Below are 57,279 nucleotides of genomic sequence, written 5' to 3'. Positions count from 1 at the left end.
TCGCCGTAGCGCTTGGTCAGGCCGACAGCCTCGATCATGCTCCGCACCCATCGAAAGGTTCAGGACAGCGGGGCACACGCCCCCGTAAGGGTTAGGAGGATATCGAGGCGCTGACGGTTCCGCCCAAGAGAGGGTAAAGCCAAAGCACTACTCGTGGTGACGTCAGGTCTACTGTGCGTCCCGGCGCCTGAGGAGGACGTAACCGCCCGTCAGCGCGGCGATCACCCACAGCGCCATGATCCCGAGCCCGGTCCAGGGGCCGTAGGGCGTGTCGTCGCCGACGCGCGGCACCACCTGCATGATCCGGCTGCCCGCCTGGTCCGGCAGGAACCGGCCGATCTTCTTCGTCGCGTCGACGTTGCCGAGGATGTTGGAGATCAGGAAGAAGAACGGCATCAGGATGCCGAGGGAGAGCATCGGCGAGCGCAGCATCGCGGCGACCCCCATGGAGAACATCGCGATCAGCGTCATGTACAGCCCGCCGCCGAACACCGCGCGCAGCACACCCGGGTCCCCGATGCCGGCCCGGTGGGAGCCGAGCATCGCCTGACCGAGGAAGAACGCGGCGAAGCTGGTGACCATGCCGACCAGCAGCGCGAGCGCCGTGGCCACCGCCACCTTGCTGAACAGGAAGGTGCCGCGCTGCGGCACGGCGGCCAGCGAGAGGCGGATCATGCCGGTGCTGTACTCGTTCGAGACCACCAGCACCCCGAACACGATCATCGCCAGCTGGCCGAGCGTCATGCCCGCGAAACTGATCACCGTGGGGTCGAAGGAGAGCTGCTCGCGCACGGGCATGTTCTCGTACTGGCTGTTCGACAGCGCGGAGATCAGCATCCCGAGGGCGACGGTGACCACCAGGGCCAGCGACAGCGTCCACACCGTGGACGCCACCGACCGGATCTTGGTCCACTCGGAGCGGACGACCTGGACCGCGGCCATGCTCACGCCCCCTTCCAGCCCGCACCCCAGTCCTGCGGGCCGGGACCCGGACCGGGCTGCGCGTGGTACTCCACCGCTTCCGCCGTCAGCTGCATGAACGCCTCCTCCAGCGATGCCTGCCGCGGGCTCAGCTCGTGCAGCACGAGCCCGTACCGAGCGGCCAGCTCACCGATCTGCTCGGCCTTGCCGCCCGCCACCTCCAGCGCCTCGCCGCCCGCCTCCACGACCGTGATCCCGGCCTGGTGCAGCACGTCGAGCAGCCGCTCGCGCTGCGGGCAGCGGATCCGGACGTACGACCGGGAGTTCGCCTGGATGAAGTCGGCCATCGAGGTGTCCGCGAGCAGCCGCCCCTGCCCGATGACCACCAGGTGGTCGGCGGTCAGCGCCATCTCGCTCATCAGATGGCTCGACACGAACACCGTCCGGCCCTGCGCGGCGAGCGATTTCATCAGGGTCCGGATCCAGTGGATGCCCTCCGGGTCGAGCCCGTTCACCGGCTCGTCGAACATCAGGATCCGCGGGTCCCCGAGCAGCGCCCCGGCGATGCCCAGCCGCTGGCCCATGCCCAGGGAGAACCCCTTCGCCTTCTTCCGGGCCACCGCGGTCAGACCGACCGTCTCCAGCACCTGCGCCACCCGGCTCCGCGGGATCCCGTTGCTCTGCGCGAGGCACAGCAGGTGGTTGTAGGCGCTGCGGCCGCCGTGCACCCCCTTGGCGTCGAGCAGGGCGCCGATGCAGGTCAACGGGTCCTTGAGCCGGTCGTAGTGCCGGCCGTCGATCCGGACGTCGCCGGCGGTGGGGTGGTCGAGCCCGAGGATCATCCGCATGGTCGTCGACTTGCCGGCGCCGTTGGGTCCGAGGAACCCCGTCACGAGGCCCGGCCCGACCGAGAAGGTGAGGTTGTCGACCGCCACCTTGTCGCCGTACCGCTTGGTCAGACCCTCCAGCTCGATCATGCGGCCACGCTAGGACGCGGTCCGGGGCCCTGCCACTCGAGCGGCCGGGCCGGTTGCGACCCGAGCGGCCGGCCCGGGTCGCCGCGCGGGCGCGGGCAGGAGCGGTCCGCACACCGCTGACGCCGGCCTCCGGACGGACCCCTTGGACGCCCTGCGGATCACCGGTCGCGTTCGCCGCGCCGCGCGAGGGTCCGGGTCAGGTGCTGCGGCGGATCCGGACGGGACCGCGGGCCCGGTCGGGGTCCACGGGAGAGCCGTGCCGGGTGATCTCCACCCGCCCCTCGGCGGCGAGCCGGGCCGCGGCCCGGCGGACGGGTTCCATCAGCTCGCGCCACCCCTCGTCCGCGCACCCGTGGACCGCGCGGGCGACCTCGGAGGGACACACCGACGCGCCCGGGGCCCGCCGGTCGAGCAGCCCGAGGATGGCGTCCTCGAGGGACTGGCCGGTGACGGACATGCGGGTCCCCTTCCCGGTCGGGCGGGCCGGCCACGTAACCGGCCGGCCCGGGTCCCCCTGCTCCTTCCACGCTACGTCGGCACGCGGAGGCCGCCGCGCACGCGAAAAGGGCGGTGGGACCGGATCCCACCGCCCTCGCGGTGTCGTACGGCCGTCCCGGCTCGCGGGACCGCTGGCCTACCGGGACTGCTGGGCCGGAACGCCCCGGGAGATCGGCTCGTCGTCGGTCGACGTGCCGGCCGCGGCCACCGCGGCACCGGTCAGCGTGGCGAGCATCTCGCGGACGTTCGTCAGCTGGGCGTTGATGCTGTCACGGCGGTTGGTGAGCGCCGCCAGCTCCCGCTCGGATTCCGAACGGATCCGGTCGGCCTTGGCGTTGGCGTCGGCCACGATGTCCTCGGCCTGGCGCTGCGCGGTCTCCACCGTCTGGCGGGCCCGGCGCTCGGCGTCGGTGCGCAGCTTCTCCGCCTCCAGGCGCAGCTGCTCGGCCCGGTGCTCGATCTCGGCGAGGCGCTTCTCGGCCTTCTGCTGACGGGAGGCCAGGTCGCGCTCGGACTGCTCGCGGCGCTTGGCCAGGTTCGTCTCGAAGTCGGCGGCGGCCTGAGCGGCCTTGGCGCGGGTCTCCTCGAAGAGGGCGTCCGCCTCCTCGCGCTTGGACTGCGCGTCCTTCTGCGCCTCGGCACGCAGCTGGGAGGCCTCGCCCTTCGCCTTCTCGACGATCCGGACGCCCTCGTCCTCGGCCTTGGCCTTGCGCTCGGCCGCGTACGACTCGGCGTCGTTGCGGACCTGCTGGGCCGCCGACTCGGCGAGGTCGCGGTGCTGCTCGGCCGCGCGCCGGGCCTCCTCACGCAGCTCCTTGGCCTCTTCCTCGGCCAGGCGCAGGATCTTCTCGACGCGTGCGCCGAGACCCGCGTACGACGGCTCGGCATCCGTGATCTGAGCCTGGGCGTTCTGCGTCTCGAGGTGCAGCTCCTCGATGCGCTTCTCCAGGGCGGTGATGCGGGAGAGAGCGCTGTCACGGTCGGAGACGAGCTTGGAGATACGTTCGTCCACCTGAGCGCGGTCGTACCCACGCCGCACAAGCTCGAAGCCGTAGGGGGAAGTGTCGCTCATGGGGTTCCTGTCAATGAGACCGGTGAGGTGATAAGGGAATCCTAGGGGCCGAAGCGGTGTGTCATCGAGTGGATACGGTTTTGATCTGGAGAATGGCACCTCTTTTGGGTGGCCGACCGTCGGACGGCTTGCCAAGGAGCCAGACAAAGCCCCCAGAAGACACCGGAACCTACCCGGATCGCTAGCCCTCTGACGCCTTGCCACCCGAACGGGGGGCGCCCACCGTGGCGCCCGCCTTGACCCCGTTGTCCTTGCCGGACCCAGGCGCCTCGAAGGACTCCAACGCCTCCAGGACGTCCTGGACCCGCGAGATCTCGGCGTTGATGTCCTCGCGCCGGCGCACCAGGATCTCCAGCTCCCGCTTGCCCTCCTCGACCGTGCGCCGGGCCTCGCGGATCGCCTCCGCCTTCAGCTCCTCGGCCTCCTTGATCAGGCTGGCCTTCTTCTGCTCGGCCTCCTTCAGCAGGCCCTCCGCCTTCTTGACCGCGGCGATGCGCACCTTGCCCGCCTCGGAGTTCGCGTCCGAGACCAGCTCCTTGGCCTTCGCCTGGGCCTTCTCCAGCTGCTCCTCGGCGGCCTTGATGAGCGCGTCGCAGCGGTCGCCGGTGGACCTCATCGTCTCGGCGGCCTCGCGGCGGGCCCGCTCGTGCAGCTCCTCGATCTCGGTGGTGATGCGGTCGCGCAGCTCCTCCGCGCGCTCCCTTATCGCGGTGGCGTCCCGGCGCGCGCCGACCAGCAGCTCGTCCGCGTCCGTACGGGACTTCTCCACCAGCGAGTTGCCCTCGATGGTCGCCTCGGACACGATCCGCTCGGCCTCGCTGCGGGCCGCGCCGACCATCGTGTCGGCCTGCGACTCGGCGTCCGCGGTGGTCTTCAGCGCCTGCTCCTGCGCCTCGCCGAGCAGCTTGTCGACCTCGGCCGTGGTCTCCGTGATGAGCGTGTCGACCTGCTCGGCCGCCTCGGAGCGCCGCTTGTTGGCGTCCTTGCGGGCCTCGTCGAGGGTGCGCTCGGCCTCCTCGCGCGCGGAGTTGACGAGCCGTTCGGCCTCGGCCTCCGCGTCCGCCTTGAGGCGCTCGGCGTCCGCCCGTACCCGCTCGGCGTGCTGCTGGGCGGAGCCCACGGTCTCGGCGGCCTCGGCGCGCAGCCGTTCGGCGTCGCCGGTGGCCTCCCCGATGAGCTGCTCGGCGCCGGCCACCGCCTCCGCGCGGACCCGGTCCGCCTCGGTGAGTGCCTCGGTGCGCACCCGGTCGGCCTCCGCGACCGTCTCCGTCTGGAGCCGTTCCGCCTCGGTGAGTGCCTCGGTGCGCACCCGGTCGGCCTCCGCGACCGTCTCCGTCTGGAGCCGCTCGGCCTCGTTGCGGGCCTCGGTGATGAGCGTGTCGGCCTGGGTGGCCGCGTCGGAACGGATGCGGTTGGCGTCCTCGCGGGCGTCGGCCCGGGTACGAGCGGCCGCCTGGTCGGCCTCGGCGAGCGCGTCCGACGCCTCGGTGCGCACCCGCTGGGCGTACTCGCCCGCGTCCGCGCGCAGCCGCTCGGACTCCGCCATCGCCTCCGCGACCGTACGCTCGGCCAGCGCCTTGGCGGCCTCCGACTCCTCGTTCGCCTCGCGCCGGATCCGGGAGGCGTCCTCGCTCGCCCGCTCCCGCTCGGCGTAGGCGTCGGAGCGGACCCGGTCCGCCTCCTCCTGGGCCTCCCGCTTCGTCCGGTCCGCCGCGTGCTCGGCGGCCGAGCGCAGCCCGGCGATCTCGTCCTGTGCCTGCTCGTGCAGCCCGGCGACGGAGTCCCGGACCTGCTGGGCGTGCTGCTCGGCGGCGGCGACCATCTCCGTGGCGCGCCGGTCGGCCTCCTCCACCAGCCGGGTCGCCTCGGTCTGTGCCTCCTCGACCCGCTTGCGGGCGGAGGCCAGCAGCTCCTCGCTCTGCTCGCGGGCCCGCTGCCGCTCCTGGCCGGCCTCCTCACGGGCGGAGCCGAGGAGTTCCTCGGCCTCGCGGCGGCGCCGGGCGGCCTCCTCCTGCGCGGCGGCCAGCGTCTCGGACGCCTCGGCACCCAGCCGCTCGGCGGCGGCCTGCGCCTCCGCGCGCACCCGGTCGGCGGTGTCCTGGGCCTCCACCTTCAGCCGCTCCGCCTCGGCGGCGGCCTCGGACCGCAGCCGTACGGCGATGGCCTCGCCCTCGGCGCGGGAGGCGGACGCGTCGGACGCGGCCTCGGTACGCAGCCGGTCGGCCTCGGCCTCGGCCTGCTGCTGGAGCGTGCGGATCCGCTCGGCGGACTCCGTGCGCAGCCGCTCGGCCTCCTCGGCGGTCTCCCGGCGGATCCGGGCGGCCTCCTCGCGGGCGTCGGTCAGCGCCTGCTCGGCCGACGCCAGCCGGTCCTGCGCCTCCGTCTGAAGACGGGTCAGCTCCGCGGCGGCCTCTGCACGGCGGGCCTCGACGGCCTTCTCGGTCTCCCGGCGCAGTTCCCGGGCGGCCTTCTCGGCGTCCGAGGTCGTCGTCTCGGCCTGCTCGGCGGCCTCGGCGCGCAGCCGCTCGGCCTCCTTGCGGGCCCGCTCCAGGGTCTCCTCGGCCTGCCGGCGCAGGCCGGTGGCGCGCTCGATGGCCTCGGTGCGGACCTTCTCGCTGTCCGTGGTCGCGGTCTTGCGCAGCTCGTCGGCGTCCGCCTTGGCCTTGGCCAGCAGCTCCTCGGCGGACTTGGCCGCCTCCTCGATCTGCGCGACGGCCTCGCGGCGGGCCTCGGCGCGGATCGACTCGCCCTCGGCGACCGCGTCGGCGCGCAGCTGCTCGGCCTCGCCGCGCAGCCGGCGGGCCTCCTCCTGGAGCTCGACCGTCTTGGCGCGGTACTCCTTGGTGTCGTCCTTGGCCGCGCCCTTGAGCTGCTCGGCGATGTCGTGCGCCTCGGCGCGCAGCCGGTCCGCCTCGGTCTCGGCCTCCCTGCGGATCCGCTCGGCCTCCTCGGCGGCGGCCCTGGTGGTCTTCTGGGCGTCCTCCGACGCCTTGTTGAGCACGTCCTCGGCGGTCTTGGCGGCCTTGGACAGCTGGCCGGCCGTCTCCTCGGCGGTGACCGAGCGGGCCTTCTCGGCGGCCTCGGCGACGATCTTCTCGGCCTCGGCGCGGGCGTCGGCGATCAGCTGCTCGGCCTCGGACTTGGTGTGCTCGGCCTCCTTGGTGGCCTCCTCGACCAGCCGGGCGACCTGCTCCTTCGCCGTGCGCGTGCGCGTCTCGTTGGCGGCCTCGGCGCTCGCGAGGGCCTTGGCGGCGGCCTCCTTGGCCTCGGTCTGGAGCTTCTCGGCCTCGGCCTGCGCCTTGCGCAGCGCCTCCTCCGCCGCCGTCATCCGCTCCTCGGCGGCCCGGCTCAGCTCGGCGGCCTGGCGGCGGGCGGCGTCCGACTCGCCGACCGCGTCCGTGCGCAGCTGCTCGGCGTGCTCGGTGGCCTCCTGGGCCTGAGTGGAGGCGGCGTTCAGCAGCCGCTCGGCGTCCGTGCGGGCGCGGCGCAGGAGCTGCTCGGCCTCCGCGCGGGCCGCCTCGGCGTCGGCCTGGAGCCGCTCGCGGGCCTCCCGGGTCAGCCGCTCGGCCTCGGCGCGGGCGGCGGCCATCGCCTGCTCGGCCTCCGCGCGGGACTCGTCCAGCAGCCTGCGGGCCTGCTGCTCGGTACGGGCGCGCAGCTGCTCGGCCCAGGCCACGTTCTCGTTGACGTGCGATTCGACCGTGGAGCGGCGCTCGGCCAGCTCCTGGTCGAGCTGCTGGCGCCGGGTCACCGCCTCCTGGTGCAGCTCGGCCTGGAGCCGGGCGGCCTGCTCGGCGTGCTCCTGGAGGATGCGCTGGGTCTGCGCGCGGGCCTGGCTCAGCTCCCGCTCGGCGTCCTGGCGCAGCTGCTCGGCCTGCATCTGGGCGTTGCGGAGCAACTGCTCGGCCTGGTAGCCGATGTCACCGCCGTCGTAGGCGGGCCGGGTCATGAGGGTGCGGCGCGCCTCGTGCAGCTTGGCGCGCAGCACCTCGACCTGGTAGCCGAGGTCCTCGGCGTGCTGGATCGCCTTTTCCCGCTCGGTCCTCAGCCGCTTCATCTCGGCCTCGAACCGAGAGAGGTGGTCGACGTCAGCCGCCGGCTCTCGCTCCTGGCTCTCGTAGCCCCGCACTGCGCGGTCCCATCCGTCCCCTGGTCAGCTTCTCCAACGAGCTCCGTCCATCCGCCGAACGGGGCCCCCGGGGAATGGTGTCAGATCAACGGCGGAGCACGGGCTGCTGCCCCGACGCTCGTCCCCCGAAACCCGGACCCCGGCATGCGGTCGTCCCGTTTCGAGGGACGACCGCCCCCAACCCTACCGGCCCTTATGTACGGGGGTCAGTGCTCGGGCGACTCAACCGGGGCCGAAGTGACCAGTTCTGTCAGGACACCATGGCAATCCTTGGGGTGCAGGAAGGTGATCCGCGACCCCATCGAACCGCGCCGGGGCTCGTCGTACAGCACGCGTACGCCCTTGCCGCGGATCTCCTCGGAGTCGCCGTCCACGTCCGCCGCGCCGAAAGCGATGTGGTGGACGCCCTCGCCGTTCTTCGCGAGCCACTTGCCGACCGCCGAGTCCTCACGGGTCGGCTCCAGCAGCTGGAGGTAGGAGGCGCCGCCGTCGGACGTCTCGTTGATCTTGAGCATGGCCTCGCGCACGCCCTGTTCCTCGTTGACCTCGGTGTGGAACACCTCGAAGCCGTACGTGGCCCGGTAGAACTCAACGGTCGCGTCGAGGTCGTGGCAGGCGATCCCGATGTGGTCGATTCGCGTCAGCATGGATTCAGTGCAGCGCTCCCGCGGTGGTTACGCAACGTGCGCGCGATCACACCGGCAGGCCGGTGACGCCGTGCTCGACCGATCAGTACATTCGAAGTAAACCCTCGTTCACTCCTCGGCTCTGCGTAGCTGGAAGGGGATCGCACCTCATGTCTTCTGGAACGACCAGCTCGGTGATCGTCGCGGGCGCCCGGACGCCCATGGGGCGGCTGCTGGGCTCGCTGAAGTCCTTCTCCGGAGCCGACCTCGGCGGCTTCGCGATCAAGGCCGCCCTCGACCGTGCGGGGATCGGCGGCGACCAGGTGCAGTACGTGATCATGGGCCAGGTGCTGACGGCCGGGGCGGGCCAGATCCCGGCCCGCCAGGCCGCGGTCAAGGCCGGTATCCCGATGAACGTCCCGGCGCTCACCGTCAACAAGGTGTGTCTGTCCGGCCTGGACGCGATCGCGCTCGCGGACCAGCTGATCCGCGCGGGCGAGTTCGACATCGTCGTGGCGGGCGGCCAGGAGTCCATGACCAACGCCCCGCACGCGCTGCCGAAGTCCCGCGAGGGCTTCAAGTACGGCGCCGTCCAGATGCTCGACACGATGGCCCACGACGGCCTGACCGACCCGTGGGAGAACATCCCGATGGGCGAGGCCACCGAGAAGCACAACACCCGCCTCGGTATCGGCCGCGCCGAGCAGGACGAGATCGCCGCCCTGTCCCAGCAGCGGGCCGCCGCCGCGCAGAAGAACGGCCTGTTCGAGGCCGAGATCACCCCGGTGGAGATCCCGCAGCGCAAGGGCGACCCGGTGCTGTTCAGCAAGGACGAGGGCATCCGCGGCGACACCACCGTGGAGACCCTGAGCAAGCTGCGCCCGGCGTTCGGCAAGGAGGGCACGATCACGGCGGGCACCTCCTCGCAGATCTCGGACGGTGCGGCGGCCGTGGTCGTGATGAGCAAGGCCAAGGCCGAGGAGCTGGGCCTCGAGTGGCTCGCCGAGATCGGCGCGCACGGCAACGTGGCCGGACCGGACAGCAGCCTCCAGTCCCAGCCGTCCAACGCCATCCAGCACGCCCTGAAGAAGGAGGGCCTGGACGTCTCCGACCTCGACCTCATCGAGATCAACGAGGCCTTCGCCGCGGTCGCCGCGCAGTCAATGAAGGACCTCGGTGTTTCCACCGAAAAGGTGAACGTGAACGGTGGTGCGATCGCCCTGGGTCACCCGATCGGCATGTCCGGCGCCCGTCTCGTGCTCCACTTGGCGCTCGAACTCAAGCGGCGCGGCGGCGGTGTCGGCGCGGCCGCGCTGTGCGGTGGCGGCGGCCAGGGCGACGCACTGATCGTGCGGGTGCCGAAGGCCTGAGTTTCCCCCGGTGTAGCCGTAGGTACGTCGTTGAAGTGAACGGAGCTGTTTGATGCAGGACGTCTCCTCTCTGGTGGCCCAGGCCAGGGAAGGCCGGCCGCGGGCCGTGGCCCGGCTGATCTCCCTGGTGGAGGGGGCGTCCCCGCAACTGCGGGAGGTCATGGCGGCACTGGCCCCGCTGACCGGCAACGCCTACGTGGTGGGCCTCACCGGTTCGCCCGGCGTCGGCAAGTCCACCTCCACCTCCGCGCTCGTCACCGCGTACCGCAAGCAGGGCAGGCGGGTCGGCGTCCTGGCCGTCGACCCCTCGTCGCCGTTCTCCGGCGGCGCCCTGCTCGGCGACCGCGTCCGGATGTCGGACCACGCCTCCGACCCCGGCGTCTACATCCGCTCGATGGCCACCCGGGGCCATCTCGGCGGCCTGGCCTGGGCCGCCCCGCAGGCCATCCGCGTGCTCGACGCGGCGGGCTGCGACGTGATCCTGGTCGAGACGGTCGGCGTGGGCCAGTCGGAGGTGGAGATCGCCTCCCAGGCGGACACGAGCGTGGTGCTGCTGGCCCCCGGTATGGGCGACGGCATCCAGGCGGCGAAGGCCGGGATCCTCGAGATCGGTGACGTCTACGTCGTCAACAAGGCCGACCGGGACGGCGCCGACGCCACCGCCCGCGAGCTGAACCACATGCTGGGTCTGGGCGAGTCCCGCGGCCCCGGCGACTGGCGCCCGCCCATCGTCAAGACGGTCGCGGCCCGCGCGGAGGGCGTCGACGAGGTCGTGGAGGCCCTGGAGAAGCACCGCGCGTGGATGGAGGAGCGCGGAGTGCTGGCCGAGCGCCGCCGCTCCCGAGCGGCCCGCGAGGTGGAGACCATCGCCGTCACCGCGCTGCGCGAACGCATCGGCGACCTGCACGGCGACCGCCGGCTCAGTGCCCTCGCCGAGCGGATCGTCGCGGGCGAGCTGGACCCGTACCGCGCGGCGGACGAACTGGTGGCCGGGCTGACCGAGGGCTGAGGGTCGCCGCGGGGGGATCCCCCTGCTAGGTTGACCGGCATGTTCCCCGTATCGGCGTAGAGCGCACCCCGGATCGCGGGGCCGGAAGTACGGCCACCGCGTCCCTCGGTGTCCCCTCTTCCGCCTCTTCCCGAGGAACATCCGCGTGTCCGCACATGCCTCTTCGCGGCCTTCGTACGCCGCCGTCCTGCGCGTCCCGCACGCGCGCCGCGCCTTCGTCTCCGCCCTGACCGCCCGGCTGTCCTACGGCACGGTCGCCCTGGCCGTCATGCTCTCCGTCACCCGCGCGACCGGCTCGTACGCCGTCTCCGGTGTGGTGATGTCCCTGTTCGGGGCGGCGACGGTGCTCCTGATGCCGTTCCGGGCGTCCCTGATCGACCGCCACGGTCCGCGCCGCGCCCTGCTGCCCATGGCGGCGCTGTACGGCACGCTGCTGTGCGTCCTGGCGGCCTTGACCTGGCGCCCCGGAGCGCCGCCCGCGGCCGTCGCGGCCACGGCGGCCCTGGCCGGCGCGTGCGCGCCGCCGCTGGGGCCGACGATGCGCGCCCTGTGGGCCGAACTCCTCCCGGACCGGGACCTGTTGCAGCGGGCGTACAGCCTGGACGGGGTGGCGGAGGAACTGCTCTTCGTCTCCGGGCCTGTGCTGGTCGGGGCCCTGATGGGCTTCGCGCCGCCGGCGTCCGGGATCCTGCTGAGCGCGGTGCTGGTGGTGGGCGGCACCTGGGCGTTCGTGACGTCGCCGGTGGTGCCGGGCCCGCGTGCCGTGTCCCGCCGGGAGCGGCGCGGAGGCGTCCGGGGCCTGCTGTCCCCGGTCGCCGTGGCCCTGGGCGTGGGGCTGGCCCTCAGCGGGGTCGAGCTGCTGGTGCCGGCCTTCGCGACCGAGCGCTCCTACGACCCCGGCCTCGTGCCCTGGATCCTGGCCGCGCTCTCTGCGGGCAGCGCGGTCGGTGGCCTGGTCAACGGTGCGATGCGGTGGCGGGTGCCGGCGCGGGTGCGGCTGTGCTGGTTCGCGGCGGGTCTCGGCCTGACGATCACGGCGGCGGGCCAGGCGCCCGGGCTGTGGGTCCTCGCGCCGGCGATGGCCTGCACCGGAGCGTTCGTCGCTCCCGCTCTGACGACGGCGTACCTCTGGGCCGACGAACTCTCGGCGCAGGAGGACCGGACACGGGCGGGGGCGTGGGTGAACACGGCGGTGAACGCCGGGGGTTCGGCGGGAGCGGCGGGGGCGGGGCTGCTGGTCGGGCATGTTCCGCTGGTGGCCTGCTTCACCCTGACGGGCGCCATCGCGCTGCTGGCGGCGCTGTCCGCGCTGTCCGCGACCGGGGGTCGGGCCGGGCGCGCGGTCTCCCGCGTCCCGTCGGACACTCGCGGCTGAGAACACCCGCGGTCGAAGTGCTCATGGTCGGAGCGCTCGCGGACGCGCGTGCTGGTGGACGCGCGTGCCGGTGGTCGGGCGTGCTCGTGGTCGGGCGTCGCCGGGACGCCCCCTCCGTGGGAGGAGGCGCCTTGGCGCCGCCGGTGTGCCCCGGCCGTGCCGGCCCCAGGGACGTCCCCGCTGCCCGCGCCTAGGGACGTCCCCGCTGCCCGCGCAGATGGTCGGCGATCGGCTTGAGGGCCTTGTCCAGTTCCGTCAGGGCGTCCGGGGACAGCAGGTCGATGAAGTGCCGGCGCACCGATGCCACGTGGTGCGGCGCGACCTTCTGCATCGTCTCCATGCCGTGGTCGGTGAGCACGGCGTACAGTCCCCGCCGGTCGGTGTCACAGTTCTCGCGGCGCACCAGGTTCGCGTTCTCCATACGCGTGATCTGGTGCGAGAGCCGGCTCTTGGACTGGAGGGTGGCGGAGGCCAGGTCGCTCATCCGCATCCGCACGTCTTCCGACTCGGACAGGTTCACCAGGATCTCGTAGTCGTTCATTGTCAGGCCGAACGGCTGCAGATCTTTTTCGAGCTGGTACGTCAACAGCCTGTTGACCTCCAGGTGGGTGCGCCAGGCGCACTGCTCCGCATCGGTCAGCCAGCGCGTGGCCGTCTCGGTCTCCATGAATGAAGTCTACCTAAGAAGTTGAATGACGAACTACTTCGGGTGGTGTGACAGTGCGCACGCGTTCGACGTCACACTCCGCAGACTACCGCTCACAGCCCGAAGCGACGCTGGAGGTCTCCCAGCTGTCCGGGAAGGCGCGGTACGCCCGACGATTGCGGACCGTGTCCACCCGGTGCCGTTCCGCCACCGCCGGGCACCCCCGGCTCGGCCGGAACGACCCCCGTCGCCGGCTCCGCCATGAGGGTCTCCGTCGACTGGAGCAGGACCGTCCCGGCGCCCACGAACTCGAACTGGTGCTCCTCGCCGGAGACCCCGCCGAAGCCCGTCATCGCACGCAGTCCGCCCAGTACACCCGACAGATACCCGTGGTCGTAGTGATGGCACGGGGACGGGCAGTCGGCCCACCCGACGAGCGCCTGAGGGTCGACCCGGATCGGAGGTTCCATGAACACCACCGGACCGTTAGATGCGGCCACAAACTTTCCGGTTCCGATAAGGGTCAGAAAACCCGGCACGATCGATTGTTTCAGCGCGAGACTTGGCTGAAAAGCGAGCAGGTTGCCCGCGCGAATGGTCAAGTTCCCGTCGTCCAGGTCGTAGGAGTTGACGTCGAAGGCCCGGTCGGCCAGCAGCATCTTGCCCGAGCCCTCCGCCACGACCCAGTCGCTCGCGTGCAGTGGCGAATGGAACGACGTACGGACAAGTCGGTCGAGTCGGCCGTGCCCGATGCCGTTGAACTCGATCGCCCCGTAGAAGGCGATCATCTTCCCCTTCTGGAGGAACCACTGCCCGCTCTTGAGCTCCACGCAGAACGTGTACGCGTTCACGTTGTCGTCGGTGGGCAGTGTCATCGGGTCGTGGACGACCGGCCCGGCGCCCGGGGTTCCGTAGGTGCTCACAGCTTCTCCTCCGACGCCTGGACGTAGACCGTGCCGTTGCCGCTCAGCTCCAGCTGGAAGGCCTCGCCCGAGCCCCGGCCCACCATGTCGCGCCAGCCGAGTGCGGTGGACAGCCTGTTGCGGAGGTCGCCGTGGTGGGCGACGTAGGCCTGCGGGTCGACATGGACGGGGCGCTGCGGGGTGACCGGGATCTCGAAGACACCGCCGTGCGCCATCACCGCCACCGAGCCCTGCCCCTGGAGGGTCGTCGTGAACAGGCCCTGCCCGGTGACCTGCCCTCGCACCAGGCCCATGACGCCGCCCTGCGAACCCATGAACATCGTGCCCTGCCGCAGGGTGCCCTCGAAGGCGAGCAGCCGGTCGGCCTCCACGTGGAGCGTGTCCCCGGACAGTGCGATCACATGGACGTGGTGGCCGCCGTGCCCGAAGAGGACCGTACCGCTGCCCTCCACCGTCATCAGCGCGGTCGCCTCGCCGGCCACCCGGCGACCGAGCATGGACATCAGCCCGCCCTGGCCGCCCTGGACGTTGGGGGTGAAGGAGACGTCCCCCTTGTAGGCGAGCATCGCCCCGCGCTGGCTGAACAGCCGCTGCCCCGGCAGCACCGTCGCCTCGACCATCTTGGAGTTGATCTCTCGGAAGGTCATCTCACAGGTCCCCCGCGATCGTGTTCCGCTCGCTCGGCTGCACGTAGACCAGCCCGTCGCCCTCGAAGCGGATCTGGAAGGCCTCGCCGCCGCCCTCTCCGAGGAGGGTGCGGAACGTCACGCCGGACTGGAGGGACTGCCGTACGTCGCCCTGGTGGGCGACGTACGCGCCCGGGTCGACGATCAGCGGGTACTGCGGGCTCACCCGCAGGACGACCGCCGGTCCGTCGGAGATGATCGCGGCCTGGCCGTGCCCCTCCACGGTCGTCGTGAACAGGCCGTTGCCCTGCGAGGCCCCGCGCAGGCCCGTGAACGTCGTCCCCGTCCGCAGCCCCCCGTCCGTCGCCAGCAGATTGCCCGCCTCGACGTACAGCTTGTCCCCCCGGAGGCCGACCAGGTTGATCTCGGACGCCCGGTCCGCGAACCAGCAGGTTCCGTGTCCTTTCACCTCCATCACCGTCATCTGCTCGCCGGTGAGCCGCCGGGTCACCATCCCGCGCAGCCCCTCCCCGCCACCGCTCAGCTTCTTGAAGGCCATCTGCCCGTCGTACGCGACCATCGAGCCGTTCTTCGCCTTCACGGCGTCCCCGGTCATGTCGACGGCGAGCACCTTGCTCCCTTGGAGTCGGAACATCGCCACGCTGGGAAAGTAGCGGCCCGGCGGGTGGACGGAACAGGGACCACGGGTGGATACCCACCCTGAGCGGACCCCTAGGGGCGGGGTTTGCCACAATGGGGGACGCTTGTGCGTGCGTTCACAAACGATTACTCCCCCGAAGGTGACCCGTGGACATCAAGACCGCCACCGCCCTCCGCCGCCTCCGCCTGGTCTCGGCCCCGGAGGCCGTGTCCTTCCTGATCCTGCTCGTCTGCTCGGTGCTGAAGCGGACCACGGACTTCAACGCGGTCCCCGTGATGGGCGCGGTCCACGGCGTCCTGTTCGTCCTGTACGTGATCTTCTGGGCGGACGCCTGGAACCGCACCAAGTGGCCGCTGCGGACGGCGGCCCTCTACTTCGTCCTCTCGGTGCTGCCCACCGGCGGCTTCTTCGCCGAGCGCAAGCTGCGCCGCGAGGCCGAGGACGCCCTCATCGCCGCCCGTGCGCGCAAGGAAGGAGTCGTGAACGCATGATCGTCGCCTTCTCCGTGACGCCCCTCGGTGTCGGTGAGGACGTGGGGGAGTACGTCGCAGACGCCGTGCGCGTGGTCCGCGCGTCGGGTCTGCCCCACCGCACGGACGCCATGTTCACCTCCATCGAGGGTGAGTGGGACGAGGTCATGGACGTCGTCAGGCGGGCCGTGGCCGCCGTGGAGGCACGGGCGCCGCGCGTCTCGCTCGTCCTCAAGGCCGACATCCGGCCCGGAGTGACCGACGGGCTCACCTCCAAGGTGGAGACGGTCGAGCGGCACCTCGCCGGTTAGCCCGTCGCGGCGCGGCCGTCAGTCCCCCGACGCCAGCGCCGCGCCCAGCGGCGTCCGCTCGTACAGCACATGGTGGCCGTACCGCCGCGCGGTCAGCAGGCCCGCGTCGCGCAGCACCGTCAGGTGGGCCGACACCGATGACGCGGCCAGCCCCAGGCGGTGCGCCAGCGCCGACGTCGTCGCCGGTTCGTCCAGCGCGGTCAGCACCGCCGCCCGGTTCCGGCCCAGCAGCCGTACCAGCGCCTCGGGGACCCGGGCGCCGGCCGCGGTCCACAGGCCGGCGATGCCGCGGGCCGGGTAGACCAGCGTGGGCTGCCAGGGGGGCTCGAAACCGGTGACGACGTCCGGCCACGAGAACACGCTCGGCATCAGCACCAGCCCCTGGCCGCCGAGGTCGCGGGCGTACTCGCCGTGCCGCGCGAGCGTCAGCGTCCGGCCGTTCCAGGACAGCCGCGCGTCCAGCTCCGGCAGCAGCCTGCCGAGCCCCACCTCGGCCAGCCGCCGGGAGTGGAAGGCCACGTCCGCCTCCAGCAGGACCCGCAGCCGGGGCCAGTCCGGCTCGACCAGCACCCGCCAGGCCTCCTCCAGGGCGTCCGCCAGCTCCCGCACCATCCCTACCGGATCCGCCAGCCAGGCCCGGCCCAGCGCCGACTCCGGCGCGCCCGGGGTGCAGGCCAGCGAGCGGGCGGTGTCCTCGCGGGCCGCCTCGGGGTCGGACGCCCGTACGGCCGCGATCTCCTCCTCGAACGTGGCGGCCGGGCCGAGCGGCGGCGGACCGAGCCAGTCCGGCGAGTGTCCCCGCCGGGGCATCAGCAGCCACAGCGCGGCGAGGTCGAGACCGGCCGCCGCCGTACGGATCCGCCGCAGCCAGGGGGCGTGGTACCCGTGCCGGTCCGGACGCTTCAGCGTCCGTACCGCCTCCTGCGTCTCCCAGAGCGGCGACACCGCGAACCGGCAGCGCAGGAAGTCGTCCTCGCCGAAGCGGAGAAGCGAGGGCACGAACACCTCCCTGACGGGCCGGGCCGGGACCGTCGGCCCGGCTGAGGATCCATGGCGGCCCGCGCTCCCCGGACACGCACCGTCTCCCGCGCCGCCCCTTCGCGCACCGGTGGGGCGCGGGCCGCGCCGGCACGAGCGCGGTCGCCGAGACGGTACGGCGCGGGCACGAGGGCACGGCCGCCCCCGTACAGCGCACGGCGAGGGCATGGTCGCCCCCGCACAGCACATGGCGAGGGCACGGCCGCCCCCGTACAGCGCACGGCGAGGGCACGGCCGCCCCCGCACAGCGCGTGGCGAGGGCAAGGTCGCCTCTCGACGGGCCCGCGCCGGAAGATTCGGGCCAGGACGAAACTTTACGGCGGGACCTTCCGCACCGGGCACGCTGCCCCGCATGTCCGCACCGCCCCAGTCGGCCCCGGCGCGCCCCGCCGGATACGGCCGTGTCTTCGCCGTGCCCGAGTTCCGGGCCGTCTTCGCCGCGCACGTCCTGTCCATGCTCGGGGTGATCGTCAGCGAGGTCGCCCTCTCCGTCCTCGTCTACGACCGCACCGGCTCACCCCTGCTGAGCGCGCTCACCTTCGCCCTCGGCTTCCTGCCGTACGCCCTCGGCGGCACGCTGCTCGCCCCCGTCGCCGACCGCTTCCCCGCCCGCCGGGTGCTCGTCGCCTGCGACCTGGTCTGCGCGGGCTGCGTGGCCGTGATGACGGCCCCCGGCACCGGCATCGGCGCCCTGCTCGCGCTGCGCTGCCTTCTCGCCGTCGTCTCCCCGGTCTTCTCCGGAACCCGCATGGCCACCCTCGCCGACGTCCTCGGCGACGGCGACCTGTTCGTGCTCGGCCGCTCCCTGCTGCGGATCGTCGCCCAGAGCGCCCTGCTCGTCGGCTACGGCCTCGGCGGACTGCTCCTCACCGCCGTCAATCCCCGCCACGCCCTTCTGATCACCGTCGGCACCTTCCTCGCCTCGGCCGCCCTGCTCCGCCTCGGCACCCGGCGCCGCCCCGCCCGCGCCCACGGCCGGACCGGCACCCCGCCCGGCCTGCGGACGCTGCTCGCCCACCCCCGGATCCGGCTGCTGCTCCTCCTCTTCTGGGTCCCGCCGGCGTTCTCCGTCGTCCCCGAGGCCCTGGCCGCGCCGTACGCCGCCGGCCTCGGCAGCGGTCCGGCCGGCCTCGGCCTGCTCATGTGCGCCCTGCCCGTCGGCACCGTGGCCGGCGAGCTGTACGCCGGCGCCCGGCTGCGGCCCTCGGCCCGGGAACGCCTCGCGCTTTTGCTGCTCTGCCTGTCCCTGCTGCCGTACCTCGGTTACGCCCTGCGCCCCGGGCTCGCCGTGTCCCTGCTGCTCCTGCTGGTGTCCGGAGCCGGTTCGGCGTACACCCTGGGACTCGACCAGTGGTTCGTGCGGGCGGTGCCGGACGAGCTGCGCGGGCGGGCCATGACCGTGCTGAGTGCCGGGCTGATGACCGTGCAGGGCGTGGGGATGGCGCTGGCCGGGGTGGCGGCGCAGGCGGTGGGGGTGCGGGCGGCCGTGGCCGGCGCCGGCGCCCTCGGCACCCTGTGTTCCTGCGGACTCGCCCTCGCCGTCCGGGCGGCCGGCGGGGATCCGGCCGGTGACCGAAACCCGAGACGGAGCTGACCGGCATATGACCGGCCGGTAGGGTCTGATGACGTGCCGAAGCCTCTCAGCCTCCCGTTCGACCCCATCGCGCGCGCCGACGAACTCTGGAAGCAGCGCTGGGGGAAGGTGCCGTCCATGGCGGCGATCACCTCGATCATGCGCGCCCACCAGATCCTGCTCGCCGAGGTGGACGCGGTGGTCAAACCGTACGGGCTGACGTTCGCCCGCTACGAGGCGCTGGTGCTGCTCACCTTCTCCAAGGCCGGGGAACTGCCGATGTCCAAGATCGGCGAGCGGCTGATGGTGCATCCCACGTCGGTGACGAACACCGTGGACCGGCTGGTGAAGTCCGGGCTGGTGGCCAAGCGCCCCAACCCCAACGACGGCCGCGGCACCCTCGCCGTCATCACCGCCAAGGGCCGTGAGGTGGTCGACGCGGCGACCCGCGACCTGATGGCCATGGATTTCGGACTCGGGGCGTACGACGCGGAGGAGTGCCAGGAGATCTTCGCGATGCTCCGTCCGCTGCGCATCTCGGCACACGACTTCGAGGAGTGACCCGGGGCAAGATCTCCCGGAACGGGTGGTTACGCTCGACTCCATGAAAAAGAGCGTGCTGACCCGCTACCGCGTGATGGCCTACACCACCGGTGTCCTGCTGGTGCTGCTGTGCCTGAGCATGATCGCGAAGTACGGGCTGGACGTCGACGGTGCCGCCGACTTCACCCGGGTCGTCGCCATCGCCCACGGCTGGCTGTACGTCGTCTACCTGATCTTCGCCTTCGACCTGGGCTCCAAGGCGAAGTGGCCGGTCGGCAAGCAGCTGTGGGTGCTGCTCGCGGGCACCATCCCCACCGCCGCCTTCTTCGTCGAGCGGACGATCAGCCGCGAGCTGGACGCCCGGGCCGGCGAGCAGTCCCCGGCCGTCGCCAAGGCGTAGCGCGGACCGCCGTACGGAAGCCGTACGGCGGTCAGCCATCGACATTTACTAGGACGTCCTAGTAAATTCGAAGGCATGGACGCTCACGCCATCGAGGAGGGCCGCCGGCGCTGGCAGGCCCGTTACGACGCCGCACGCAAGCGCGACGCGGACTTCACCACGCTCTCCGGCGACCCGGTGGAGCCGGTGTACGGACCCCGGCCCGGTGACACGTACGAGGGATTCGAGCGGATCGGCTGGCCGGGGGAGTACCCCTACACGCGCGGGCTGCATCCGACCGGCTACCGCGGGCGTACCTGGACGATCAGGCAGTTCGCCGGCTTCGGCAACGCCGAGCAGACCAACGAGCGGTACAAGATGATCCTCGCCGCCGGTGGCGGGGGCCTGTCCGTCGCCTTCGACATGCCGACGCTGATGGGGCGCGACTCCGACGACCCGCGCTCGCTCGGCGAGGTCGGGCACTGCGGCGTCGCCATCGACTCGGCCGCCGACATGGAGGTGCTCTTCAAGGACATCCCGCTGGGGGATGTGACCACCTCCATGACCATCAGCGGGCCGGCCGTGCCGGTCTTCTGCATGTACCTGGTCGCCGCCGAGCGCCAGGGCGTCGATCCGCGGGTGCTCAACGGGACCCTCCAGACCGACATCTTCAAGGAGTACATCGCGCAGAAGGAGTGGCTCTTCCAGCCGGAGCCCCATCTGCGGTTGATCGGCGACCTGATGGAGCACTGTGCGGCGGGCATCCCCGCGTACAAGCCGCTGTCCGTCTCCGGCTACCACATCCGCGAGGCCGGGGCCACGGCCGCGCAGGAGCTGGCCTACACGCTGGCGGACGGCTTCGGGTACGTGGAGCTGGGGCTCAGCCGCGGTCTCGACGTCGACGTGTTCGCTCCCGGCCTGTCCTTCTTCTTCGACGCCCACGTGGATTTCTTCGAGGAGATCGCCAAGTTCCGGGCGGCCCGGCGCATCTGGGCCCGCTGGATGCGGGAGGTGTACGGCGCGAAGAGCGACAAGGCGCAGTGGCTGCGGTTCCACACGCAGACGGCCGGTGTGTCGCTGACCGCGCAGCAGCCGTACAACAACGTGGTGCGTACGGCCGTGGAGGCGCTGGCCGCCGTGCTCGGCGGCACCAACTCGCTGCACACCAACGCCCTGGACGAGACCCTCGCGCTGCCGAGCGAGCAGGCCGCGGAGATCGCGCTGCGCACCCAGCAGGTGCTGATGGAGGAGACCGGGGTCGCCAACGTGGCCGATCCGCTGGGCGGCGCGTGGTACGTCGAGCAGCTGACGGACCGGATCGAGGCGGACGCGGAGAAGATCTTCGAGCAGATCAAGGAGCGGGGCCTGCGGGCGCACCCGGACGGGCAGCACCCGATCGGGCCGATCACCTCCGGCATCCTGCGCGGGATCGAGGACGGCTGGTTCACCGGTGAGATCGCCGAGTCGGCGTTCCGCTACCAGCAGTCCCTGGAAAAGGGCGAGAAGCGGGTCGTCGGCGTCAACGTGGCCACCGGATCCGTCACCGGGGACCTGGAGATCCTGCGGGTCAGCCACGAGGTGGAGCGGGAGCAGGTGCGGGTGCTCGCCGAGCGCAAGGCCGCCCGGGACGAGGCCGCGGTGCGTGCCGCGCTGGACGGGATGCTGGCCGCCGCCCGGTCGGGCGCGAACATGATCGAGCCGATGCTGGACGCCGTCCGCGCCGAGGCCACGCTGGGCGAGATCTGCGGGGTGCTGCGGGACGAGTGGGGGGTGTACACGGAGCCGGCCGGCTTCTGAGGGCGAACGGAGCGAACGGGGGACGCACGACCGGCGCGTCCCTCCGGCTTCCCGCCGGGGGGACGGCCCGGGTCCGCGTCCGCCTGTACGGGGCGCCGGGGGTCCGGGTCCGCGTCCGCCCGTGCCGGGCCGCCGGTGCCGTTTCCCAGCAGTCCGGCCGTGCTGCCCCCGGGCCGCCGACCCGCGTACCCCGTCCGGGTGATCTCCGGCTCAGTCCGCCGCGGCGCCGGAGAGGCCCAGCAGCAGGACCCGGGTGAAGTCGCGTACCCACTCCTCGTCCGCCGGTTTGCCGCTCACCAGGGTGCGGTGGACCACCGCACCCGCCACCATGTCGAAGATCAGGTCCACGGTTCGGGCGGACTCCCGCGGATCGGGCTCCGGGGGGAGTTCGCCCCGCAGCTGGGCCCGCGCGCGGCCCTCCAGAACCAGACACATCTGGCGCTCCACGATGGAGTCGCGGATGCGCTCGCGCAGCGCGTCGTCGCGGGTGGACTCGGCGACCACCGCCATCAGGCCGCTCTTCGCCTCCGGACGGGCCAGGATGGCCGCGAACTGGAGCACCACGCCCTCGATGTCGGCGGCGAGGCTGCCCCGGTCGGGCAGTTCCAGTTCGTCGAAGAGTTCCGCGACCGCGTCCACGACCAGCTCGTTCTTGCCCGCCCAGCGGCGGTAGAGGGTGGTCTTCGCGACCCCCGCCCGCGTCGCCACATCTCCCAGCGTGAGCTTGGACCAGCCCAGCTCGACCAGAGCCTCCCGGGTCGCGGCCAGGATCGCGGTGTCGGCGGCCGCGCTGCGCGGGCGTCCGGTACGGCTGGCGGGGGTGCGGCTCTGCATCCCATGACCATAAACCGGCGGGTCGTGTGGCGTCGTGAGGGAGATCACCGAGGCGTGGTACCGCGCGGTGTCCTCCTGGTATTACGCTACGACTCGTAGCGAAAGCTCGCGAGGGACGTACGCGGGCGACGACCGATAGGCGTGGGGTGGGGACCCGGCGCCGCACATCGCTTTTTTCACTCAGGCGCGGGATCGGGGGAGGATAGACGCATGCAGCCACGGAACATGTCCATGAGCGGTGTCGTCGATCTCGCCGCGGTCAAGGCGGCCCAGGAGGCCAAGGCCAAGGCCGAGCAGACGCGCGCCGAAGCCGCCCGGCAGGGCGGGACGGGGGCCGTCTCCCCGGCCGATCTCGTCATCGACGTCGATGAGGCGGGGTTCGAGCAGGACGTCCTGCAACGCTCCGCCGAAGTTCCCGTCGTCATCGACTTCTGGGCCGAGTGGTGTCAGCCCTGCAAGCAGCTGAGCCCGGTCCTGGAGCGGCTGGCCGTCGAGTACAACGGGCGCTTCCTCCTCGCCAAGATCGACGTCGACGCCAACCAGATGCTGATGCAGCAGTTCGGGGTGCAGGGCATCCCGGCCGTGTTCGCCGTCGTCGCCGGCCAGGCGCTGCCGCTCTTCCAGGGGGCGGCCGACGAGCAGCAGATCCGGCAGACCCTGGACCAGCTCGTGACGGTCGCCGAGCAGCGCTTCGGGCTGACCGGTCTGGCCGTCGACCCGGACGCCGAGCCGGGCGGTGCCACGGCGGCCGCGCCGGTCGAGGGTCCGCACGAGGCGGCGCTGAACGCCGCCGCGCAGGCGCTGGACGCGGGCGACCTGGGCGGGGCCGTCCGGGCGTACCAGAACGTGCTGGCCGACGACCCGGCCCACCCGGAGGCCAAACTGGGTCTGGCCCAGGCCGAGTTGCTCCAGCGGGTGCAGGGTATGGACCCGCAGAAGGTGCGTCAGGAGGCCGCCGACCGGCCCAAGGACGCCGCCGCGCAGATCGCCGCCGCCGATCTGGACCTGGTGGGCGGTCATGTCGAGGACGCCTTCGGGCGGCTCATCGAGACCGTGCAGCGCACGGCGGGCGACGACCGGGACGCCGTACGGCTCCGGTTGCTGGAGCTGTTCGAGGTCGTGGGGTCCGAGGACCCGCGGGTGATCGGGGCGCGCCGGGCGCTGGCGCGCGCGTTGTTCTGACCAGTCGCTAAACGCCACGGCTTGTGATGCCGGGGTGAAAGATTCGCCGACAAGGCGCCAGGGTGGCCGCGCTTTACCAAATCTTGGTAATCGCGACTCCTGTTACTCGGAGTAAATCAGAGCCGTTGGTCTGTCTGGATTCGTCCAGGGATCAACGGCTTTGCTCTGCCCATGATTGCCACCGAGGGTCGCACTCCGAGACCGGCCGGTCGTCCTCCGGTTATCCGGCCGTTACTAGCCAGTAACGAACCCCCTTGTGTCCGGGGCGAGAATGCACCACGATCGGCGACGCTCGGTCCATTCCCGCACCCCGGCATCCGGTCGGGTCACGGGAGACTCTGGGTCCCCACCGAGCAGAGCCGGCGGCAGTGGCGCCGGGTCTAGGGCAGGGGGGTCTTCGCCGGCCGGTGAAGCCTGTCCAGCAAGGTTGTGCGTGATGCGTGTCAGGCGCGACCAGTGGTTGTCGCTCGGGGGTGATCGCCGGTGATTCGGGCGCGATGCGCGCCTCCGGGTACGGGCGCTCTCCTTCCCGAGGACGTAGCACTTCTCCCATCCCTGCCCGGCTGAGCACCGACTGGGGCGAGTCCGGGCCAGGAGATGTACGTCCGAGAAGGAGGAAATATGGAGTCCCAGGTGCGTGGCGGGACCAGATGGAAGCGGTTCGCTGTGGTCATGGTGCCCAGCGTGGCCGCCACGGCGTGTATAGGTGTCGCCCTCGCGCAGGGCGCTCTCGCCGCCTCGTTCAGCGTGTCCGGCCAGTCGTTCAAGGTGTCCGCCGACCAGCTCGTCGGCACCGGCTTCGAGCAGTACGGCGCCATCGACAGCGGCTACACGATGGACGGCAAGAAGACGGCTCACCCGGTGGCCGTCTCGGCGTTCAAGCACGCCGAGATCACCAACCTGTGCCAGTCCGTCGTCACGCCGGACGTGCCGATCTTCGGCAACGTCAGCCTCATCCTGCGCGCCGGCGGCGAGGGCCACGACAAGGTCCAGGCCGACAACATCTACATCGACGTCGCCGACCTCAACGCCGACGCGACGTTCGAGAACATCGACATCGGTGTGGCCGCCAAGGACGCCTCCAAGGGTCCGGGCATGAAGGGCGGCGGTGAGCAGGCCAACCCCTTCGGCTTCGCGCAGCAGGCCGACAAGGCCACGCTGGTCGGCGTGAAGCAGACGGCGTGGGCGACCACGGCCGGCACCTTCAAGCTCAGCGGCCTTCACATGTCGCTGTCGACGGGTGTCAAGGAGTGCTACTAAGCACTCGATGACGGGCGGGGGAGCCGGTGGCGCCCCCGCCCGTCCCCACTCCGGCCGCGTCCTCACACGCGGCACACATCACCACCACAGCAACGCCGCACCAGGGAGCTGTTTTCCATGAGCGCCGAGACTCCTGCCGCCGTCCCCGGTCAGTTCAACCGCCGGAGGCTGCAGTTCCGCGCCTGGCGGGGCACGCGTCCGTTCTGGGCCGGTCTGTTCGTCATGCTCGGCGGCTTTCCGATCATGTACTTCCCGTACGCCCATCTCCAGCTCGGGCACCTGACGCTGGCGATGTCGACCACCGCGGGAGCCGGATCCCTGATCATCGGTGTGCTGCTCATCGTCCTGGGCATCAGCCTCTGGTTCCAGAAGCACGTGCGCGTCTTCGCGGGCGTCGCCGCGATCCTGCTGGCACTGGTGTCCATCCCCGTGGCCAACTTCGGCGGCTTCGTCATGGGCTTCCTGCTCTCCCTGATCGGTGGAGCGTTGGCCGTGGCCTGGGCGCCGGGTGCGCCTCCGCAAGCGCAGCCGCCGGCCGAGGCCGCCCCGGACGAGGGCGGTGCCCCCGGAACGGCTCCGGTGCCGCACCAGGGCACGGACCCGGTGGGCGACGCGAGCCCCGCCGGGCCGTACAAGGCGCCGTGGGAGAACGACCTGTCAGGAACGAGCCCGGCCAACGGGGCGAACGGGAGGCACAGTGCCGGCTGACGAGGTGACCCGCGGGACCGATGTGGACGGGTCCCGCGCGAGAACCGGGCCACGCCACGCGGCCCCCAGGAAGCCGCTCTTCACCAGGTTCCACATGCCGGCCGGCAAGGCCATAGCCTCCGTGGCGATGCCCACGGCCGTGCTCATGGGCATGGGCTTCACGTCCTCGCTGGCCCTCGCCGACAACAACGGCACCCCGTCCCCGTCGACGTCGGCCAAGAGTCTGACGGCCGACGAGTACAAGGACTGCGTCAAGGCGCTGGACGACTCCAAGGACCCCTCGGCCTCGCCGTCGCCGTCCGCGTCGCAGAGCACGTCCGAGGAACCGGCCACGCCGGCGCCCTCGGCGAGCGACGACGGCAAGGGCACGCAGGACGCCGGGGACACGGGCGGCAGCTCGTCGTCGGATTCGGGCTCGGGCTCGGATTCGGGCTCGGGCTCCGGCTCGGATGCGGGTTCCGGTGACAAGACCGCGCCCGAGCCGACCGCGACCTCCGGCTCGGACTCCTCCGGCTCGGACTCCTCCGGCTCGGACTCCTCCGGCTCGGACTCCTCCGGCTCCGACTCCGGGTCCGCCGACCAGGGCTCGGCCCCGGGCGGCGAAACGGCCACGCCGACGCCGTCGCAGACCCAGGGCGGCGGGGGTGTCCTCGACACCATCGGCGACACGCTCGGTGACATCCTCACCGGCGGCCACCAGGACTCCGGCACGTCGACCGCGACCCCGACGCCCTCCGCCTCCGAGTCCTCGTCGCCGGCGTCCTCGTCCGGCTCGTCCGGCTCGGGCTCGTCGTCCGACGCGGGCTCCGGCTCGTCCTCCTCGGGCGGCGGTGTCTCCGACACCGTCGAGGACACGGCGAAGAAGGCCACGGACACGGTCAAGGACACCACCGACACCGTCTCCAAGACGGCCGGCACCGTCTCCAAGACGGCGGGGGACGCGGCCAAGACGGCGGGAGACGCGGCCAAGACGGCTGGGGACACGGCCGGAACCGCCACGCCGGACCCGTCCGCGAGCGAGTCCGCCTCCGCCAAGGACTGCCCGGTGGCCACCGAGGACGAGGGCGGCGTCGACAACAAGGTGCCGGTGGCGGACGACCCCTGGTACCTGAACGCCAGCTCCCTGCTCCTCAAGGGCGCCGACTACCAGGGCATCGTCGAGGTGAAGACGGCCAACGGCACCAAGAAGAAGGTGCTGAAGTACGTCATCTCCGGCGGCACCGACATCGGCGACCTGCACCAGACGGTGAACGACAAGCAGGCGAACAAGACGTACCACGTCCAGGCGTCCAAGGGCTCGACGTCCACCATCACCGGTGGCGACACGGTGATGTACACCGAGAGCATCTCGGGCAACCTCTTCGGGCTGATCCCGGTGACCTTCAGCCCCGACAGCCCGCCCCCGCTGAACATCCCGCTGATCTACTTCACCCACGTCAAGGTGGTCCAGGCGGCGCAGTTCGGCGGCAACCTGCACGTGCCCGGCATGCACGTGTACACGACCGACTGAGCGGTCGCACAAGCCCGTTCGGGAGCCGCAACACACCGAGGGCGCCCCCTGTCGCAGGGGGCGCCCTCAGTGCCGTTCAAAGCCCTTCAGGGGCACGTCAGTTGCTCTGGCCGCCCAGGTGGTGGACGCGGAGCATGTTGGTGGTGCCGGGGACCCCGGGGGGCGAGCCGGCGGTGATGATGACGGTGTCACCCGCGCTGAACCGGCCGAGACGGGCGATCTCCTGGTCCACCAGGTCGACCATCTCGTCGGTGGTGTTCACGAACGGCACGACGTGCGACTCCACGCCCCAGCTGAGGGTGAGCTGGTTGCGGGTGTCCTCGTCCGTGGTGAAGGCGATGATCGGCTGGGTCGCCCGGTAGCGGGACAGCCGGCGCGCGGTGTCACCGGACTGGGTGAAGGCGATCAGGCCCTTTCCGCCGAGGAAGTCGGCGATCTCGGCGGCGGCGCGGGCCACCGAACCGCCCTGCGTGCGCGGCTTCTTGCCCGGCACCAGCGGCTGCAGGCCCTTGGAGAGCAGCTCCTGCTCGGCCGCGGTGACGATCTTCGACATGGTCTTGACCGTCTCGACCGGGTAGGCGCCGACCGAGGACTCCGCCGACAGCATGACCGCGTCGGCGCCGTCCAGGATCGCGTTGGCGACGTCGGACGCCTCGGCACGGGTCGGGCGGGAGTTGGTGATCATCGACTCCATCATCTGGGTCGCCACGATCACCGGCTTGGCGTTGCGCCGGCACATCTCCACCAGGCGCTTCTGCACCATCGGGACCTTCTCCAGCGGGTACTCGACGGCGAGGTCACCGCGGGCCACCATGACGGCGTCGAACGCCGCGACGACCTCCTCCATGTTCTCGACCGCCTGCGGCTTCTCCACCTTGGCGATCACCGGGACCCGGCGGCCCTCCTCGTCCATGACGCGGTGGACGTCCTGCACGTCCTTGGCGTCCCGGACGAAGGACAGCGCGACCATGTCGCAGCCCATGCGGAGGGCGAAGCGCAGGTCCTCGACGTCCTTCTCGGACAGCGCGGGCACGTTGACGGCCGCGCCGGGCAGGTTGATGCCCTTGTGGTCGGAGACGACACCGCCCTCGATGACGATCGTCCGGACCCGCGGGCCCTCGACGTCCACGACCTTCAGCTCGACGTTGCCGTCGTTGATCAGGACCTGGTCGCCGCGCGAGACGTCGCCCGGCAGCCCCTTGTAGGTCGTACCGCAGATCTGCTTGTCACCCGGCACGTCCTCGGTCGTGATGACGAACTCGTCACCGCGCTCCAGCTCGACCGGACCCTCGGCGAAGGTCTCCAGGCGGATCTTCGGGCCCTGCAAGTCGGCGAGGACGCCGATGGGGCGGCCGGTCTCCTTGGACGCGGCCCGGACGCGGTCGTACCGCGCCTGGTGCTCGGCGTGGGTGCCGTGGCTGAAGTTGAACCGGGCTACGTTCATGCCCGCCTCGATCATGGCGACGAGCATCTCGTGGGAGTCGACCGCGGGGCCGAGAGTACAGACGATTTTCGAACGGCGCATGGGGCGATCCTATCGGTTTGTTTCGCTACGGAATATTCCGTCTGGCGGAAGATACAAATGAGTGCCGCACCGCTCAGGTGCTGCTATTCAGTTGTTCTTTCCGACCAGTGCGTAGGTCTGCGTCGCGATCTCCAGTTCTTCATCCGTCGGCACCACGGCCACCGCCACCCGGGCGGACTCCGGCGAAATCAGCCGCGGCTCGCCGCCGCGCACGGCGTTGCGCTCCGGGTCGACCGCCGGCCCCAGGCCCTCCAGGCCCGCGATCGCCGCCTCCCGCACGGCAGCCGCGTTCTCGCCGACCCCGGCGGTGAAGGCGACCGCGTCCACCGTGCCGAGCACCGCGAAATAGGCGCCGATGTACTTCTTGATCCGGTGAATGTAAATGTCGAACGCGAGAGCGGCCTCTTCGTCGCCCTCGTCGATCCGGCGGCGGATCTCCCGCATGTCGTTGTCCCCGCACAGACCGAACAGGCCGCTCCTCTTGTTGAGGAGAGTGTCGATCTCGTCCATGGACATTCCGCCGACCCGCGCCAAATGGAAGATGACGGCCGGGTCCAGATCACCGGAGCGCGTACCCATCACGAGCCCCTCCAAAGGCGTCAGCCCCATGGAGGTGTCCACGCACCGGCCCTTCTCCACCGCGGACGCGGAGGCGCCGTTGCCCAGGTGCAGCACGATCACGTTGACCTCGGACGGGTCCTTGCCCAGCAGCCGCGCGGTCTCCCGGGACACGTAGGCGTGCGAGGTGCCGTGGAAGCCGTAGCGGCGGATCCGGTGGCGGTCGGCGATCTTCGGGTCGATGGCGTAGCGCGCCGCCGGCTCCGGCATCGTCGTGTGGAACGCCGTGTCGAAGACGGCGACCTGGGGCAGGTCGGGGCGGAGCGCCTGCGCGGTGCGGATACCGGTGAGGTTGGCCGGGTTGTGCAGCGGGGCGACCGGGATCAGCCGCTCGATCTCGGCGAGCACCTCGTCGTCGATCACCGTGGGCTCGGTGAAGAACATGCCGCCGTGCACCACCCGGTGCCCGATCGCGGCCAGTTCGGGGGAGTCCAGGCCGAGGCCGTCCCGGCCCAGCTCCTCGGCGACCGCCTTGAGGGCCGCGTCGTGGTCGGCGATCGGCGCGCTGTGCTCACGGGTGTCGCCGGAGGCCAGGCAGGTGTGCTTGAGCCGGGAGGTCTGCTCGCCGATGCGCTCGACCAGGCCCACCGCGAGACGGCTGCTGTCGCGCATGTCCAGCAGCTGGTACTTCACCGACGAGGAACCGGAGTTGAGGACGAGGACACGGGTGGGGGTGGTCACTGCTGGGACGCCTTCTCGCTCGGGTTCTGGGCCTGGATCGCCGTGATGGCGACGGTGGAGACGATGTCCTGGACGAGTGCGCCCCGGGACAGGTCGTTGACCGGTTTGCGCAGCCCCTGAAGGACGGGGCCGACGGCGATCGCGCCGGCCGAGCGCTGCACGGCCTTGTAGGTGTTGTTGCCGGTGTTGAGGTCGGGGAAGATCAGCACGCTGGCCTGCCCGGCGACGTCGGACTCCGGCAGCTTGGTCGCCGCGATGGACGGCTCGACGGCGGCGTCGTACTGGATCGGGCCCTCGATCTTCAGGTCGGGCCGGCGCGAGCGCGCGAGTTCGGTGGCCTCGCGCACCTTGTCGACGTCGGCGCCCGACCCGGACGTGCCCGTCGAGTACGACAGCATCGCGATCCGCGGCTCCACGCCGAACTGCGCGGCCGTGCCCGCCGACTGGATGGCGATGTCCGCCAGCTGCTCGGCGTTCGGGGCCGGGTTGACCGCGCAGTCACCGTAGACCAGCACCTTGTCGGCCAGGCACATGAAGAACACCGACGAGACGATCGAGGACTCCGGCTTGGTCTTGATGATCTCGAAGGCGGGGCGGATGGTGGCCGCCGTGGAGTGCACCGAGCCGGACACCATGCCGTCGGCCAGGCCCTCCTGGACCATCAGGGTGCCGAAGTAGTTCACATCCGACACGACGTCGTAGGCCAGCTCGACCGTGACGCCCTTGTGGGCGCGCAGCCGCGCGTACTTCTCGGCGAAGGCGTCGCGCAGCTCGGAGGTGGCCGGGTCGATCAACCGGGTGTCTCCGAGGTCGATGCCGAGGTCGGCGGCCTTCTTGCGGATCAGGTCCTCGGGACCGAGCAGCGTCAGGTCGCACACGCCCCGGCGCAGCAGCACCTCCGCCGCGTGCAGCACCCGCTCCTCGGTGCCCTCCGGGAGCACCACCCGCCGCTTGTCGGATCGGGCCTGCTCGAGCAGCTTGTGCTCGAACATCATCGGGGTGATGCGGTCGCTGCTCGGCGCCGAGACCCGGCGGGCCAGTTCGGCGGTGTCGGCGTACCGCTCGAACAGGCCGAGCGCGGTCTCCGCCTTGCGCGGGGTGGCCGCGGTCATCTTCCCCTCCAGGGAGAAGAGCCGCTCGGCGGTGGGGAAGCTGTTGCCGGCCACGGACAGCACCGGGGTGCCCGGCGCCAGGCGGGCGGCGAGGGTGAGGATCTCTTCGCGCGGCACCTCGTTCAGGGTCAGCAGCACGCCGGCTATCGGCGGGGTGCCGGCGCTGTGCGCGGCCAGCGAGCCGACGACCAGGTCGGCGCGGTCGCCCGGGGTCACGACCAGGCAGCCCGGGGTCAGGGCGCCCAGCAGGTTGGGCAGCATGGCGCCGCCGAAGACGAAGTCCAGCGCGTCCCGGGCGAGGCCGGAGTCGTCGCCGAGCAGCACCCTGGCCTCCAGGGCGTGCCCGATCTGGGAGACCGTCGGCGCGGACAGCGCGGGGTCGTCCGGCACGACGTAGCAGGGCACCGGCAGCCGGTCCGCGAGCCGCCCGGCGATCTCGTCGCGGTCCTGCTGGGCCACCCGGTTGGTGACCATGGCCAGCACGTCGCAGCCGAGCCCGTCGTACGCGCGGTAGGCGTTGCGGGTCTCGGCCAGCACCGACTCGGCGGTCTGCTTGCGGCCGCCGACCACCGGGATCACCGAGGCGCCGAACTCGTTGGCGAGCCGGGCGTTCAGGGACAGCTCGTCCGGCAGCTGGGTGTCGGCGAAGTCGGTGCCGAGGACCAGGACGACGTCATAGTCGCGGGCCACCAGGTGGAAGCGGTCGACGAGGGTGGAGACCAGCTCGTCGGTGCCCTGCTCGGCCTGGAGCGCGGACGCCTCGTGGTAGTCCATGCCGTAGACGGTCGCCGGGTCCTGGGAGAGGCGGTACCGGGAGCGCAGCAGCTCGAACATCCGGTCCGGCCGGTCGTGCACGAGCGGCCGGAACACCCCCACCCGGTCGACCTGCCGGGTCAGGAGTTCCATGACCCCCAGCTCCACGACCTGGCGGCCGTCCCCCCGGTCGATCCCGGTCACGTACACGCTGCGCGTCACGTGTCCACTCCGTTCCTCATATCGATCGGTCGCGTCTGTCGCGTCGTCGGCATAAAAATCGCTCACCGAGGTGAGCCGAACCCTCTTGACAATACCCCCGCCGCCGGATAAGGCGCCCGTCAAGACTTCACCGGTCCGGCGGACGTGAAAGAATCGGCACTGGCTCACCGGCACCGACAGCGAGCAGGAGACACAGCACGATGCGCATCGGAGTTCTCACCGCAGGCGGCGACTGCCCCGGCCTGAACGCCGTGATCCGCTCGGTCGTGCACCGGGCGGTGGCGCAGTACGGCGACGAGGTCATCGGCTTCGAGGACGGCTACCGAGGTCTGCTCGACCGTCACTACCGCGCGCTCGACCTGGACGCGGTCAGCGGCATCCTGGCCCGCGGCGGCACCATCCTCGGCTCCTCCCGCCTGGAACGGGACCGGCTGCGGGAGGCCTGTGAGGGGGCCGCCGACATGGTCGAGGAGTTCGGCATCGACGCGCTGATCCCGATCGGCGGCGAGGGCACCCTGACCGCGGCCCGCATGCTCTCCGACGCCGGCCTCCCGGTGGTCGGCGTGCCCAAGACGATCGACAACGACATCTCCTCCACCGACCGCACCTTCGGCTTCGACACGGCCGTCGGCGTGGCCACCGAGGCGATGGACCGGCTGAAGACCACCGCCGAGTCACACCAGCGCGTGATGGTCGTGGAGGTCATGGGCCGGCACGCCGGCTGGATCGCCCTGGAGTCCGGCATGGCCGCCGGCGCCCACGGCATCTGTCTGCCCGAGCGGCCCTTCGACCCCGCCGACCTGGTCAAGATGGTCGAGGAGCGCTTCGCCCGCGGCAAGAAGTTCGCCGTCGTCTGCGTCGCCGAGGGCGCCCACCCCGCCGACGGCACCATGGACTACGGCAAGGGCGAGATCGACCAGTACGGCCACGAGCGCTTCCAGGGCATCGGCACCGCCCTCGCCTACGAGCTGGAGCGGCGCCTGGGCACGGAGGCCAAGCCGGTCATCCTCGGTCACGTCCAGCGCGGTGGTGTACCCACCGCCTACGACCGCGTCCTCGCCACCCGCTTCGGCTGGCACGCGGTCGAGGCCGCGCACCGCGAGGAGTTCGGCCGGATGACCGCGCTGCGCGGCACCGACATCGTGATGGTGCCCCTCGCCGAGGCGGTCACCGAGCTGAAGACGGTGCCGAAGGACCGGATGGACGAGGCCGAGTCGGTCTTCTGAGCCGTACGGCTCCCGGACCGCCGCCACCACCCCGGGGCGGCGGTCAGCCCGGCCTGCTCTCGACGGACGTCCAGAAGTTCTCGACGATCCCGTCCAGGAACTGCTGCCCCGACTCGCTCGCGCTCCTGCTGCCGCCGCCCCAGCTGAGGGTGGCCGCCATGTGCCCCTGGTAGTCCTGGTGCAGCGCCTGGAGAACGTCCTCCACGACGCCCTTGTCCAAAGGGGCGAGCTTCATCACCGGGCGCACATAGGCCTGCCAGCGGGTGGTCACCGCGCTGTGCAGCAGATCGGCGAGCTTGGCCTCCCGTCCGGTGACGGCGACGAAGTCGGGCAGGGCGAGGTCCAGGGTCTGCGCGAGCGCGGCCGACTGCCGCTCGTTGCCTCGCCACTGCCCGCTCTCCTCCGCCCGCAGATACGCGCGCAGCTCCATGCCGACGGCGTGCGCGACGTCCTCCGGCGCGACGGCCCGGGCGATGCGGTGCTCGCGCAGGGTCTGCGGCCGGCCGATGAGCTCGCCCGGAGAACACCACAACACGCCTGCCAGCGCGGTGAGTTCGGGACTGCTGGGCGTGACCGTGCCGCGTTCCCAGGCGACCACGAGGTCGGGGGTGACATACGGCATCCCGTACGAGGCACGCATCCCGTAGGCGACGTGCTCGGGCCCCATGCCCAGCGCGGCGCGGAGCCTGCGGGCGGCCGGGGCGTTGAACGGGGGAGTCGGAGGGTTCGGTTGGGCTGAGTGGCGCACCCGGCACAAGGTAGGGGTGCGCGGGGGTGCTGACTACGGTCGGTTCCACCGAGATAACGGATCGTAGGAACGTACGGGGTGATCGCATGCAGTGACCTGACACTCGGTGTCACCCCTTGTGACCTGGCGTTACCTCTCGTTACCCCTTCACCGCCCCGCCCAGCGCGAACCCGCCGCCCAGTCTCCGTGCCACCAGAACATACAAAAGGATCACCGGCGTCGAATAGATCACGGAGAACGCGGCGAGCTGGCCGTACGCCACCATGCCCCGGTTGCCGAAGAAGTCGTTGACGCTTACCGAGGCCGGCATCCGGTCCGGGCTGAGCAGCAGCATGAACGGGACGAAGAAGTTCCCCCACATCATCACGAACGAGAACACGGTCACGACGGCGAGCCCGGGACCCATCAGCGGCAGCACGATCCGGGCCAGGGACTGGAGCGCCGAGGCCCCGTCCGTCCAGGCCGCCTCCTCCAGCTCCCGGGGGACGCCGTCCATGAAGTTCTTCATCAGCCAGATGGCGAACGGCAACTGGGAGGCGGTGAAGAAGAAGACGGTGCCCTGAAGGGTGTCGATCAGGTTCACCCGGACGAACAGCGCGTACACCGGCACCATGATCGCGGTGATGGGCAGGCTCGTCGCGAACAGGATCGTCAGCAGGAACGGCCGGTTCAGCCGGGACCGGAACCGGGAGAGCGGATACGCGGCGAGGGCGGCGCAGACGACGGTCAGCGCCGTGGCGCCCCCGCACAGGACCAGGCTGTTCAGCAGCGGGGTGTAGGTGATCTCCGGGGTCAGGATCGCGTCGAAGTTGTCCAGGGTGAGTCCGTCCGGGACCCTGACCCGTAGGCCGGCGTGCGGATCCACGGCCGACAGCAGCACCCAGGCGAGGGGCAGCGCGAACGCGGCGGCCACGGCGAGCAGCGAGACGTCGGCGGCGAGCCGCCGGGAGGCGCGCTTGCGGGGCATCAGACCTCCGTCCGCAGCAGCCGCAGATGGACGACGGAGAACAGGGAGCCGACGAGCAGCAGGAGCAGGGCGACCGCGGTGCCGTACCCGATCATGCTGTTCTGGAAGGCCTGCTCGTACATGAACAGCGGCAGCGTCTGGCTCCGGTCCCCGGGCCCGCCCCGGGTCATCACCCAGATCAGCCCGAAGACGGAGAGCGTCTGGAGGGTGTTGAGCATGAGGTTGGTGCCGATGGAGCGGCGGATCATCGGCAGCGTGATGTGCCACAGCCGCCGCCACCCGCCGGCCCCGTCCACCTCGGCGGCCTCCGTGATCTCGGCCGGGATCTCGTCGAGGGCCGCGGAGTAGACGAGCATCGAGAACGCCGTACCGCGCCAGACGTTCGCGAAGGACACGGCCAGGATCGGCAGCGTGAACAGCCAGTTCTGCCGGGGCAGATGCAGCCAGTCCAGGATGGCGTTCAAGGTGCCCTCGCGCCGGAAGAACGCGTACAGCAGGAACCCGGCGACGACCTCAGGCAGCACCCACGCGGTGACGACGACCCCGCCGGTGAGGGTGCGCACGGGCTTCGACGCCCGCTTCATCAGCGCGGCCAGGGCGAGCCCCAGGGTGTTCTGCCCGACGAGCGAGGACAGCACGGTGAACACGAGGGTCAGCCACACCGCGTTCAGGAACGCGTCGTCCCGGAAGGCCCGGCGGAAGTTGGCGAGGCCGACGAAGGAGGAGTGCGCCTGCCCGGTCAGCTGGAGGTCGGTGAAGGCGATGTAGACGCAGTAGGCGATCGGGCCGGCGAGGAAGAGGAGCAGGAGGACGACGGCGGGGCCGAGGGGCAGGGCTCCGGCGATCCGGTACCGGTGCCTCACCTCTCGACCACTCGGCCGCCGGTGACGTCCTCGAGCGTCGCGTCGTACGCGCTCACCGCCTCCGCCACGGACCGGTCGCCGGTGGTCACGCTCTCCATGGCCTCCTGGACGGCGGTGGACACCTTCGGGTACGCCGGGTACGTGGGCCGGTAGTGGGTGCCGGCCACCAGGCCGGTGAAGAACGCGATGCCGGGCTGGGCGCCGGCGTAGGCCGGGTCGGCGGCGACGTCCTCGCGCACGGCGATACCGGAGTTGGCGATGTACCACTTGCGGGCGTTGTCCTTCGTCTGCATCGTCCTGATGAAGTCGAAGGCGAGGCCGGGGTTGGCCGCCTTGGCCGGGATGGACCAGGTCCAGCCGCCGGACATGCTCACCTTGCCCGGCGCCTGCCCGTGCTGGGTGGGCATGTACGCGAGCCCCAGTCGCCGGGACCAGTCCGGCCACTCGTGCCCGCTGCCCGGCAGCCATGCCTGCGGCAGCCAGGAGCCGTCGAGGTCGATGCCGAGTCTGCCCTGGGGGAGCAGCTCACCGTTGACGGTGGTGGCGAAGTTGGGGTCGAGGGCGTCGGAGACGTCGGGGCCGAGCTTCTCCCTGTAGACGGTCTCCACGAAGGAGAGGGCGTCCCGGAAGCCCTGCCCGGCCGTGAACCACTTCTTCGCCGAGCTGTCGTAGAGCGGATCGGAGGAGCCGTCGCCCGTGCCGTACAGGAGCATCTCGAACCCCTGCATCGTGGACCGTTCACCCGCCGCTTTGCCGGTGTAGACGTTGAGCGGCGTGACACCGGGGACCTTCTCCTTGATGGTCCGCGCGGCGGCGAGCACGTCGTCCCAGGTCTTCGGCTGCCAGTGCGCGGGCAGCCCGGCCTTCTCGAAGACGCGCCTGTCGTACCAGAGTCCACGGGTGTCGGTCCCGTCCGGAACCCCGTACGTCTTCCCGTCCTCGCCCTTCGCGGCGGCCTTCGCGGTGTCGGCGAACCGGCGCCAGTCCGGCCACTTGGCGAGGTACGGGTCGAGCGGCTTCAAGTAGCCGCTGGTGATGTCGGAGTTGATGAGGAAGGTGTCCTCGTAGACCAGGTCCGGCGCGGTCCGCGGCGACCGCAGCATCTGCTGGAGTTTGGTGTAGTACTCCGAGTCCGGGGCCTTGATGGGCACGAACTCCACCTTCTTGCCGGGGTGGTTCTCCTCGAACTGCTTCTTCATGCCGGCGAGGTAGGTGTCCATCACTTTGACGGAGTTGTCGGTGGACTGCTTGTAGGACACCTTGACCGTGTCCGGGCTGCTGCCTGAGCCGCCGCACGCGGTGAGGGCGGTGGCGGCGAGGGCGGCGGCGAGGAGGGGGGTGAGGGCGGCGGTGGGGCGCACGGGCATGACCTCCTGAGCACACGTGGGGGTGGCGCGGAGATTGCTGCCGTGAAGGTAAGAGCGGTGGTCCGGTCGGGTCAATGCGTCTGCGCGGGATCGAGCCGCCGCCGCTTCCCGGGGAACGGCGGCCCGGGAATTGGCCGGTGGAGCGTGCCGCCGCTACCGGTCGCGGACCTGTTTTCCGATGACGGGTCCGTAGTAGGTCCCGCCCCGGAAGTCGATGTGGTCGCCGCCGTACCGGGCCGGGGATCCCTCACCGGAGTCCGCGGGCCCGGTGTGCCGGGGCTGGTGCTTGCGCAGCATGGCGACCGTCACCGCCGCGGCCCGCGCGGCCGCCCGCTCCTGCGAGCCGCCGGCGTCCGCCCTGCGCTTGTGCCGGTCGGCCCGGTCGCTGACGCCCCGGACGACAAGGGCGTCCAGCCGGCCGCTCAGGTGCGCCGCGTGGGCGGCCCCCGAACCCTCCATCTCGATGGCCCCGGCGTCGTTGTAGTGCTCCTCGATGTGCCGGGCGATGTCCGATCCGGCGTCGGCCAGCACGACGTCACCGGTCGCTATCGGCGCGAAGTGCACCCGGACCCCCGGCAGGTCACGGGCCGCGGAACGGGCGGCCTGCTCCAGCGCGTGGGAGCCCGGCAGGGCCCTGGGGCGGACCTTGAAACCGTCGTGGGCCTGCTTGCCGCCGTGGATCTCGTAGACCTGGGTGCCGACCACGACGTCGCCGATCGCGATGTCGTCCTTCAGGCTCCCCGCGACACCCACGAAGAGGACGGCCTCGGGGTGCAGCCAGTCGATGAGCTGGGTCGTCAGCGCCGCGGCCCGCTCCGCGCCCACCCCCAGCTCGCTCATCGCCACGTACCAGGGACTGTCCGGCAGCCGGCCGATCTCGGCGCGGGTCCCTTTGGGATGCACGTGTTCCTCCCGTTCGGGGACGTGCGCCCGCACGGCGGTGTACTCCACGGGCAGGGCGGTCAGGACCAGAACTGTGGGCTTCGTCTCCGGCACACTCGTAAGGTACTGCCTGGGGAAGGGGACGAAGTGCCGGAACGAGACGTGACCATGGGGCAGTTGCTGCTCACCGAGTACCAGACCGTCAAGGACGAGCAGAAGACACGGATCGGATTCCGGGACAATCTGCTCTACGTGACCTTGACCGTCGTCGCGGCCGTCATCGCCGCCGCGGCGCAGGCCGAGCAGACGGCGATGCTGCTCGCGCTGCCGCCGGTGTGCGTCGTGCTCGGCTGGACGTACCTCGTCAACGACCAGAAGATCTCGGCGATCGGGGCGTACGTGCGGGGGGAGCTGGGCCCCCGGCTGGCCGCGACGGCCCAGGCCCAGGGCGACGAGGTCTTCCGGTGGGAGACCGCCCACCGCACGGACACCCGGCGGGTGTCCCGGAAGGTCGTGCAGTGCGTCGTGGACCTGCTGGCCTTCTGCGTCGTGCCGTTGAGCGCGCTCGTCGTGTACTGGGCGGGCGGTGACGTGCCGGCCGGGCTGACGGTCGTGTCCGTGCTGGAGGCGGTCGCGGTCGCGGGGCTGGGCGTGTGCATCGTGCAGTACGCCGTGCCGTTCCGGACGGGGGGTGCGAACGGGTGAGCGATCACGTCGACTTCGGGGACGGGACGTTCTACGGGCAGGTCGTCGGCAAGGCGGAGTACCGGCAGCAGGCGCCGGCGCCGACGGCGTTGGACGCCCTGCCGCCGCGGGCGGCCGGCTTCACCGGCCGTGACGAGGAACTGGGACGGCTGCGGGCCGCGCTGGACCCTTCGGGCTCCGGCACCGAGCAGGCCGTCCTCGTCACCGCGGTCTCCGGACTCGGCGGCATCGGCAAGACGGCCCTGGCCGTGCAGGCGGCGTACGCGGCGCGGGAGGCGGGGTGGTTCCCCGGCGGGGTGCTGTTCGTGAACCTGCACGGGTACGACGACGTGCCCGTCACCGCCGACCAGGCACTCCAGTCCCTGCTGCGGGCGCTGGGCGTGGAACCGGAGCACATCCCGGCGACGGCGGACGAGCGGGCGGGGCTGTACCGGTCGGAGCTGGCGGAGCGGGAGGCGGTGCTGATCCTCGCCGACAACGCGTCGTCGCCGGAGCAGGTGCGGCCCCTGCTGCCGGGCGGCGCACGGCACCGGGTGCTGGTCACCTCGCGCGACCGGTTAGCCCAACTGGGCGCGCGGCTGCTGCCGTTGGACCAGCTGACGCCCGAGGCGGCGTACGAGCTCCTCGACCGCGCCCTGCGGATCGCCGAACCGGACGACGGCCGGATCGCGGCCGAACGGGAGGCGGCGGCGCGGCTGGCGGAGTTGTGCGGATACCTCCCGCTGGCCCTGCAGATCGGGGTGGCCTTGCTGGCGGAGGATCCCGGCAAGTCGGTCGCGGAACTCGCCGGCGAACTGGGCACGTCGTACGACCGGCTCGCCGCGCTCGACGACGGCGACCGCAGTGTGCGGGCCACGTTCGACCTCTCGTACCGGCGGCTCCCGGACGATCAGGCACGTCTGCTGCGCCTGCTCGCCGGTGCGCCGGGGCCGGAGGTGAGCGAGGAGGTGGCCGCCGTGCTGGCCGGGGTGGAGGAGGCTCCGCTACGGGACCTCAGGGCCCTGGCACGCGCGCATCTGGTGGAGCGGGGGAACAGCCGAGGGTGTTGGCGCATGCATGACCTGGTGCGGGCGTTCGGGGCAGCTGTCGCGGCCGGGGACGCGGAGGCTCGGCAGCGGTTGCTCGCGCACTACTACCGGTGGGCGGACGCGGCCGATGACCGGTTGATGTGGTTTCCGGGGGAGCCGGAGCCGGAGCGCTTCGCGACGCGGGCCGACGCGCTGGCCTGGCTGGACCGGGAGCGCGCGGGGCTGGTGGCCGCTGCGCAATGGGGGCGGGAGCAGCGGTACGCGGACATGGCTGTGAGGCTGGCCCTGTGTCTGCCCCACTACCTCGAATGGCGGCGGCAGCTGGACGACTTGGTGACGGTCAGCAGAGCCGCTCAGGAGGCTGCGCACAGCGCCGGATACCGGGAAGGTCAGGCCATGGCCTGGAACAATCTCGGACTTGCCCTGCGGCAGTCGGGCGACGCGGGGGCGGCCGTCGACGCCCACATCCGTTCCCGCGAGCTGTATCAGGACTTGGGGAAGCGGGCCGGTGAGGCACAGGTGTGGAACAACCTCGGCAGCGCCCTGGTGGAGGCGGGCCGGGTCGAGGAGGCCATCGACGCCTACCTTCACGCACACGAGCTGCTTCACGACATTGGTGACCGGGCCGGTGAGGCACAGCTGTGGAACAACCTCGGTAACGCTCTGCTGAAGGCGGACCGCATCGTGGACGCACGGGACATCTTCGTCCGCTCGTGCGACCTGTACCAGGTTCTCGGCGACCGCAACGGCGCGGCGGCGGCCTGGAACAACCTCGGCATCGCCCTGTCGGAGCTGGGGCAGACGGACGACGCCACGACGGCGTACGGCAAGGCTCTGGCGATCCGGGAGGAGTTCGAGGACTGGTACAAAGCCGGGCAGACCATGGAGAACCTGGCCCTCATCTACAGGAGGACCCACCGCCCCGCCGAAGCCCGTGCCCACTACCTCCGGGCCGCAGACGCCTACACCCGAGGCAATGCCCCGCAGGAGGCGGCCGGGGCCCTGGCCTGTGCCGCCTTCCTCACCGCCCCTGAGGAGCCCACCGATACACCAGCTCAGGCCTCCCCACCTGCCCGTACAGCGGACTCCGCCCTGCCCTCCCCGCATCCACCAGATGCTCCAGGTACCGCCGTGCGGTGATCCGCGAGATCCCCACGGCCTCGGCCACCCCCGCCGCCGTGAGCCCCTCCGCGGCCGCCTCCCGCAGAGCGGACGTCACCCGTTCCAGCGTCGGCCCGCTCAGGCCCTTCGGCAGCGCGGCCGGCGACGGCGCCCGCAGGACCGCCAGCGCCCGGTCCACCTCGTCCTGGCCGCTCGCCTCGCCGACCGCCGCGTGGAACTCGGCGTACCGGACCAGCCGGTCGCGGAGCGTCGCGAACGTGAACGGCTTCAGGACGTACTGCACGACCCCCAGCGAGACGCCCTCCCGCACCACCGCCAGGTCCCGCGCCGAGGTCACCGCTATCACGTCCGCGTGATGCCCGGCCGCCCGCAGGGACCGTGCCAGCTGGAGCCCGTGCACATCCGGCAGATGGAGATCCAGCAGGAGCAGGTCCACGGCCGTACGGTCCAGGAAGCGCCGTGCCTCCGCGCCGGTGTGTGCCTTGCCGACCGCGACGAACCCGGGCACCCGGCCGACGTACATCACGTGCGCGTCGGCGGCCACCGGGTCGTCCTCGACGACGAGGACGCGGATGGGCTGCTGCTCGTCCGTCATCTGCCGCCGCCTTGGGCCGTGTGCAACGGCAACCGCACCTCGAACACCGCTCCGCCCTCGCCATCCTCGCCGGACTCCACCACCGTCAGCGTGCCCTCGTGGCGGTTCACCGCCTGCCGGACCAGGGCCAGCCCGAGTCCCCGTCCGCCGGGCCCGGCCGGCTTCGTGGAGAACCCCCGCTGGAATACCAGGTCGGTGTGGGCGGGGTCGACCCCGGGGCCGGTGTCGGACACACGCAGCACCAGTTCGGCGGCCGAGGCGTACGCCGTCACCGTCACCCGTGCCCCCACCGTCCCCTGCGCCGCGTCCACCGCGTTGTCGATCAGGTTGCCGAGGATCGTGACCAGGTCCCGCGTCGACAGTTCGGGCGGGAGCAGGCCGTCGTCCAGGCGGCTGTCCGGTGAGACCACCAGTTCCACGCCCCGCTCGTTCGCCTGGGCGGTCTTGCCCAGCAGCAGGGCGGCCAGCACCGGCTCGCTCACCGCCGCCACCACCTGGTCGGTGAGGGCCTGGGCCAGCTCCAGTTCGGCCGTGGCGAACTCCACCGCCTCCTCGGCCCGGCCCAGCTCGATCAGCGACACGACGGTGTGGAGCCGGTTGGCGGCCTCGTGCGCCTGCGAACGCAACGCCTGGGTGAAGCCGCGCTCCGAGTCCAACTCGCCCATCAGGGACTGGAGTTCGGTCACATCGCGCAGGGTGACGACCGTTCCGCGCCGCTCGCCGCCCGACACGGGGGACGTGTTCACCACCAGCACCCGGGACGCCGTCAGGTGCACCTCGTCCACCCGCGGCTCCGAGGACAGCAGGGCCCCGGTCAGCGGGGCCGGCAGGCCGAGCCCGGCCACCGAGCGCCCCACCACGTCCTCCTCCGGGCCGACCGCGAGCAGCTCCCGGCCCCCGTCGTTGATCAGCGCCACCCGGTACTGGCCGTCCAGCATCAGCAGCCCTTCCCGGACGGCGTGCAGTGCCGCCTGGTGGTAGTCGTGCATCCGGCTCAGCTCGCCGGCGTTCATGCCGTGGGTGTGGCGGCGCAGCCGCGCGTTGACCACGTAGGTGCCGACCGCGCCCAGCAGCAGTGTGCCCCCGGCCACGCCGAGCAGGGCCGTGACCTGGTCCTGGAGCCGGGCGCTGATCGTCTCCACCTTGATGCCGGCGCTCACCAGCCCGACGATCCGGCCGTCGTCCCTGATCGGGGTCACCGCGCGGACGGACGCGCCGAGCGTGCCGGTGTAGGTCTCGGTGAAGGTCCGGCCGCGCTGGGCGGCGCCGATGTTGCCGAGGAAGGGCTTGCCGATCTGCTTCCGGTCGGGGTGGGTCCAGCGGATGCCGGACGGGTTCATGATCGTGACGAAGTCGACGTTCGCGTCCCGGGTGACCTGGAGGGCGTACGGCTCCAGCAGGGCCGTGGGGTCCGCGGTGCGGATCGCCGCACGGACCGAGGGGGAGTCGGCGATCGAGCGGGCCACCGCCGTGGCCTGCCGGGCGGCGGAGTCCTCGGCCTGATGACGGTCGCTGACGTAGGTGAACAGCGCGTACCCGGCCACGACCAGCGCGATCAGCACGGCCTGCACGGCGAACAGCTGGCCGGCCAGGCTGCGGGGCCTCGGTAGGGCGGGTAGGCGCATGCCAGCAGTGTGCCTCTCCGGTCAATCGTGAACTAAATGAACGGAAGGGTGACCGCCCTCACAGGCCGGGAGATAGTCACGGCATTCCCCGAAACGCCCGGACGTGAGCCGCACGCCGGTTGTTCGCCGACGAAGACGTCAAGGAGGGCAGTCGTGGCCGGCACTCTTGATACGGCACCTGCCGCACCCCGCGCGAAGCGGGACCGGACTCATTACCTGTACATCGCGGTCATCGCGGCGGTCGCGCTCGGCATCGCCGTGGGGCTGATCTGGCCGGATGCCGCGGTGGAGCTGAAGCAGCTGGGCACCGGATTCGTGAACCTGATCAAGATGATGATCTCGCCGATCATCTTCTGCACGATCGTGCTCGGCATCGGTTCCGTACGTAAGGCCGCCAAGGTGGGGGCCGTCGGCGGTATCGCCCTCGGCTACTTCCTCGTGATGTCGCTCGTCGCGCTCGCCATCGGGCTCGTGGTGGGCAACGTGCTGCACCCCGGCGACGGGCTGCACCTGACCGACGCGCTCAAGCAGACCGGACACGCCCAGGTCGAGAGCGACGCGCTGCCGCCCGTCGACTTCGTGCTGTCGATCATCCCGAACACGTTCGTCTCGGCGTTCACCCAGGGCCAGGTGCTCCAGACCCTGCTGGTGGCGCTGCTCGCAGGCTTCGCGCTCCAGGCCATGGGGTCCGCCGGGCAGCCGGTGCTGCGCGGGGTCGAGCACGTCCAGCGGCTCGTCTTCCGCATCCTGTCCATGGTCATGTGGGCCGCGCCGGTCGGTGCGTTCGGGGCGATCGCGGCCGTGACCGGTTCCGCGGGCCTCGACGCGCTCAAGAGCCTCGCCGTGCTGATGCTCGGCTTCTACGTCACCTGCTTCCTGTTCGTCTTCATCGTCCTCGGGACGCTGCTGCGGGTCGTCGCGGGGCTGAACGTCTTCTCCCTGTTCAAGTACCTCGCCCGCGAGTTCCTGCTGATCCTGTCCACCTCCTCGTCGGAGTCCGCGCTGCCGCGGCTGATCGCGAAGATGGAGCACCTGGGCGTCAGCCGGCCGGTCGTCGGCATCACCGTGCCGACCGGCTACTCGTTCAACCTCGACGGCACGATGATCTACATGACCATGGCGTCGCTGTACATCGCGGACGCGCTGGGCACGCCGATGTCGGTCGGCGAGCAGATCCCGCTGCTGCTCTTCCTGCTGCTGGCGTCCAAGGGCGCGGCCGGCGTCAGCGGCGCGGGGCTGGCCACGCTGGCCGGCGGTCTCCAGTCGCACAAGCCGGCGCTGGTGGACGGGGTCGGGCTGATCGTCGGCATCGACCGGTTCATGAGCGAGGCGCGCGCGCTGACGAACTTCGCGGGCAACGCGGTCGCGACCGTGCTCGTGGGCACGTGGACGAAGGAGATCGACAAGGTCCGGGTGCGGCGGGTGCTGGCCGGGGAGTTGCCGTTCGACGAGACCACGCTGCTGGACGAGGGGCGGCCGACGGTGAGCGAGGTTCCCGAGCCGCGGGAGGAGGGGCTGGTCAAGGCCTAGGCGGCCGGGGGGCCGGGCCGGCCGGGCGGCTGCGGCTCCGTCGTGGCTCGTCGCGCAGTTCCCCGCGCCCCTGGACGAGGCCGCTTCGCGCCCCGTCCCCCGCGCCCCGGGACGTGCTCGCACAGTGCCCCGTTCCTATGCTCCGGACGTCCGGCCCCGCCTGAACCGGGGCCGGGCGTCCGGTACCGCCGCCGGGCGGCCGAGTCTTTCCATCTCGGTCGCCCGGCTCCGTCGTGTGTACGGCACCCCGGCCACCGGCTCGGCGGTCCGGCTTCTCCGTTCGTCAGGACACCCCGGCCACGGCGGTCCGGCTTCTCCGTTCGTCGTGGCACCCCGGCCACCGGATCGGTGGTCCGGCTTCTGTGTGTCACGGCGCCCCGGCCGCCGGCTTGCCGGTCCGGCGTCTTCGTTCGTCACGACACCTCGGCCACCAGCTCGGTGGCCCGTGAGGCGGGTACGCCCGCCGCGGTCAGGACGGCGACCGTGGCGGAGCGGCCCGCCTCCTGCGCTGCCACCAGGCCGTCGTTCACCGCCTCCATCACCGCGAACAGCATCTGCTCGTGCACGTAGGCGAGGGCCGGCGCGGGCAGCGGGGAACTGAACACGCCCTCGTCCAGGCCGCGCTGGAGCAGCCTGACCTTGTTCTCGCGCAGCGGTGCGAGGCGTTCGCGGATGCCCTGCACGGTGACCGTGCGCTGGGCGAGGGCGATCAGCAGCCGGTAGCGGTCGGCGACCGGCCACAGGGCGAGCACCGAGCGGGCCACCGCCTCCGCCGGGTCGCCGACGCCGGCGCGGGCGCGCGCGTCCGCGCCCGCCAGCGCCTCCACGGCCCCGTCCACCAGGGTGCTGATCAGCGTCTCCCGGCTGGGGAAGTGGCCGTAGACCGTCCGTCGTACGACCCCCGCGGCGCGCGCGATCTGGTCCATGGACGCGTCGGGATCGCGCAGCAGTTCGGCGAGGGCGACGTCGAGGATGCGGCGCCGGTTGGCGTCGGCGCGGCTGGTGTTACCCGTGGTCATGGCGGCCATTGTGCCTCCCCGGACCCTCCCTGGAGCGACCCACTCGACTTGCACAGTGCTGTGCAACGACGTACATTGCACATGGTTGTGCAATTGCACGCCATTGTGCAAATCCCGTCGCGTACCCGAGGAAGGCGACCCTGCCATGCGACTCGTCATGACCGAACCGGTCGAGAGGATGGAGCGCCCCTACGCCCGGCGCTGGTGGGCGCTGCTGGTGCTCTGCCTCAGTCTGCTGATCATCGTGATGGCGAACACCGCCCTCACGGTCGCGGCCCCCGACATGACGCAGGACCTGGACCTCTCCAGCGCCGATCTCCAGTGGGTGATCGACGGCTACACCGTCCCGTACGCGGCACTGATGCTGCTGCTCGGCGCGATCGGCGACAAGTACAGCCGGCGCGGGGCGCTCGTCCTCGGGCTCGTCGTCTTCGGCTCGGGTGCCGTCTTCGGCTACCTCGCCGACAGCGCGGCGACCGTGATCGCCGCCCGCGCCGTGATGGGCGTCGGCGCGGCACTGATCATGCCGGCCACGCTCTCCCTGCTCGCCGCGACCTTCCCGCGCGCCGAGCGCGCCAAGGCCATCACCCTGTGGACCGCCACCGCCGGGCTCGCCATCGCCGCCGGACCAGTGGTCGCCGGCGCCCTGCTGCGCGACCACGGCTGGTCCTCGACCTTCCTGATCAACGTGCCCATCGCCCTCGTCGCGATCGCCGCCGCCTTCGTCCTCGTACCGCCGTCCCGGGCCGGCCACCACGACCGCATCGACTACGTCGGCGGCCTGCTGTCGGTGATCTGGACCGGCGCGCTCGTCTACATGATCATCGAGGGCCCGCACTTCGGCTGGAACGCCAAGGCGATCGGCGCTGCGGTCACCGCGGGTGTCGGCCTGGTCGCCTTCGTCCTGTGGGAGCTGCGCCACCCGCGTCCGATCCTGGACGTGCGCCGCTTCGCCGGCCGCCGGTTCGCTGGCTCCAACCTCGCCGTCGCCCTGTTCTTCCTCGCCGTCTTCGGCGCCTTCTACTACCTCACCCAGCACCTCCAGTTCGTCCTCGGCTACGACGCCCTGGAGACGGGTGTGCGCATGCTGCCGCTCGCCGGCGCCGTCTTCGTCGGCTCGGCCCTGACCGGCTGGCTCACCCCGCGCGTCGGCATGAAGTGGACCGTCAGCGCCGGCATGGTCGGCGGCACGGCCGCCCTCGCCCTGCTCACCCGGGTGGACGCGGGCTCCGGCTACGGCGACTTCGTGGCGCCGCTGATCATCCTGGGCCTCGCCATCGGTCTCGCCCTCTCGCCGTGCACCGACGCCATCATGGGCGCGTTCCCGGAGTCCGAGCTGGGCGTCGGCGGCGCCGTCAACGACACCTCGCTGGAGCTGGGCGGCTCGCTCGGCATCGCCATCCTCGGCTCGCTGCTCGCCACCTCGTACGGCGACCACCTCTCCGACGCCACCGCCGGCAGCAAGCTTCCGGCCAGTGCCCTGGACACCGCGCAGGACTCGGTCGGCGCCGGGTACGCCGTCGCGCAGGGCATCGGCGAGAAGGCGCACCAGGCCGCCGCGCAGGCCCAGCAGGCGAGCGACCCGCAGCAGGCCGCGCAGCTCAAGCAGCAGGCCGGCGAACTGGCGGCCGGTGCCCGGCAGATGGCCGACGCGGTGGGCTCCGCCTTCTCCGACGCGGTCGCCCACACCAGTCTGGTCGGTGCGGTGGTGCTCGGCGTCGGCACGGTCCTGGTGGCCGTCCTGCTGCCGCGCCACGAGTCCCCCGCGCCGGAAGTGAAGGAAGAGGAGAAGAAGCCGGTGGAGAGCGCAGCCGTGTGACCTCACCCGACCCGCGTCGACTAACGTGCCGTGCCGGACGACCGGAACGGCACGTTGGTGTGTGGCGTCGTCATATGTGGCAGCACCTGTACGGAAGGCACGGGGGATGAAGATCGACTGGGACCGGCGGACCTGCGCGCGGAAGGGGCATGTGACCTACGCGCCCGACGACCCCCGGCTGCGGATCAGGCTGCACGCACAGACCGCGCTCGGGGACGTCTGGCGGTGCCTGCGCTGCGGAGACTTCGTGCTCGGCGAGGCGCGCGGCTCGGGACCGGCCGCCGACGCGCCGCTGGTGCCGCGCGGCAAGGTGCTGCGGGACCTGTTCGTGCTGCGTTTCCTCGCCGTCGAGCGGGCCGTGCGCGGGGTGTTCATCGTGCTGGTCGCGGCCGCGGTGTGGAAGTTCAGCAACAGCCAGGACGCCGTGCGCCGACTGTTCGACGAGTACCTGGACGTCTTCCGTCCGGTGTTCCGGCACTTCCACTACGACCTGGACCACTCGCCGGTCGTCGGCTCCGTCCAGAAGGCCTTCGGCTACAAGCACTCCACGCTGCTGCTGGTGGCCGCGCTGCTGCTGGCCTACGCGCTGATAGAGATCATCGAGGCGGTCGGCCTCTGGTACGCCAAGCGCTGGGCGGAATATCTGACGGTGGTCGCGACGGCCGCCTTCCTCCCGCTGGAGATCTACGAGCTGACCGAGCACATCAGCTGGCTGAAGATCGCCACACTGGTCCTCAACATCCTCGCGGTCCTGTACATCGCCCTGACCAAGAGGCTGTTCGGACTGCGCGGCGGGCGCCGGAAGTTCGAGGAGGAACGGCACAGCGCCTCGCTGATGGAGGTGGAGGAGTCGGCGGGCGTGATGGTCTAGTGGCTTCCGTTTCGGATCCGGCCGGATCCGAAACGGGTCCGGCCGGATCCGAAACGGGTCAGCCCGGAGCGGCCCGGAGCGGGCCGGGTCAGACCGGGCCGGGGAGCGCGGCCCGGGGCAGTCGCGCCCGTTCCCCGGCCGTCAGCAGCAGTTCGGCCGCCCCCGCCGAGTCCCGGATCGTCTCCGGCCGGCTCGCCCCGGGGATGGGGAGCACGGTCGGGGAGAGGGACAGCAGCCAGGCCAGGCAGACCTGCTGCGGGCTCACCCCGCGTTCGCGCGCGACCTCGTGGAAGGCCGCGTACCGCGCGTCGGCCGCCCGGCCCGACGGCCCGTCCAGCGAGCTGCGCGAGATCCCGCCGAGCGGGCTCCAGGGCATGAACGCCAGCCCCAGCTCGGCACACAGCCGCAGCTCCGGATCGCTGTCCCGGGTCTCGGGGGAGTAGCGGTTCTGGACGGAGACCAGCCGGTCGCCGAGGATCGCGCGGGCCCGGCGGATCTGGTCCGCGTCCACGTTGGACAGGCCCGCCAGGCGGATCTTGCCCTCGTCGAGCAGTTCGCGCAGCGCGCCGACGGAGTCCTCGAAGGGGACGGCCGGGTCGGGTTTGTGCAGCTGGTAGAGGCCGATCGCCTCGACGCCGAGCCGCCGCAGCGAGGCCTCGGCGGCCGCCTTGAGACGGGCGGGGGCGCCCGTCACCGTCCAGCTGCCGTCGGCGGGCCGTCCCCGGCCGCCCTTGGTGGCCACCAGCACCCCGTCGGTGCCGCCGCCGTACGTCGCGAGGGCGCGGGCGAGGAGACGTTCGTTGTGGCCCGGGTCCTGACCCGGCAGGTGGTAGGAGTCGGCGGTGTCGAGCAGGGTGACGCCCGCGTCCAGCGCCGCGTGCACGGTGGCCAGGGCCCGCGCCTCGTCGGGCCGGCCCTCGATCGACAGCGGCATGGCCCCGAGGCCGATCGCTCCGGCCGTCAGCTCGCCCAGGTGGCGCTGTCGCACGTCAGGCGTCCTTTCCCAGGGTCTCGGCGACGGCCTGTGCCAGCCACTGCCGTACGTCGCCGAAGGCGAATCCGAGCCGGGCGGCCCGGGAGTTGTCCATGGCGTAGTGCCGGCGGAAGGCGAAGGGGGAGACCTCCGCGGCTTCCGTCACCTCGTACACCGGCTCGCCCGTACCGAGGCGGGCGGCCACCGCGGCGCACAGTTCCCCGACCGTCAGCTCGCCGTGGGAGGCCGCGTTGACCGGCCCGGTGAAGCCCTCGCCGGCCGCCCAGAGCAGGAAGCCGGCGATCTCCTCGACGTGGATGTAGGTCGCGGGGTGCGGCACGGGCGGCACGGCGACGGGGGTGCCGGTGCGCAGCCGCTCGGCGTAGTGGGCGAGGCGGCCGGTGAAGTCGTCGGCGCCGCCGAGCACATGGGCCACCCGGACGGATGCGCACGGAAGGTCGGGGGCGGCCGCGAGGACCGCCTCCGCCTGCCGCTTGCCCTCGCCGTAGTGCTCCTCCAGGAACACCGGGTCGTCCCAGGGCAGCGTGGTGTCCACGGCGACGGCACGGGGGTCGACCGCGCTCTCCGGGACCGGCGTCGGGGAGTCCAGGTGCGCGTACACCTCCACCGTCGAGGTCATCACATAGCGCCCGGTGCGGCCCGCGAAGACCCGGCGGGCGATCTCGGCCTGGCGCGGGGTGTAACAGACCTGGTCGACGACGACGTCGAAGGTCCGCCCGCCGAGCGCCCCGGTCAGGGCCCGCTCGTCGTTCCGGTCGGCCCTCAGGGCGAGTGCTCCCGGTGGCGGGGGCGACGACCCCCGGTTGAGGACCGTGACCCGGTCTCCGGCCGCGAGCGACCGCGCGATCAGCCGTCTGCCGAAGTAGCGGTTGCCACCGATGACCAGTACCTCACGTGCCTTTGTCATGATCATAATTCTCCGGATCCGACGCCACGCTCTGAAGGGGGAGACATGGGAGATACGGCCGCCGTACCGAAGGAACCACGGCAGACTCGCGCCGCCGCCAACGAAACGTCGGTGGCCTTCGACGGGGTGGACCGGGACATCCTGCGGCTGCTGCAGACCGACGGGCGGATCAGGCTCAGCGAGCTGGGCCGGCGGGTCAGCCTGAGCCCGGCGGCCGTCGCCGAGCGGGTGCGCCGGCTGGAGGCGGCCGGGGTGGTCGAGGGGTACGGCGCCCAGGTCGTGCCCGCCCGGCTCGGCTACGGCATCCAGGCCTTCATCCGGGTGAACCCGCACGGCGGCTACACCCTCAAGCACCCGCGGACCCTGGAGCTGCTGGCCCGCCCGGAGATCGTCGAGGTGCACCACGTGGTCGGCGAGGACTGCTGGATCCTCAAGGTCGCCGTCACCGGCACCGTGCACCTGGAGGAGATCCTGGAGCAGACCTCGGCGCTGGGCCGCACGACGACCTCGGTCGTCCTGTCCTCGCCGGTCCGCCGCAAACCGCTGCTGCCACCCGGGTCGCCCTGACACCGGCCCGCGCACATACGAAAAATCCCTCGGACAATTGCGTCCGGGGGATTTCTGTGCGTATATTCAATGGTTCGCGACTTGAATTCGTTCGATCGAATGCCCGAGTCGCGGAGAAGTTCAGTGACCACAGTATATGCGGGCGGGAGCGGAATTGTCAAACGCGGATCTGTCGAACAGTGAATTTCCGGACGATGAATTGCGCGACGAGCAGGAATTCATCGACGGACTGTACGCGCGCGTCGACGTGCTGCGCGGCGAGACCGAAACCTCCGTCGCGGACGCGCTCGCCCAGGGCGACAAGCCCATGCAGGCCCGGCTGGAGCGGGACATCCTGGTCGCCGAGCGCTCCGGGCTGCTCGCCGCGCTGAACGCCGTGGACGGCTCGCTGTGCTTCGGCCGGATCGACCTCGCCGAGGGCACCAAGCACCACATCGGCCGGATCGGGCTGCGCGAGAACGACGCCGAGCACACACCGGTCCTCATCGACTGGCGGGCCGACGTCGCCCGCCCCTTCTACCTGGCCACCGGCCACACCCCGATGGGGCTGCGCCGCCGCCGGCACATCGCCACCGAGGGCCGGACCGTCACCTCCCTGCACGACGAGATCCTGGACCTCGGCGACGCCACCCGCACCGGCCACGAGGACCACAACGCCGACGCCGTCCTGCTGGCCGCGCTGAACTCGGCGCGCACCGGCCGGATGAGCGACATCGTGCAGACCATCCAGGCCGCGCAGGACGAGATCATCCGGGCGCCCCACCGCGGGGTGCTGGTCGTCGAGGGCGGCCCCGGCACCGGCAAGACCGCGGTCGCCCTGCACCGCGCGGCCTATCTGCTGTACGAGTACAGGGAGCTGCTGGCCCGCCGGGCGGTGCTCGTCGTCGGCCCCAACCCCGCCTTCCTCGGCTACATCGGCGAGGTGCTGCCCTCCCTCGGCGAGACCGGGGTGCTGCTGGCCACCGTCGGCGAGCTGTTCCCGGGCGTGAAGGCCACCGCGGCCGACACCCCCGCGGCCGCCGCCGTCAAGGGCGGCGCCCGGATGGCCGACGTGCTCGCCGCCGTCGTACGCGACCGGCAGGCCCTGCCCGACCCGGTCCTCGCGATCGAGCACGACCGCGAGGTGCTCATGCTGGACGACGGCCTGGTGAGCGTCGCCCGCGAGCGCACCCGCGCGGCCAGGCTGCCGCACAACGTGGCCCGCGAGTACTTCGAGGGGCACATCCTCAACACGCTCACCGAGCTGTACGCCGAACGCGTGGGCACCGACCCCTACGACGGCAGCAGCCTGCTCGACGCCTCCGACATCACCCAGATCCGCGACGAGATCGCCGAGAACCCCGAGGTCTGGGACGCCATCGACCAGCTGTGGCCCCGGATCACCCCGCAGCGGCTCGTCGCCGACTTCCTCGCCGAGCCGGACGGATACCTCCCGCCCGCGGACGCCGACGCGATCCGCCGCCCGGTGACCCGCTCCTGGACCGTCGCCGACGTCCCGCTGCTGGACGAGGCGGCCGAACTCCTCGGCGAGGACGACCGGCCGGCCAGGGCCCGGGCGGAGCGCGAGCGGGAGACCCAGGTCGCCTACGCACAGGGCGTCCTCGACGTCTCCTACGCCTCCCGCACCTACGAGTTCGAGGACAAGGAGGACGACGACCCCGAGTCCTCCGAGGTCCTGTCGGCGCACGACATCATCGACGCCGAGCGGTTCGCCGAGCGGCAGGAGGAGGCGGACCACCGCAGCGCCGCCGAGCGGGCCGCGGCCGACCGCACCTGGGCGTTCGGGCACATCATCGTGGACGAGGCGCAGGAGCTGTCGCCGATGGCCTGGCGGCTGCTGATGCGGCGCAGCCCGACCCGCTCGATGACCCTCGTCGGCGACCCCGCCCAGACGGCCGAGGCGGCCGGCGTCGGCTCCTGGGCCGACATCCTCGCCCCCTATGTCGAGGACCGCTGGGAGCACACCCGGCTCGGCGTCAACTACCGGACCCCGGCCGAGATCATGGACCTGGCGGCAGCCGTGGTCCGCGCCGAGAACCCGGACTTCGCACCGCCCAGCTCGGTCCGCTCGACCGGGGAACGGCCCTGGGTGCGGCGGGCCGCCGACGACCTGCCGGGCGCCGTCGCCAAGGCGGTCGCCGAACTCACCCCGGCCGAGGGCCGCCTGGCGGTGATCGCCCCGCGCGACCTGCACCGCTCGCTGGCCGCCCGGCTGGACGGGGTCACGGCGGGCGCCGAGCCCGACCTCACCCGGTCCGTCGTCCTGCTCGACCCCCGGCAGTCCAAGGGCCTGGAGTTCGACTCCGTCCTGGTGGTGGAGCCGGCCCGCTACGGCACGAGCGACCTGTACGTCGCCCTCACCCGGGCCACCCAGCGGCTGGGGGTGCTGTACACGGAGGAACCGCCGAAGGCGCTGGCCGCCGAGGCCGGGTGAGCCGGGGCGCCGAGGCGTGACGGTCCGTGCACCGGCCGCCGCGTGCGTAGGCGGCCGGTGCACGGCACCCGTCACGGCCCAAGGCCGGATCGAGGCGTCTGACGGAGGCCCGGGGCGGCACGCCGTCCACGGTCCCGGTGTCGAGGCGTGTCACGGAGGCCCGGGGCGGCACGCCGCCCGCGGCCGCCTTCCACTCCTCAGGCCGGGCGCAGCCACATCGTCGTCAGGGGTGGCAAGGTGAGCCGGATGCTCGCCGGGCGGCCGTGCCAGGGCTGTGGCTCGGGCTTGACGACGTCCGGGTGGACGACGTCGCTGCCGCCGTAGCGGGCCGCGTCCGTGTTCAGCGCCTCCACCCAGGCCGGCACCTCCTCCGGCACCCCGATCCGGTAGTCGTGGCGGACCACCGGCGCCAGATGGCAGACGGCGAGCAGCGGGGTGCCGTCGGCGTCGTGGCGCAGGAAGGCGAGGACGTTGTCGTCGGCGGCGTCCCCGGTGATCCACCCGAAGCCCGCCGGGTCGGTGTCCAGCTGCCACAGGGACGGGGTCGCGCGGTACAGCGCGTTGAGGTCCCGTACGAGGTCCCGTACGCCACGGTGGTCCGCCTCGGCGCCGTACGACGGATCCAGCAGCCACCAGTCGGGGCCGTGCGCCTCGGACCACTCGGCGCCCTGGGCGAACTCCTGTCCCATGAAGAGCAGTTGCTTGCCGGGGTGGGCCCACATCCAGGCCAGGTAGGCGCGGTGGTTCGCGCGCTGCTGCCACCAGTCGCCGGGCATCTTCGACACCAGGGACCGCTTGCCGTGGACCACCTCGTCGTGGGAGATGGGCAGGACGTAGTTCTCGCTGTAGGCGTACACCATCGAGAACGTCATCTCCCCGTGGTGGTACTTGCGGTGCACGGGGTCGTGGCTCATGTACTGGAGCGAGTCGTGCATCCAGCCCATGTTCCACTTCAGGCCGAAGCCGAGCCCGCCGAAGCCGCTCGGGCCCTCGTGATGGGTGGGGCGGGTGACGCCGTCCCAGGCGGTGGACTCCTCGGCGATGGTCACCACGCCCGGGCAGCGCCGGTACACGGTGGCGTTCATCTCCTGGAGAAAGGCCACCGCGTCCAGGTTCTCGCGGCCCCCCTGCTCGTTCGGCGTCCACTGACCCGGTTCACGCGAGTAGTCCAGGTAGAGCATGGACGCGACGGCGTCGACGCGGAGCCCGTCGATGTGGAACTCCTCGCACCAGTACACGGCGTTCGCCACCAGGAAGTTGCGCACCTCGCGCCGGCCGAAGTCGAACTCCAGCGTGCCCCAGTCGGGGTGGGCGGCCCGCAGCGGGTCCTGGTGCTCGTACAGCGGGCGCCCGTCGAACTCCGCCAGCGCCCACTCGTCCCGCGGGAAGTGCGCCGGCACCCAGTCCATCAGCACCCCGATGCCGGCCTGGTGCAGCCGGTCCACCAGGTACTTGAAGTCGTCGGGGGTGCCGAGGCGGGCCGTCGGGGCGTAGAACCCGGTGACCTGGTACCCCCACGAGCCGCCGAAGGGGTGCTCGGCGACCGGCATCAGCTCGACATGCGTGAAGCCCATCTCCTGTACGTACGCCGGCAGTTGCTCGGCGAGCATGCGATAGGTCAGGCCCGGGCGCCAGGAGGGCAGGTGCACCTCGTAGACGGAGAAGGGAGCCGCGTGGACGGGGGTGTTCCCGCGGGCGGCCAGCCAGTCCGCGTCGCCCCACTCGTGGTGCGAGGCGTGCACGACCGAGGAGGTGGCGGGCGGGACCTCGGTACGCCGGGCCAGCGGGTCGGCGCGCAGGGTGCGCGAGCCGTCCGGCCGGGTGATCTCGAACTTGTACAGCTCGCCCTCGCCGATCCCCGGCACGAACAGCTCCCAGACCCCGGTGGAGCCGAGCGAGCGCATCGGGAACCCGGAACCGTCCCAGAAGTTGAAACCCCCGGTGACCCGGACGCCCCGCGCGTTCGGCGCCCACACCGCGAACCGGGTGCCGGTCACGCCCTGGCGGGTGGTGACGTGCGCGCCCAGCGCCTGCCACAGCTGCTCGTGCCGGCCCTCGCCGATCAGATGCAGGTCCAGCTCGCCGAGGGTGGGCAGGAAGCGATAGGCGTCCTCGGTCTCGTGGACCGTGCCCCCGTACGTCACGAGCAGCCGGTACCCGGGGATCTCGGTGAGCGGGAGCAGCCCGGAGAAGAAGCCGTCGCCGTCGTCGTGCAGTTCGGCCCGCAGATCGCCGGAGACCACGGAGACGGCCTCGGCGTACGGGCGGAACGCGCGGAAGGCGACCCCGCCGGGCACCGGATGCGCGCCGAGGACGGAGTGCGGATCGTGGTGGGTGCCGTGCAGCAGCCGTTCGCGGTCGGCGGCGCCGACGGCGGGGGAGACGGCGACCTCCAGGCCGGGCGGCGCCGGCTGCGGTGGCACCTGCGCGGCCCGCGCCTCCCGCGCCTCCCTCGGCTTCTTCTCGGCCGTCCTCTTCTCGGCCTTCGTCTTGCCTGACTTGTTCCTGGCGGCTGGCTTCTTGGACGTCACGAGCGAGTCTCCCGGGCGAGGATCGGGTCAGGTCGGGTCGGACGCGGCGAGGCGACGGATCGCCGACAGCGGTACGGGGAGCCAGTCCGGGCGGTGCCGGGCCTCGTAGACGACCTCGTAGACCGCCTTGTCGGTCTCGTAGGCCCGCAGCAGCACCGGATCGGTGCGCGGGTCGCGGCCGGACGCCTCCGCGTAGCCGGAGCAGTAGGCGGCCCGGCAGGCGTGTGCCCAGTCCGGGGCGGGCGGGTTCGCCGAGTGGGCCGCGTAGTCGAAGGAACGGAGCATCCCGGCGACGTCCCGCACCGGCGGCTGCGGCATGCGCCGCTCGGCCGCCGGCCGGGCCGGCTCGCCCTCGAAGTCGATCAGCGACCAGTCCCCGGACGGCGAGCGCAGGCACTGCCCCAGGTGCAGATCGCCGTGGATCCGCTGGGCGGTCCAGGTGCGGCCCTCGGCGGCCAGGGAGGCCAGCGCCGAGTAGGCCGAGCCCAGCCCGCGTTCGTACGGCCGCAGCGCCGGCACCGCCTGCACGGCCGCCGCCAGCCGCTCGGTCATGCCGTCGACCAGCAGCTGCAGCTGGGTGTGGCCGAGGGTGACCGTCGGCAGGGCGCGGGCGAGGGCGGTGTGCACCTCGGCGGTGGCCCGGCCCAGCGCGCGGGCCTCGGCGGCGAAGTCCTCGCCCTTGGCCAGTTCGCGCAGTGCAAGCTCCCAGCCGTCGCTCGCCCCGTTCACATAGGGCTGGAGCACGGCGAGCACGTACGGCTCCCCGGCCGGCTCGGCGCGCAGCCAGCCCGTCGGCGCGGGCACCCGGGGGCAGCCCTCCCGGGCCAGGGCGAGGGGTATCTCCAGGTCGGGGTTGACGCCGGGCGCGACCCGGCGCAGCAGCTTCAGAATGAACGTATCTCCGTAGACCACCGACGAGTTGGACTGCTCGGCGGTCATCAGCCGGGCCACGAGGCCCGGCCGGATCTCCTGCCGGGGGTCCCGTTCGAAGCGCAGCACCCCGACCCCGGCCCGGGTGCGCAGGGCCTCCAGGAGCACCTCGGCCGGCCGGGGGTCGTGCAGGGCCTCGTACACCGTGCGGCCGGCGAGCGGGCCCTCGGTGACATGTCCGATCAGCGCGGGCGCCAGCCGGGGCGGCAGCGCCTCGCGCACGCCTATCAGGAGCTGGTAGCAGTCGCCCGGATGGGGCGGGGCACCCGGTGCGTCGGGCTGGTGGACGCGCAGGAGCAGGTGGTACAGGCCCAGCCGGCCGTCGGCGGGCAGCAGTTCGGTGACGGCCACCGGGGTGAACCCGGTGACCGGGCGTCCCTTGCCCGCGAACCAGCGCTGCCGGGGCAGCCACGTGCGCAACAAGGGGTCGAGCGAGGCGAGGAGAGGGGAGGTGCCGAAAGAGGTGACCGTTTCCGCCATGGGCGTCACGTCCTTTCCCCTGAGCGCGAGGGGGTGTCACTTCTGCGTGCCCCGGGCGGGGCGGCGGAAACCCCGTCGCCCCGCCCGGCAGCGCCCCGAAGGGCGCGGGGAACCGTGCGACCCGCCACAACGGGCCGTGCGGACGGCCGAGGCCCGCACCGGCCCGTGCCGGGGTGCGCCTACGCGTCGCGGCGCAGCCGGAACCAGTAGAAGCCGTGGCCCGCGAGGGTGAGCAGGTACGGCAGCTCGCCGATCGCAGGGAACCGGACCCCGCCGAACAGCTCGACGGGGTGCCGCCCGCCGAACCGGCTCAGGTCCAGTTCCGTGGGCTGGGCGAAGCGGGAGAAGTTGTGCACGCACAGCACGAGGTCGTCCCCTCCGTCCTTCGGCATGGGGGCCTCGCGCAGGAAGGCGAGCACCGCCGGGTTGGAAGACGGCAGCTCGGTATAGGACCCCAGTCCGAAGGCAGGATTCTGCTTGCGGATCTCGATCATGCGGCGGGTCCAGTGCAGCAGGCTGGACGGCGAGGACATGGACGCCTCGACGTTGGTGACCTGGTAGCCGTAGACGGGGTCCATGATGGTGGGCAGGTACAGGCGTCCCGGGTCGCAGGACGAGAAACCCGCGTTGCGGTCGGGTGTCCACTGCATGGGGGTGCGCACGGCGTCGCGGTCGCCGAGCCAGATGTTGTCGCCCATGCCGATCTCGTCGCCGTAGTAA

The 57,279-nt window shown here is 71.8% G+C and carries 50 protein-coding genes (1 of these 50 only partly in view); 21 read left to right on the top strand and 29 right to left on the bottom strand.

All coding sequences use genetic code 11. The annotated features are described in order from the left end of the window. The 7 genes from JK361_RS27480 to mce all read right to left on the bottom strand — a co-directional run. A protein-coding gene (locus tag JK361_RS27480) for an ABC transporter ATP-binding protein (protein WP_201822734.1) crosses the window boundary here: on the bottom strand, positions 1 to 38 show its 5' portion. The gene continues 1,309 nt to the left of window position 1, outside the view; 38 of the gene's 1,347 nt are visible here — the first part of the coding sequence; its start codon is at positions 36 to 38; the stop codon falls past the left edge of the window. Between the two features lie 130 nt (positions 39 to 168). Further along, positions 169 to 942, bottom strand: coding sequence for an ABC transporter permease (locus JK361_RS27475; protein ID WP_201822733.1), 774 nt, complete (start codon positions 940 to 942; stop codon positions 169 to 171). Between the two features lie 2 nt (positions 943 to 944). Further along, positions 945 to 1,898, bottom strand: a complete 954-nt coding sequence (locus JK361_RS27470; protein WP_201822732.1) for an ABC transporter ATP-binding protein — start codon at positions 1,896 to 1,898, stop codon at positions 945 to 947. A 196-nt stretch (positions 1,899 to 2,094) separates the two neighbouring features. Next, on the bottom strand, positions 2,095 to 2,355 hold the full coding sequence (locus tag JK361_RS27465) for a DUF3253 domain-containing protein (RefSeq protein ID WP_201822731.1): 261 nt from the start codon (positions 2,353 to 2,355) through the stop codon (positions 2,095 to 2,097). Between the two features lie 177 nt (positions 2,356 to 2,532). Beyond that, entirely contained in the window at positions 2,533 to 3,468 is a 936-nt protein-coding gene (locus JK361_RS27460) for a coiled-coil domain-containing protein (RefSeq protein WP_201822730.1), read from the bottom strand. Between the two features lie 181 nt (positions 3,469 to 3,649). Continuing rightward, the gene (gene scy, locus JK361_RS27455; protein WP_201822729.1) at positions 3,650 to 7,597 is read right to left on the bottom strand and encodes a polarized growth protein Scy; all 3,948 of its coding nucleotides are present in this window, start codon (positions 7,595 to 7,597) and stop codon (positions 3,650 to 3,652) included. A 206-nt stretch (positions 7,598 to 7,803) separates the two neighbouring features. After that, positions 7,804 to 8,244, bottom strand: a complete 441-nt coding sequence (mce, locus tag JK361_RS27450) for a methylmalonyl-CoA epimerase (protein WP_201822727.1) — start codon at positions 8,242 to 8,244, stop codon at positions 7,804 to 7,806. A gap of 149 nt (positions 8,245 to 8,393) precedes the next feature. Here mce and JK361_RS27445 point away from each other — a divergent pair, with 149 nt between their 5' ends. The 3 genes from JK361_RS27445 (at position 8,394) to JK361_RS27435 (ending at position 11,977) form a co-directional block, all read left to right on the top strand. Then, a complete protein-coding gene (locus JK361_RS27445; protein ID WP_201822726.1) occupies positions 8,394 to 9,593 on the top strand; it encodes an acetyl-CoA C-acetyltransferase in 1,200 nt (399 codons plus the stop codon). A gap of 52 nt (positions 9,594 to 9,645) precedes the next feature. Continuing rightward, on the top strand, positions 9,646 to 10,602 hold the full coding sequence (gene meaB / locus JK361_RS27440) for a methylmalonyl Co-A mutase-associated GTPase MeaB (protein WP_201822725.1): 957 nt from the start codon (positions 9,646 to 9,648) through the stop codon (positions 10,600 to 10,602). A 145-nt stretch (positions 10,603 to 10,747) separates the two neighbouring features. Next, a complete protein-coding gene (locus JK361_RS27435; RefSeq protein ID WP_201822724.1) occupies positions 10,748 to 11,977 on the top strand; it encodes an MFS transporter in 1,230 nt (409 codons plus the stop codon). 190 nt (positions 11,978 to 12,167) lie between these two features. On the opposite strand, the gene JK361_RS27430 is transcribed toward JK361_RS27435, so the two are convergent. The 4 genes from JK361_RS27430 to JK361_RS27415 all read right to left on the bottom strand — a co-directional run bounded on the left by JK361_RS27430 (position 12,168) and on the right by JK361_RS27415 (position 14,827). Next, positions 12,168 to 12,644, bottom strand: a complete 477-nt coding sequence (locus JK361_RS27430; RefSeq protein ID WP_201822723.1) for a MarR family winged helix-turn-helix transcriptional regulator — start codon at positions 12,642 to 12,644, stop codon at positions 12,168 to 12,170. A 92-nt stretch (positions 12,645 to 12,736) separates the two neighbouring features. Then, a complete protein-coding gene (locus JK361_RS27425) occupies positions 12,737 to 13,546 on the bottom strand; it encodes an AIM24 family protein (protein ID WP_201822722.1) in 810 nt (269 codons plus the stop codon). Further along, positions 13,543 to 14,193, bottom strand: coding sequence for an AIM24 family protein (locus tag JK361_RS27420; RefSeq protein ID WP_201822721.1), 651 nt, complete (start codon positions 14,191 to 14,193; stop codon positions 13,543 to 13,545). The genes JK361_RS27425 and JK361_RS27420 overlap by 4 nt, the downstream gene beginning before the upstream one ends. A 1-nt stretch (position 14,194) precedes the next feature. Beyond that, entirely contained in the window at positions 14,195 to 14,827 is a 633-nt protein-coding gene (locus JK361_RS27415) for an AIM24 family protein (protein ID WP_201823121.1), read from the bottom strand. A gap of 152 nt (positions 14,828 to 14,979) precedes the next feature. Here JK361_RS27415 and JK361_RS27410 point away from each other — a divergent pair, with 152 nt between their 5' ends. Continuing rightward, a complete protein-coding gene (locus JK361_RS27410) occupies positions 14,980 to 15,324 on the top strand; it encodes a DUF3817 domain-containing protein (RefSeq protein ID WP_201822719.1) in 345 nt (114 codons plus the stop codon). After that, a complete protein-coding gene (locus JK361_RS27405; RefSeq protein ID WP_201822717.1) occupies positions 15,321 to 15,614 on the top strand; it encodes an MTH1187 family thiamine-binding protein in 294 nt (97 codons plus the stop codon). Before JK361_RS27410 ends, JK361_RS27405 begins: the two co-directional genes overlap by 4 nt. Before the next feature lie 18 nt (positions 15,615 to 15,632). Here JK361_RS27405 and JK361_RS27400 read toward each other — a convergent pair whose 3' ends face one another. Continuing rightward, positions 15,633 to 16,613: an ArsR/SmtB family transcription factor gene (locus JK361_RS27400; RefSeq protein ID WP_201822716.1), complete on the bottom strand. Its 981-nt coding sequence runs from the start codon at positions 16,611 to 16,613 to the stop codon at positions 15,633 to 15,635. 391 nt (positions 16,614 to 17,004) lie between these two features. Here JK361_RS27400 and JK361_RS27395 point away from each other — a divergent pair, with 391 nt between their 5' ends. From JK361_RS27395 to icmA, 4 genes are all read left to right on the top strand, one after another. Continuing rightward, on the top strand, positions 17,005 to 18,246 hold the full coding sequence (locus JK361_RS27395) for an MFS transporter (RefSeq protein WP_201822715.1): 1,242 nt from the start codon (positions 17,005 to 17,007) through the stop codon (positions 18,244 to 18,246). 33 nt (positions 18,247 to 18,279) lie between these two features. After that, complete coding sequence (locus JK361_RS27390; protein WP_201822714.1) at positions 18,280 to 18,786, top strand: MarR family winged helix-turn-helix transcriptional regulator; 507 nt, start codon at positions 18,280 to 18,282, stop codon at positions 18,784 to 18,786. A 43-nt stretch (positions 18,787 to 18,829) separates the two neighbouring features. Next, positions 18,830 to 19,168 carry a DUF3817 domain-containing protein gene (locus JK361_RS27385; protein ID WP_201822713.1) on the top strand — a complete coding sequence of 113 codons (339 nt, stop codon included), beginning with the start codon at positions 18,830 to 18,832 and terminating at the stop codon, positions 19,166 to 19,168. A gap of 75 nt (positions 19,169 to 19,243) precedes the next feature. Beyond that, positions 19,244 to 20,944, top strand: coding sequence for a coenzyme B12-dependent isobutyryl-CoA mutase large subunit (gene icmA / locus JK361_RS27380; RefSeq protein ID WP_201822712.1), 1,701 nt, complete (start codon positions 19,244 to 19,246; stop codon positions 20,942 to 20,944). 210 nt (positions 20,945 to 21,154) lie between these two features. Here icmA and JK361_RS27375 read toward each other — a convergent pair whose 3' ends face one another. Then, complete coding sequence (locus JK361_RS27375; protein WP_201822711.1) at positions 21,155 to 21,778, bottom strand: TetR/AcrR family transcriptional regulator; 624 nt, start codon at positions 21,776 to 21,778, stop codon at positions 21,155 to 21,157. 210 nt (positions 21,779 to 21,988) lie between these two features. Between JK361_RS27375 and JK361_RS27370 the strand changes: the two genes are divergently transcribed. From JK361_RS27370 to JK361_RS27355, 4 genes are all read left to right on the top strand, one after another. Further along, positions 21,989 to 22,960 (top strand): tetratricopeptide repeat protein, encoded by a 972-nt coding sequence (locus JK361_RS27370; RefSeq protein WP_201822709.1) that lies wholly within the window; start codon positions 21,989 to 21,991, stop codon positions 22,958 to 22,960. 621 nt (positions 22,961 to 23,581) lie between these two features. Then, positions 23,582 to 24,220 (top strand): DUF6230 family protein, encoded by a 639-nt coding sequence (locus JK361_RS27365; RefSeq protein WP_201822707.1) that lies wholly within the window; start codon positions 23,582 to 23,584, stop codon positions 24,218 to 24,220. Between the two features lie 117 nt (positions 24,221 to 24,337). Next, a complete protein-coding gene (locus JK361_RS27360; protein WP_201822706.1) occupies positions 24,338 to 24,928 on the top strand; it encodes a DUF6114 domain-containing protein in 591 nt (196 codons plus the stop codon). Beyond that, positions 24,918 to 26,438, top strand: coding sequence for a hypothetical protein (locus JK361_RS27355; RefSeq protein ID WP_201822705.1), 1,521 nt, complete (start codon positions 24,918 to 24,920; stop codon positions 26,436 to 26,438). Before JK361_RS27360 ends, JK361_RS27355 begins: the two co-directional genes overlap by 11 nt. A gap of 97 nt (positions 26,439 to 26,535) precedes the next feature. On the opposite strand, the gene pyk is transcribed toward JK361_RS27355, so the two are convergent. The 3 genes from pyk to pta all read right to left on the bottom strand — a co-directional run bounded on the left by pyk (position 26,536) and on the right by pta (position 31,349). Then, complete coding sequence (gene pyk, locus JK361_RS27350; RefSeq protein ID WP_201822704.1) at positions 26,536 to 27,963, bottom strand: pyruvate kinase; 1,428 nt, start codon at positions 27,961 to 27,963, stop codon at positions 26,536 to 26,538. An 87-nt stretch (positions 27,964 to 28,050) separates the two neighbouring features. Then, positions 28,051 to 29,262, bottom strand: a complete 1,212-nt coding sequence (locus JK361_RS27345) for an acetate kinase (protein WP_201822703.1) — start codon at positions 29,260 to 29,262, stop codon at positions 28,051 to 28,053. Beyond that, complete coding sequence (gene pta, locus JK361_RS27340) at positions 29,259 to 31,349, bottom strand: phosphate acetyltransferase (RefSeq protein WP_201822702.1); 2,091 nt, start codon at positions 31,347 to 31,349, stop codon at positions 29,259 to 29,261. Before pta ends, JK361_RS27345 begins: the two co-directional genes overlap by 4 nt. A gap of 200 nt (positions 31,350 to 31,549) precedes the next feature. On the opposite strand from pta, the gene JK361_RS27335 reads away from it, so the two are divergent. After that, positions 31,550 to 32,575, top strand: coding sequence for an ATP-dependent 6-phosphofructokinase (locus JK361_RS27335; protein WP_201822701.1), 1,026 nt, complete (start codon positions 31,550 to 31,552; stop codon positions 32,573 to 32,575). A gap of 43 nt (positions 32,576 to 32,618) precedes the next feature. Here JK361_RS27335 and JK361_RS27330 read toward each other — a convergent pair whose 3' ends face one another. From JK361_RS27330 to JK361_RS27310, 5 genes are all read right to left on the bottom strand, one after another. Further along, complete coding sequence (locus JK361_RS27330) at positions 32,619 to 33,332, bottom strand: XRE family transcriptional regulator (RefSeq protein WP_372448741.1); 714 nt, start codon at positions 33,330 to 33,332, stop codon at positions 32,619 to 32,621. Between the two features lie 130 nt (positions 33,333 to 33,462). Then, positions 33,463 to 34,290, bottom strand: a complete 828-nt coding sequence (locus tag JK361_RS27325; RefSeq protein WP_201822697.1) for a carbohydrate ABC transporter permease — start codon at positions 34,288 to 34,290, stop codon at positions 33,463 to 33,465. Continuing rightward, positions 34,290 to 35,153: a carbohydrate ABC transporter permease gene (locus JK361_RS27320; protein WP_201822695.1), complete on the bottom strand. Its 864-nt coding sequence runs from the start codon at positions 35,151 to 35,153 to the stop codon at positions 34,290 to 34,292. Before JK361_RS27320 ends, JK361_RS27325 begins: the two co-directional genes overlap by 1 nt. Further along, positions 35,150 to 36,520 carry an extracellular solute-binding protein gene (locus JK361_RS27315; RefSeq protein WP_201822693.1) on the bottom strand — a complete coding sequence of 457 codons (1,371 nt, stop codon included), beginning with the start codon at positions 36,518 to 36,520 and terminating at the stop codon, positions 35,150 to 35,152. The genes JK361_RS27320 and JK361_RS27315 overlap by 4 nt, the downstream gene beginning before the upstream one ends. Before the next feature lie 153 nt (positions 36,521 to 36,673). Next, complete coding sequence (locus JK361_RS27310) at positions 36,674 to 37,516, bottom strand: 5'-methylthioadenosine/S-adenosylhomocysteine nucleosidase family protein (RefSeq protein ID WP_201822685.1); 843 nt, start codon at positions 37,514 to 37,516, stop codon at positions 36,674 to 36,676. 33 nt (positions 37,517 to 37,549) lie between these two features. Between JK361_RS27310 and JK361_RS27305 the strand changes: the two genes are divergently transcribed. Both JK361_RS27305 and JK361_RS27300 read left to right on the top strand, forming a co-directional pair. Further along, positions 37,550 to 38,107: a hypothetical protein gene (locus JK361_RS27305; RefSeq protein WP_201822683.1), complete on the top strand. Its 558-nt coding sequence runs from the start codon at positions 37,550 to 37,552 to the stop codon at positions 38,105 to 38,107. Beyond that, positions 38,104 to 40,275: a tetratricopeptide repeat protein gene (locus tag JK361_RS27300; protein ID WP_201822681.1), complete on the top strand. Its 2,172-nt coding sequence runs from the start codon at positions 38,104 to 38,106 to the stop codon at positions 40,273 to 40,275. Before JK361_RS27305 ends, JK361_RS27300 begins: the two co-directional genes overlap by 4 nt. On the opposite strand, the gene JK361_RS27295 is transcribed toward JK361_RS27300, so the two are convergent. Next, entirely contained in the window at positions 40,157 to 40,852 is a 696-nt protein-coding gene (locus JK361_RS27295) for a response regulator (protein ID WP_201822679.1), read from the bottom strand. The genes JK361_RS27300 and JK361_RS27295 overlap by 119 nt on opposite strands. Continuing rightward, entirely contained in the window at positions 40,849 to 42,477 is a 1,629-nt protein-coding gene (locus JK361_RS27290; protein ID WP_201822677.1) for a sensor histidine kinase, read from the bottom strand. The genes JK361_RS27295 and JK361_RS27290 overlap by 4 nt, the downstream gene beginning before the upstream one ends. Positions 42,478 to 42,630: 153 nt before the next feature. Between JK361_RS27290 and JK361_RS27285 the strand changes: the two genes are divergently transcribed. Next, entirely contained in the window at positions 42,631 to 44,007 is a 1,377-nt protein-coding gene (locus JK361_RS27285) for a cation:dicarboxylate symporter family transporter (protein WP_307787328.1), read from the top strand. A gap of 413 nt (positions 44,008 to 44,420) precedes the next feature. Here the strand turns inward: JK361_RS27285 and JK361_RS27280 are convergent, their stop codons facing one another. Then, positions 44,421 to 45,035, bottom strand: a complete 615-nt coding sequence (locus tag JK361_RS27280; RefSeq protein ID WP_201822675.1) for a TetR/AcrR family transcriptional regulator — start codon at positions 45,033 to 45,035, stop codon at positions 44,421 to 44,423. Positions 45,036 to 45,171: 136 nt separating this feature from the next. On the opposite strand from JK361_RS27280, the gene JK361_RS27275 reads away from it, so the two are divergent. Both JK361_RS27275 and JK361_RS27270 read left to right on the top strand, forming a co-directional pair. After that, the gene (locus JK361_RS27275; protein WP_201822673.1) at positions 45,172 to 46,845 is read left to right on the top strand and encodes an MFS transporter; all 1,674 of its coding nucleotides are present in this window, start codon (positions 45,172 to 45,174) and stop codon (positions 46,843 to 46,845) included. 106 nt (positions 46,846 to 46,951) lie between these two features. Beyond that, positions 46,952 to 47,716: a DUF2127 domain-containing protein gene (locus JK361_RS27270; protein ID WP_201822671.1), complete on the top strand. Its 765-nt coding sequence runs from the start codon at positions 46,952 to 46,954 to the stop codon at positions 47,714 to 47,716. Positions 47,717 to 47,804: 88 nt separating this feature from the next. Here JK361_RS27270 and JK361_RS27265 read toward each other — a convergent pair whose 3' ends face one another. After that, positions 47,805 to 48,704 carry an aldo/keto reductase gene (locus JK361_RS27265; protein WP_201822669.1) on the bottom strand — a complete coding sequence of 300 codons (900 nt, stop codon included), beginning with the start codon at positions 48,702 to 48,704 and terminating at the stop codon, positions 47,805 to 47,807. 1 nt (position 48,705) lies between these two features. Then, positions 48,706 to 49,617, bottom strand: a complete 912-nt coding sequence (locus JK361_RS27260) for an NAD-dependent epimerase/dehydratase family protein (RefSeq protein WP_201822667.1) — start codon at positions 49,615 to 49,617, stop codon at positions 48,706 to 48,708. Between the two features lie 45 nt (positions 49,618 to 49,662). Between JK361_RS27260 and JK361_RS27255 the strand changes: the two genes are divergently transcribed. Together JK361_RS27255 and JK361_RS27250 are read left to right on the top strand one after the other, a co-directional pair. Beyond that, the gene (locus tag JK361_RS27255; protein WP_201822665.1) at positions 49,663 to 50,184 is read left to right on the top strand and encodes an Lrp/AsnC family transcriptional regulator; all 522 of its coding nucleotides are present in this window, start codon (positions 49,663 to 49,665) and stop codon (positions 50,182 to 50,184) included. A 199-nt stretch (positions 50,185 to 50,383) separates the two neighbouring features. After that, positions 50,384 to 52,618, top strand: a complete 2,235-nt coding sequence (locus JK361_RS27250; protein WP_201822663.1) for a HelD family protein — start codon at positions 50,384 to 50,386, stop codon at positions 52,616 to 52,618. A gap of 197 nt (positions 52,619 to 52,815) precedes the next feature. On the opposite strand, the gene glgB is transcribed toward JK361_RS27250, so the two are convergent. The 3 genes from glgB to JK361_RS27235 form a co-directional block, all read right to left on the bottom strand. Next, complete coding sequence (gene glgB / locus JK361_RS27245; RefSeq protein ID WP_201822661.1) at positions 52,816 to 55,149, bottom strand: 1,4-alpha-glucan branching enzyme; 2,334 nt, start codon at positions 55,147 to 55,149, stop codon at positions 52,816 to 52,818. A 27-nt stretch (positions 55,150 to 55,176) separates the two neighbouring features. After that, positions 55,177 to 56,559 (bottom strand): maltokinase N-terminal cap-like domain-containing protein, encoded by a 1,383-nt coding sequence (locus JK361_RS27240; protein WP_201822659.1) that lies wholly within the window; start codon positions 56,557 to 56,559, stop codon positions 55,177 to 55,179. 179 nt (positions 56,560 to 56,738) lie between these two features. After that, on the bottom strand, positions 56,739 to 57,279 hold a 541-nt coding region (locus tag JK361_RS27235), incomplete at its 5' end, for an alpha-glucosidase C-terminal domain-containing protein (protein ID WP_201822657.1).

It is taken from the genome of Streptomyces musisoli (assembly GCF_016741855.1).
GTDB lineage: Bacteria > Actinomycetota > Actinomycetes > Streptomycetales > Streptomycetaceae > Streptomyces > Streptomyces musisoli.
This window is presented reverse-complemented; position numbering and strand designations above follow the sequence as displayed.

What these genes read in the sequence shown, in the direction of transcription:
- JK361_RS27240 (WP_201822659.1), bottom strand. Translation starts at nt 56,559, where the DNA reads ATGGCGGAAACGGTCACCTCTTTCGGCACCTCCCCTCTCCTCGCCTCG.
- JK361_RS27420 (WP_201822721.1), bottom strand. Translation starts at nt 14,193, where the DNA reads ATGACCTTCCGAGAGATCAACTCCAAGATGGTCGAGGCGACGGTGCTG.
- JK361_RS27375 (WP_201822711.1), bottom strand. Translation starts at nt 21,778, where the DNA reads ATGCAGAGCCGCACCCCCGCCAGCCGTACCGGACGCCCGCGCAGCGCG.
- JK361_RS27475 (WP_201822733.1), bottom strand. Translation starts at nt 942, where the DNA reads ATGGCCGCGGTCCAGGTCGTCCGCTCCGAGTGGACCAAGATCCGGTCG.
- JK361_RS27430 (WP_201822723.1), bottom strand. Translation starts at nt 12,644, where the DNA reads ATGGAGACCGAGACGGCCACGCGCTGGCTGACCGATGCGGAGCAGTGC.
- pyk (WP_201822704.1), bottom strand. Translation starts at nt 27,963, where the DNA reads ATGCGCCGTTCGAAAATCGTCTGTACTCTCGGCCCCGCGGTCGACTCC.
- JK361_RS27280 (WP_201822675.1), bottom strand. Translation starts at nt 45,035, where the DNA reads ATGGCCGCCATGACCACGGGTAACACCAGCCGCGCCGACGCCAACCGG.
- JK361_RS27470 (WP_201822732.1), bottom strand. Translation starts at nt 1,898, where the DNA reads ATGATCGAGCTGGAGGGTCTGACCAAGCGGTACGGCGACAAGGTGGCG.
- JK361_RS27290 (WP_201822677.1), bottom strand. Translation starts at nt 42,477, where the DNA reads ATGCGCCTACCCGCCCTACCGAGGCCCCGCAGCCTGGCCGGCCAGCTG.
- JK361_RS27315 (WP_201822693.1), bottom strand. Translation starts at nt 36,520, where the DNA reads ATGCCCGTGCGCCCCACCGCCGCCCTCACCCCCCTCCTCGCCGCCGCC.
- JK361_RS27405 (WP_201822717.1), top strand. Translation starts at nt 15,321, where the DNA reads ATGATCGTCGCCTTCTCCGTGACGCCCCTCGGTGTCGGTGAGGACGTG.
- icmA (WP_201822712.1), top strand. Translation starts at nt 19,244, where the DNA reads ATGGACGCTCACGCCATCGAGGAGGGCCGCCGGCGCTGGCAGGCCCGT.
- JK361_RS27395 (WP_201822715.1), top strand. Translation starts at nt 17,005, where the DNA reads ATGTCCGCACCGCCCCAGTCGGCCCCGGCGCGCCCCGCCGGATACGGC.
- JK361_RS27445 (WP_201822726.1), top strand. Translation starts at nt 8,394, where the DNA reads ATGTCTTCTGGAACGACCAGCTCGGTGATCGTCGCGGGCGCCCGGACG.
- JK361_RS27275 (WP_201822673.1), top strand. Translation starts at nt 45,172, where the DNA reads ATGCGACTCGTCATGACCGAACCGGTCGAGAGGATGGAGCGCCCCTAC.
- JK361_RS27365 (WP_201822707.1), top strand. Translation starts at nt 23,582, where the DNA reads ATGGAGTCCCAGGTGCGTGGCGGGACCAGATGGAAGCGGTTCGCTGTG.
- JK361_RS27465 (WP_201822731.1), bottom strand. Translation starts at nt 2,355, where the DNA reads ATGTCCGTCACCGGCCAGTCCCTCGAGGACGCCATCCTCGGGCTGCTC.
- meaB (WP_201822725.1), top strand. Translation starts at nt 9,646, where the DNA reads ATGCAGGACGTCTCCTCTCTGGTGGCCCAGGCCAGGGAAGGCCGGCCG.
- JK361_RS27295 (WP_201822679.1), bottom strand. Translation starts at nt 40,852, where the DNA reads ATGACGGACGAGCAGCAGCCCATCCGCGTCCTCGTCGTCGAGGACGAC.
- JK361_RS27260 (WP_201822667.1), bottom strand. Translation starts at nt 49,617, where the DNA reads ATGACAAAGGCACGTGAGGTACTGGTCATCGGTGGCAACCGCTACTTC.
- JK361_RS27415 (WP_201823121.1), bottom strand. Translation starts at nt 14,827, where the DNA reads ATGTTCCGACTCCAAGGGAGCAAGGTGCTCGCCGTCGACATGACCGGG.
- JK361_RS27360 (WP_201822706.1), top strand. Translation starts at nt 24,338, where the DNA reads ATGAGCGCCGAGACTCCTGCCGCCGTCCCCGGTCAGTTCAACCGCCGG.
- JK361_RS27335 (WP_201822701.1), top strand. Translation starts at nt 31,550, where the DNA reads ATGCGCATCGGAGTTCTCACCGCAGGCGGCGACTGCCCCGGCCTGAAC.
- JK361_RS27385 (WP_201822713.1), top strand. Translation starts at nt 18,830, where the DNA reads ATGAAAAAGAGCGTGCTGACCCGCTACCGCGTGATGGCCTACACCACC.
- JK361_RS27460 (WP_201822730.1), bottom strand. Translation starts at nt 3,468, where the DNA reads ATGAGCGACACTTCCCCCTACGGCTTCGAGCTTGTGCGGCGTGGGTAC.
- JK361_RS27370 (WP_201822709.1), top strand. Translation starts at nt 21,989, where the DNA reads ATGCAGCCACGGAACATGTCCATGAGCGGTGTCGTCGATCTCGCCGCG.
- JK361_RS27325 (WP_201822697.1), bottom strand. Translation starts at nt 34,290, where the DNA reads ATGCCCCGCAAGCGCGCCTCCCGGCGGCTCGCCGCCGACGTCTCGCTG.
- JK361_RS27255 (WP_201822665.1), top strand. Translation starts at nt 49,663, where the DNA reads ATGGGAGATACGGCCGCCGTACCGAAGGAACCACGGCAGACTCGCGCC.
- mce (WP_201822727.1), bottom strand. Translation starts at nt 8,244, where the DNA reads ATGCTGACGCGAATCGACCACATCGGGATCGCCTGCCACGACCTCGAC.
- JK361_RS27270 (WP_201822671.1), top strand. Translation starts at nt 46,952, where the DNA reads ATGAAGATCGACTGGGACCGGCGGACCTGCGCGCGGAAGGGGCATGTG.